The 55,061-nt window shown below is 70.0% G+C and carries 56 protein-coding genes and 1 pseudogene (1 of these 57 running past the window's edge); 25 read left to right on the forward strand and 32 right to left on the reverse strand.

Translation table 11 applies throughout. The annotated features are described in order from the left end of the window. Nucleotides 1-567: MFS transporter (locus ACFKCF_RS48380; RefSeq protein ID WP_394502335.1), on the reverse strand; the 567-nt coding region annotated here is incomplete at its 3' end. Beyond that, nucleotides 564-1,514, reverse strand: coding sequence for a zinc-binding dehydrogenase (locus ACFKCF_RS48385; protein WP_394502537.1), 951 nt, complete (start codon nt 1,512-1,514; stop codon nt 564-566). The genes ACFKCF_RS48380 and ACFKCF_RS48385, both read right to left, overlap by 4 nt. Before the next feature lie 89 nt (nt 1,515-1,603). Between ACFKCF_RS48385 and ACFKCF_RS48390 the strand changes: the two genes are divergently transcribed. After that, nucleotides 1,604-1,918 (forward strand): TetR family transcriptional regulator, encoded by a 315-nt coding sequence (locus tag ACFKCF_RS48390; RefSeq protein WP_394502539.1) that lies wholly within the window; start codon nt 1,604-1,606, stop codon nt 1,916-1,918. Here the strand turns inward: ACFKCF_RS48390 and ACFKCF_RS48395 are convergent. Then, nucleotides 1,869-2,237: pseudogene (locus ACFKCF_RS48395) on the reverse strand (PIG-L deacetylase family protein); the annotation flags it as partial. The gene ACFKCF_RS48390 and the pseudogene ACFKCF_RS48395 overlap by 50 nt on opposite strands. Nucleotides 2,238-2,484: 247 nt before the next feature. On the opposite strand from ACFKCF_RS48395, the gene ACFKCF_RS48400 reads away from it, so the two are divergent. Further along, nucleotides 2,485-3,093 (forward strand): response regulator transcription factor, encoded by a 609-nt coding sequence (locus ACFKCF_RS48400; protein ID WP_394502337.1) that lies wholly within the window; start codon nt 2,485-2,487, stop codon nt 3,091-3,093. A 345-nt stretch (nt 3,094-3,438) separates the two neighbouring features. Here ACFKCF_RS48400 and ACFKCF_RS48405 read toward each other — a convergent pair whose 3' ends face one another. Both ACFKCF_RS48405 and ACFKCF_RS48410 read right to left on the reverse strand, forming a co-directional pair. After that, the gene (locus ACFKCF_RS48405; RefSeq protein ID WP_394502339.1) at nt 3,439-6,129 is read right to left on the reverse strand and encodes a lectin; all 2,691 of its coding nucleotides are present in this window, start codon (nt 6,127-6,129) and stop codon (nt 3,439-3,441) included. A 1,217-nt stretch (nt 6,130-7,346) separates the two neighbouring features. Beyond that, nucleotides 7,347-8,696 carry an ABC transporter permease gene (locus tag ACFKCF_RS48410; protein ID WP_394502341.1) on the reverse strand — a complete coding sequence of 450 codons (1,350 nt, stop codon included), beginning with the start codon at nt 8,694-8,696 and terminating at the stop codon, nt 7,347-7,349. On the opposite strand from ACFKCF_RS48410, the gene ACFKCF_RS48415 reads away from it, so the two are divergent. Beyond that, nucleotides 8,668-8,847, forward strand: a complete 180-nt coding sequence (locus ACFKCF_RS48415) for a hypothetical protein (RefSeq protein WP_394502343.1) — start codon at nt 8,668-8,670, stop codon at nt 8,845-8,847. The two genes, ACFKCF_RS48410 and ACFKCF_RS48415, sit on opposite strands and share 29 nt — an antisense overlap. A 58-nt stretch (nt 8,848-8,905) precedes the next feature. Here the strand turns inward: ACFKCF_RS48415 and ACFKCF_RS48420 are convergent, their stop codons facing one another. From ACFKCF_RS48420 to ACFKCF_RS48430, 3 genes are all read right to left on the reverse strand, one after another. Next, nucleotides 8,906-9,301 carry a hypothetical protein gene (locus ACFKCF_RS48420; RefSeq protein ID WP_394502345.1) on the reverse strand — a complete coding sequence of 132 codons (396 nt, stop codon included), beginning with the start codon at nt 9,299-9,301 and terminating at the stop codon, nt 8,906-8,908. A 216-nt stretch (nt 9,302-9,517) separates the two neighbouring features. Beyond that, nucleotides 9,518-9,730: a hypothetical protein gene (locus ACFKCF_RS48425; protein WP_394502347.1), complete on the reverse strand. Its 213-nt coding sequence runs from the start codon at nt 9,728-9,730 to the stop codon at nt 9,518-9,520. Nucleotides 9,731-9,871: 141 nt separating this feature from the next. Continuing rightward, on the reverse strand, nt 9,872-10,321 hold the full coding sequence (locus tag ACFKCF_RS48430; protein WP_394502348.1) for a DUF4132 domain-containing protein: 450 nt from the start codon (nt 10,319-10,321) through the stop codon (nt 9,872-9,874). Between the two features lie 158 nt (nt 10,322-10,479). Between ACFKCF_RS48430 and ACFKCF_RS48435 the strand changes: the two genes are divergently transcribed. After that, on the forward strand, nt 10,480-12,129 hold the full coding sequence (locus ACFKCF_RS48435) for a hypothetical protein (RefSeq protein ID WP_394502350.1): 1,650 nt from the start codon (nt 10,480-10,482) through the stop codon (nt 12,127-12,129). 788 nt (nt 12,130-12,917) lie between these two features. Here ACFKCF_RS48435 and ACFKCF_RS48440 read toward each other — a convergent pair. Then, the gene (locus ACFKCF_RS48440; RefSeq protein ID WP_394502352.1) at nt 12,918-13,538 is read right to left on the reverse strand and encodes a DUF6461 domain-containing protein; all 621 of its coding nucleotides are present in this window, start codon (nt 13,536-13,538) and stop codon (nt 12,918-12,920) included. Between the two features lie 482 nt (nt 13,539-14,020). Here ACFKCF_RS48440 and ACFKCF_RS48445 point away from each other — a divergent pair, with 482 nt between their 5' ends. From ACFKCF_RS48445 to ACFKCF_RS48455, 3 genes are all read left to right on the forward strand, one after another. Then, nucleotides 14,021-14,443: a hypothetical protein gene (locus tag ACFKCF_RS48445; RefSeq protein ID WP_394502354.1), complete on the forward strand. Its 423-nt coding sequence runs from the start codon at nt 14,021-14,023 to the stop codon at nt 14,441-14,443. 102 nt (nt 14,444-14,545) lie between these two features. Beyond that, nucleotides 14,546-14,788 (forward strand): hypothetical protein, encoded by a 243-nt coding sequence (locus ACFKCF_RS48450; protein WP_394502356.1) that lies wholly within the window; start codon nt 14,546-14,548, stop codon nt 14,786-14,788. Between the two features lie 215 nt (nt 14,789-15,003). Beyond that, nucleotides 15,004-15,834: a maleylpyruvate isomerase family mycothiol-dependent enzyme gene (locus ACFKCF_RS48455; protein WP_394502358.1), complete on the forward strand. Its 831-nt coding sequence runs from the start codon at nt 15,004-15,006 to the stop codon at nt 15,832-15,834. 105 nt (nt 15,835-15,939) lie between these two features. On the opposite strand, the gene ACFKCF_RS48460 is transcribed toward ACFKCF_RS48455, so the two are convergent. Next, on the reverse strand, nt 15,940-16,572 hold the full coding sequence (locus ACFKCF_RS48460; RefSeq protein WP_394502360.1) for a DUF2238 domain-containing protein: 633 nt from the start codon (nt 16,570-16,572) through the stop codon (nt 15,940-15,942). A 132-nt stretch (nt 16,573-16,704) separates the two neighbouring features. Between ACFKCF_RS48460 and ACFKCF_RS48465 the strand changes: the two genes are divergently transcribed. Then, entirely contained in the window at nt 16,705-17,652 is a 948-nt protein-coding gene (locus ACFKCF_RS48465; RefSeq protein ID WP_394502362.1) for a GlxA family transcriptional regulator, read from the forward strand. 48 nt (nt 17,653-17,700) lie between these two features. Here the strand turns inward: ACFKCF_RS48465 and ACFKCF_RS48470 are convergent, their stop codons facing one another. Continuing rightward, a complete protein-coding gene (locus ACFKCF_RS48470; RefSeq protein WP_394502364.1) occupies nt 17,701-18,414 on the reverse strand; it encodes an expansin EXLX1 family cellulose-binding protein in 714 nt (237 codons plus the stop codon). Nucleotides 18,415-18,563: 149 nt separating this feature from the next. Between ACFKCF_RS48470 and ACFKCF_RS48475 the strand changes: the two genes are divergently transcribed. Beyond that, nucleotides 18,564-18,932, forward strand: a complete 369-nt coding sequence (locus ACFKCF_RS48475) for a hypothetical protein (RefSeq protein WP_394502366.1) — start codon at nt 18,564-18,566, stop codon at nt 18,930-18,932. On the opposite strand, the gene ACFKCF_RS48480 is transcribed toward ACFKCF_RS48475, so the two are convergent. From ACFKCF_RS48480 to ACFKCF_RS48495, 4 genes are all read right to left on the reverse strand, one after another. Continuing rightward, the gene (locus ACFKCF_RS48480; RefSeq protein WP_394502369.1) at nt 18,908-21,454 is read right to left on the reverse strand and encodes an ATP-binding protein; all 2,547 of its coding nucleotides are present in this window, start codon (nt 21,452-21,454) and stop codon (nt 18,908-18,910) included. The two genes, ACFKCF_RS48475 and ACFKCF_RS48480, sit on opposite strands and share 25 nt — an antisense overlap. 84 nt (nt 21,455-21,538) lie before the next feature. After that, on the reverse strand, nt 21,539-22,171 hold the full coding sequence (locus ACFKCF_RS48485) for a response regulator (protein WP_394502371.1): 633 nt from the start codon (nt 22,169-22,171) through the stop codon (nt 21,539-21,541). After that, nucleotides 22,168-23,274 carry a sensor histidine kinase gene (locus ACFKCF_RS48490; RefSeq protein WP_394502373.1) on the reverse strand — a complete coding sequence of 369 codons (1,107 nt, stop codon included), beginning with the start codon at nt 23,272-23,274 and terminating at the stop codon, nt 22,168-22,170. The genes ACFKCF_RS48485 and ACFKCF_RS48490 overlap by 4 nt, the downstream gene beginning before the upstream one ends. A gap of 3 nt (nt 23,275-23,277) precedes the next feature. Then, nucleotides 23,278-23,472: a hypothetical protein gene (locus tag ACFKCF_RS48495; RefSeq protein ID WP_357727000.1), complete on the reverse strand. Its 195-nt coding sequence runs from the start codon at nt 23,470-23,472 to the stop codon at nt 23,278-23,280. An 80-nt stretch (nt 23,473-23,552) separates the two neighbouring features. Between ACFKCF_RS48495 and ACFKCF_RS48500 the strand changes: the two genes are divergently transcribed. Then, nucleotides 23,553-24,248, forward strand: a complete 696-nt coding sequence (locus ACFKCF_RS48500; protein WP_394502376.1) for a class I SAM-dependent methyltransferase — start codon at nt 23,553-23,555, stop codon at nt 24,246-24,248. Here ACFKCF_RS48500 and ACFKCF_RS48505 read toward each other — a convergent pair. Together ACFKCF_RS48505 and ACFKCF_RS48510 are read right to left on the reverse strand one after the other, a co-directional pair. After that, nucleotides 24,229-24,393 carry a hypothetical protein gene (locus ACFKCF_RS48505; RefSeq protein ID WP_394502378.1) on the reverse strand — a complete coding sequence of 55 codons (165 nt, stop codon included), beginning with the start codon at nt 24,391-24,393 and terminating at the stop codon, nt 24,229-24,231. The two genes, ACFKCF_RS48500 and ACFKCF_RS48505, sit on opposite strands and share 20 nt — an antisense overlap. Before the next feature lie 104 nt (nt 24,394-24,497). Then, nucleotides 24,498-25,682 carry an FAD-dependent monooxygenase gene (locus tag ACFKCF_RS48510; RefSeq protein ID WP_394502381.1) on the reverse strand — a complete coding sequence of 395 codons (1,185 nt, stop codon included), beginning with the start codon at nt 25,680-25,682 and terminating at the stop codon, nt 24,498-24,500. 116 nt (nt 25,683-25,798) lie between these two features. Between ACFKCF_RS48510 and ACFKCF_RS48515 the strand changes: the two genes are divergently transcribed. After that, nucleotides 25,799-26,500: a TetR/AcrR family transcriptional regulator gene (locus ACFKCF_RS48515; protein ID WP_394502383.1), complete on the forward strand. Its 702-nt coding sequence runs from the start codon at nt 25,799-25,801 to the stop codon at nt 26,498-26,500. A 16-nt stretch (nt 26,501-26,516) separates the two neighbouring features. On the opposite strand, the gene ACFKCF_RS48520 is transcribed toward ACFKCF_RS48515, so the two are convergent. Both ACFKCF_RS48520 and ACFKCF_RS48525 read right to left on the reverse strand, forming a co-directional pair. Further along, nucleotides 26,517-27,608 carry a hypothetical protein gene (locus tag ACFKCF_RS48520; protein WP_394502385.1) on the reverse strand — a complete coding sequence of 364 codons (1,092 nt, stop codon included), beginning with the start codon at nt 27,606-27,608 and terminating at the stop codon, nt 26,517-26,519. After that, entirely contained in the window at nt 27,605-28,588 is a 984-nt protein-coding gene (locus tag ACFKCF_RS48525) for a hypothetical protein (RefSeq protein ID WP_394502387.1), read from the reverse strand. Before ACFKCF_RS48525 ends, ACFKCF_RS48520 begins: the two co-directional genes overlap by 4 nt. A 270-nt stretch (nt 28,589-28,858) precedes the next feature. On the opposite strand from ACFKCF_RS48525, the gene ACFKCF_RS48530 reads away from it, so the two are divergent. Further along, nucleotides 28,859-29,524, forward strand: coding sequence for an alpha/beta fold hydrolase (locus ACFKCF_RS48530; protein ID WP_394502389.1), 666 nt, complete (start codon nt 28,859-28,861; stop codon nt 29,522-29,524). Between the two features lie 626 nt (nt 29,525-30,150). On the opposite strand, the gene ACFKCF_RS48535 is transcribed toward ACFKCF_RS48530, so the two are convergent. Further along, nucleotides 30,151-30,939, reverse strand: a complete 789-nt coding sequence (locus ACFKCF_RS48535) for an SDR family oxidoreductase (protein WP_394502391.1) — start codon at nt 30,937-30,939, stop codon at nt 30,151-30,153. Nucleotides 30,940-31,284: 345 nt separating this feature from the next. Between ACFKCF_RS48535 and ACFKCF_RS48540 the strand changes: the two genes are divergently transcribed. The 5 genes from ACFKCF_RS48540 to ACFKCF_RS48560 all read left to right on the forward strand — a co-directional run bounded on the left by ACFKCF_RS48540 (nt 31,285) and on the right by ACFKCF_RS48560 (nt 35,744). After that, nucleotides 31,285-32,004, forward strand: coding sequence for a hypothetical protein (locus ACFKCF_RS48540; protein ID WP_394502393.1), 720 nt, complete (start codon nt 31,285-31,287; stop codon nt 32,002-32,004). 18 nt (nt 32,005-32,022) lie between these two features. After that, the gene (locus tag ACFKCF_RS48545; RefSeq protein WP_394502395.1) at nt 32,023-33,426 is read left to right on the forward strand and encodes a sensor histidine kinase; all 1,404 of its coding nucleotides are present in this window, start codon (nt 32,023-32,025) and stop codon (nt 33,424-33,426) included. After that, nucleotides 33,423-34,091 (forward strand): response regulator transcription factor, encoded by a 669-nt coding sequence (locus tag ACFKCF_RS48550; RefSeq protein ID WP_394502397.1) that lies wholly within the window; start codon nt 33,423-33,425, stop codon nt 34,089-34,091. Before ACFKCF_RS48545 ends, ACFKCF_RS48550 begins: the two co-directional genes overlap by 4 nt. Before the next feature lie 68 nt (nt 34,092-34,159). Continuing rightward, on the forward strand, nt 34,160-34,717 hold the full coding sequence (locus ACFKCF_RS48555) for a DUF4956 domain-containing protein (RefSeq protein ID WP_394502399.1): 558 nt from the start codon (nt 34,160-34,162) through the stop codon (nt 34,715-34,717). Nucleotides 34,718-34,835: 118 nt separating this feature from the next. Continuing rightward, nucleotides 34,836-35,744: a VTC domain-containing protein gene (locus ACFKCF_RS48560; protein WP_394502402.1), complete on the forward strand. Its 909-nt coding sequence runs from the start codon at nt 34,836-34,838 to the stop codon at nt 35,742-35,744. A 5-nt stretch (nt 35,745-35,749) separates the two neighbouring features. On the opposite strand, the gene ACFKCF_RS48565 is transcribed toward ACFKCF_RS48560, so the two are convergent. Beyond that, the gene (locus tag ACFKCF_RS48565) at nt 35,750-36,292 is read right to left on the reverse strand and encodes a TIGR03086 family metal-binding protein (protein WP_394502404.1); all 543 of its coding nucleotides are present in this window, start codon (nt 36,290-36,292) and stop codon (nt 35,750-35,752) included. Here ACFKCF_RS48565 and ACFKCF_RS48570 point away from each other — a divergent pair. Next, the gene (locus tag ACFKCF_RS48570) at nt 36,291-37,115 is read left to right on the forward strand and encodes a DUF6597 domain-containing transcriptional factor (protein WP_394502406.1); all 825 of its coding nucleotides are present in this window, start codon (nt 36,291-36,293) and stop codon (nt 37,113-37,115) included. The two genes, ACFKCF_RS48565 and ACFKCF_RS48570, sit on opposite strands and share 2 nt — an antisense overlap. A gap of 38 nt (nt 37,116-37,153) precedes the next feature. Here ACFKCF_RS48570 and ACFKCF_RS48575 read toward each other — a convergent pair whose 3' ends face one another. After that, a complete protein-coding gene (locus ACFKCF_RS48575; RefSeq protein WP_394502407.1) occupies nt 37,154-37,534 on the reverse strand; it encodes a hypothetical protein in 381 nt (126 codons plus the stop codon). 74 nt (nt 37,535-37,608) lie between these two features. Between ACFKCF_RS48575 and ACFKCF_RS48580 the strand changes: the two genes are divergently transcribed. After that, entirely contained in the window at nt 37,609-38,193 is a 585-nt protein-coding gene (locus ACFKCF_RS48580; RefSeq protein ID WP_394502410.1) for a DUF6879 family protein, read from the forward strand. Nucleotides 38,194-38,204: 11 nt separating this feature from the next. Here ACFKCF_RS48580 and ACFKCF_RS48585 read toward each other — a convergent pair whose 3' ends face one another. From ACFKCF_RS48585 to ACFKCF_RS48610, 6 genes are all read right to left on the reverse strand, one after another. Next, nucleotides 38,205-39,428 (reverse strand): acyl-CoA dehydrogenase family protein, encoded by a 1,224-nt coding sequence (locus ACFKCF_RS48585; RefSeq protein ID WP_394502412.1) that lies wholly within the window; start codon nt 39,426-39,428, stop codon nt 38,205-38,207. A 13-nt stretch (nt 39,429-39,441) separates the two neighbouring features. Further along, nucleotides 39,442-39,639, reverse strand: coding sequence for a hypothetical protein (locus tag ACFKCF_RS48590; RefSeq protein WP_394502414.1), 198 nt, complete (start codon nt 39,637-39,639; stop codon nt 39,442-39,444). Nucleotides 39,640-39,745: 106 nt separating this feature from the next. Continuing rightward, nucleotides 39,746-41,680 carry a DUF6807 family protein gene (locus ACFKCF_RS48595; RefSeq protein ID WP_394502416.1) on the reverse strand — a complete coding sequence of 645 codons (1,935 nt, stop codon included), beginning with the start codon at nt 41,678-41,680 and terminating at the stop codon, nt 39,746-39,748. Further along, entirely contained in the window at nt 41,677-42,732 is a 1,056-nt protein-coding gene (locus tag ACFKCF_RS48600) for a mandelate racemase/muconate lactonizing enzyme family protein (protein WP_394502418.1), read from the reverse strand. Before ACFKCF_RS48600 ends, ACFKCF_RS48595 begins: the two co-directional genes overlap by 4 nt. After that, nucleotides 42,729-43,601, reverse strand: a complete 873-nt coding sequence (locus ACFKCF_RS48605; RefSeq protein WP_394502420.1) for a 5-dehydro-4-deoxyglucarate dehydratase — start codon at nt 43,599-43,601, stop codon at nt 42,729-42,731. Before ACFKCF_RS48605 ends, ACFKCF_RS48600 begins: the two co-directional genes overlap by 4 nt. Next, entirely contained in the window at nt 43,598-44,488 is an 891-nt protein-coding gene (locus ACFKCF_RS48610) for an NAD-dependent epimerase/dehydratase family protein (protein ID WP_394502421.1), read from the reverse strand. Before ACFKCF_RS48610 ends, ACFKCF_RS48605 begins: the two co-directional genes overlap by 4 nt. 179 nt (nt 44,489-44,667) lie before the next feature. On the opposite strand from ACFKCF_RS48610, the gene ACFKCF_RS48615 reads away from it, so the two are divergent. The 6 genes from ACFKCF_RS48615 (at nt 44,668) to ACFKCF_RS48640 (ending at nt 51,285) form a co-directional block, all read left to right on the forward strand. Further along, nucleotides 44,668-45,621 carry a LacI family DNA-binding transcriptional regulator gene (locus tag ACFKCF_RS48615; protein ID WP_394502423.1) on the forward strand — a complete coding sequence of 318 codons (954 nt, stop codon included), beginning with the start codon at nt 44,668-44,670 and terminating at the stop codon, nt 45,619-45,621. A 214-nt stretch (nt 45,622-45,835) separates the two neighbouring features. After that, nucleotides 45,836-46,801, forward strand: coding sequence for a carbohydrate ABC transporter permease (locus tag ACFKCF_RS48620; RefSeq protein ID WP_394502425.1), 966 nt, complete (start codon nt 45,836-45,838; stop codon nt 46,799-46,801). Beyond that, nucleotides 46,785-47,651 carry a carbohydrate ABC transporter permease gene (locus tag ACFKCF_RS48625; protein WP_394502427.1) on the forward strand — a complete coding sequence of 289 codons (867 nt, stop codon included), beginning with the start codon at nt 46,785-46,787 and terminating at the stop codon, nt 47,649-47,651. The genes ACFKCF_RS48620 and ACFKCF_RS48625 overlap by 17 nt, the downstream gene beginning before the upstream one ends. A gap of 45 nt (nt 47,652-47,696) precedes the next feature. Then, the gene (locus ACFKCF_RS48630) at nt 47,697-48,980 is read left to right on the forward strand and encodes an ABC transporter substrate-binding protein (protein ID WP_394502429.1); all 1,284 of its coding nucleotides are present in this window, start codon (nt 47,697-47,699) and stop codon (nt 48,978-48,980) included. Nucleotides 48,981-48,989: 9 nt separating this feature from the next. Then, complete coding sequence (locus ACFKCF_RS48635; RefSeq protein ID WP_394502431.1) at nt 48,990-50,270, forward strand: Gfo/Idh/MocA family protein; 1,281 nt, start codon at nt 48,990-48,992, stop codon at nt 50,268-50,270. Continuing rightward, nucleotides 50,260-51,285 (forward strand): dienelactone hydrolase family protein, encoded by a 1,026-nt coding sequence (locus ACFKCF_RS48640; RefSeq protein WP_394502433.1) that lies wholly within the window; start codon nt 50,260-50,262, stop codon nt 51,283-51,285. Before ACFKCF_RS48635 ends, ACFKCF_RS48640 begins: the two co-directional genes overlap by 11 nt. Nucleotides 51,286-51,340: 55 nt before the next feature. Here the strand turns inward: ACFKCF_RS48640 and ACFKCF_RS48645 are convergent, their stop codons facing one another. The 4 genes from ACFKCF_RS48645 to ACFKCF_RS48660 all read right to left on the reverse strand — a co-directional run. Further along, complete coding sequence (locus ACFKCF_RS48645; protein ID WP_394502435.1) at nt 51,341-53,110, reverse strand: ABC transporter substrate-binding protein; 1,770 nt, start codon at nt 53,108-53,110, stop codon at nt 51,341-51,343. Nucleotides 53,111-53,128: 18 nt separating this feature from the next. After that, on the reverse strand, nt 53,129-53,404 hold the full coding sequence (locus ACFKCF_RS48650) for a DUF2160 domain-containing protein (RefSeq protein ID WP_225963982.1): 276 nt from the start codon (nt 53,402-53,404) through the stop codon (nt 53,129-53,131). Between the two features lie 2 nt (nt 53,405-53,406). Continuing rightward, nucleotides 53,407-54,159, reverse strand: coding sequence for a carbohydrate ABC transporter permease (locus ACFKCF_RS48655; RefSeq protein WP_387833376.1), 753 nt, complete (start codon nt 54,157-54,159; stop codon nt 53,407-53,409). A 74-nt stretch (nt 54,160-54,233) separates the two neighbouring features. Continuing rightward, nucleotides 54,234-55,061: the 3' portion of a carbohydrate ABC transporter permease gene (locus ACFKCF_RS48660; protein WP_394502437.1), read on the reverse strand. It continues 69 nt past the right edge of the window; only the last 828 of its 897 coding nucleotides appear in the window; the start codon falls outside the window, past its right edge; it ends in the stop codon at nt 54,234-54,236.

Consider the following 55,061-nt stretch of genomic DNA (forward strand, 5'->3'; position numbering starts at 1 on the left):
GGCCATCGAGACCAGGATGAGCGGCACGTTGACGAAGAAGACCCAGCGCCAGCCCCAGGTGTCGATCAGCACGCCGCCGAGCACGGGCCCGGAGATCGGGGCGATCTGCCCGACGAAGCCGACCTTGCCCATCACCCGGCCCAGGCGCTCGGGTCCCGCGGCCCGGGCCAGGACGAGCTGCGTCACCGGCAGGATCATGCCGCCGCCCAGCCCTTGCAGCGTCCGGAAGGCGATGAGCGAGCCTGCCGACCACGCGGCGCCGCACAGGAGCGACCCGAGCAGGAACAGCCCCAAGGCCGTCAGCCACACGGCGCGGGCGCCGAAGCGGCCGACCGACCAGCCCACCAGCGGAATGACGGCGGTCATCGCCAGCACGTAGGAGGTGGTGACCCACTGGATCATCGTCACCGGCGCGGCCAGGTCCCTGGCCAGCTCGTCCAGCGCCACCGCGACGATCGTGGTGTCCAGCAGCGCTGCCATCGCGCCCACCAGGACCGTCGCGGTCAGCGGCAGGAGGGCGCGGGCGGCCACGGCAGAGGCGGCCGGGCTTGCGTTCGGCGTGTTCATGGGATCAGCAGGGTCTTGCCGATCGTGGCGCGGGCTTCGATCGCCCGGTGCGCCTCGGCGGCCTCGGCCAGGGGGTAGGTCTGACCGACGATCGGGCGCAGCCGACCGGCCGCGGCGTGCGCGAGCGCCTCCTCGGCCAGCGCCCGGGTCTGCGCCGGGGTCGGCGCGCCGCCGTCGGGAACGACCGTCACATGAGCGGCCGGCTCGGTCCAGGTGCCGGAGGCCATGCCGTACAGGCTGGCCCGGCCGCCGGGCCGCACGGCGCGCATGCCCTGCGCGCCCACGACGCCGCCGACTCCGTCGAAGACGAGATCGACGCCTCCGCTGCTCAGCTCGGCGACCTCGCGTTCCCACCCCGGCTGGGAGTAGTCCACGTAGGCGAGCGCACCCAGCGAGGCGACCAGTGCCTCCTTGCCCGGCCCGCGGGCGGCGCCGACCACCTTCGCCCCCGAGGCGGCGGCCAGCTGGACCAGCAGACTGCCGACACCACCGGCGGCCGCCTCCACCAGCACCCACTCGCCCGGACGCACCTCGGCCTGCCGGTGCAGGAGCACTGCTGTCCGCCCATCGGCCAGCAGCGCCACCGCATCCCGCAGCGTCACCTGCGCCGGGACGGGGACGAGGTCCTCCACCCGGGCCACGGCCAGCTCCGCATAGCCGCCGGTGCCGCCCGTCGTGGTCACCACGGCCTGTCCGACCAGCGCGGCATCCGCCCCCGGGCCGACAGCCGAGACGCGCCCGCCCACCCCGTTGCCCGGAATGCGCGGAAGCGCCGGCCGCCGGCGGGCCGCGGGACCGCGACCGGCCCGCACCTGTGTCTCGACGTACGTGATCCCGGCGTAGTCCACCGCCACGAGCACCTGCCCCGGTCCGGGCACCGGATCTTCGACCTCCCGGACGCGCAGCACCTCCGGCCCGCCGAAGCGATCCATGACCACAGCACGCATGACTACCTCCCTAATAGGAGCAAAACGCTCCGCTTGGGAGGACCATATAACCGGAGTAATTCGCTCCGCAAGTTCGATATGCTGCCGGCATGACCGAATCCAAGCGCCGCGGCCCCCGGCGGGCGGAAGCCGAGCGCAACGACCGGGCCCTCCTGCAAGCGGCACGCCAGGTGCTGGCGGCCGACGGCGAACACGCTTCGGTCGCGGCCATCGCAGCGGCCGCCGGGGTCGGCATCGGCAGCCTCTACCGCCGCTACGGTCAGGGAAGGCGACATCGTCACCGGGCCCGTGGTCTTCTCCGAGGGGCGTGCCCTGGCCGTGCCCGCCGGACGTGCCCTCGCCCACCAGGGGGCCTACCTGCACGTGATCCGGATTTCCGTACGAGCCGTAGCCGTCATAGGTGAGCACGGCATCGGGCCTGAACTCCCTGATGTGCTCGACGACCAGTCCCACCGCCTCGTTGAGAGGCACGTCCAGAAAACGCGGGCTGCTGGGCGCGGATTCCGGCTTGAGGGCGTCGGCGTAGCCGGGCAGCCTCGGTTTGCCCGCGCCGAGGATGTCCAGGGAACGCTCCAGTTCTCCGGCCCCTTGGGCTTCCTGGGTCCACTTGCACGTGACGACGGCGGTTCTGGCGCCCTCGTCGGCGTACTTGGCCAGGGTTCCGCCGGTCCAGATCGCCTCGTCGTCCGGATGCGTGTGCACGCATAGCACCCCAAAATCCATATAACCTCCAAAGTGATCAATGGCCGGCAGCGTAGCTCTCAGATGCCCGTTCTTGCCGGTGGCGTGGCGGCCGTGTCCGTCCGGTGGCGACGTCTTCACATGATCATCAACGGCGACCGCTGTCTGCGGTCGCGGGCGCGTCCCAGATCATGGCGTGTGGGCCCACATCATGAAAGCGGGCGGTGGGGAAGACCTCCCGGTAGATCCGCTCGAACTGCTCCCGGCTGAGGTAGCGGTCGCTGACCCGATGATCCAGCCACGCTCCGGTGGACAGCCGGAAGATCTCTCACGCCTGCGCCGGGCCGCGCCGGACGAGGTTGCGGAGGAGCTTGCGTACCGCGCCGCCGTAGAGCCACCAACGCGGGTTGGCCGGACGGACGACGAGCCCGCCATCGTGGACGCCGTCTCCCGCTACCTTCGCCACATCGGGCACGAGGTGCGCACCGCCGTCACCGCGCGGCAGGCGCTCACCGCGGCCCGCACGTTCATGCCGGAGCTGATCCTGCTCGACGTGATGCTGCCGGACCTGGACGGCTTCGAAGTGCTGCGCCGTATCCGCGCCGACGGGCTCGAGGTTGCGGTGGTGTTCCTGACCGCGCGGGGCAGCCGCAAGGACGTGGTCGCCGGGCTGGCCGCGGGTGGTGACGACTACATCGCCAAGCCGTTCGGCCTGGACGAGGTCGCCGCCCGGGTGGACGCGGTGCTGCGCCGCACGCGGGGACGGCAGCCCGACGACCACGTGCTCCGGGTGGACGACCTGGCGCTGGACACCAGGAGCTGCGCGGTGCGGCGCGGAATGTGCCGATCGAACTGCCGCCTACCGAATACCGGCGAACATGGGTTTCCTATGTCCTGAACCAGCACACTGCAGGGGGCACGCAGTCGCTCGATCCGCGCGTCCAGGTCGGCCAGAGTCCGACTGGCCGCATCACCTCGATGGGCAGGTGAGCCGAGGTCAGGATGCTGAGCGGCCAAGAGTCGCCGTACGAGATCCGGAGAGATGTCCACCTCGGCAGCCGGCATGCGATGAGGACCACCATCCCGCGACCTTAGCGGACCCCGAGCTGGCCCCCTGGCAGAGGATCGCCTCCGCGCTTTCATCTTCGGGGGATTGACACCGCAGCGCCTTCGGATGGAATCCCGACCGTCGGCAGGGTGGGCCGCGGGCGGTTGACCGTCCGCGGCCCGGTAGGACCTCACATCAGCTGCGCAGGCTCCACTGCTGGTTGCTGCCGCCGTTGCACGACCACAGAATGATCTTCGTTCCGTTGGCGGTGCCGCCGCCGTTGGCGTCCAGGCACAATCCGGACTGCACACCGGTGATGGTGCCGTTGGAATTGAGGTTCCACTGCTGGTTGGTCTGTCCGTTGCAGTCCCAGATCACCACTTGGGTGCCGTTCGAGGTGCCCCGGTTGTAGGCGTCCAGGCACTTGTTGCCGAACACCTGCAGCTGCTTGCCCGACGTGTACGTCCACCGCTGGTTGGTCTGTCCGTTGCAGTCCCACAGCTGCGCCTGGGCGCCGTTGGTCGCAGAGCCGCTGACGTCCACGCATCGACCCGACTGGCCGCCCACGATCGTGACGTTCTGCTGGCTGCTCCCGCCGTTTCCTTGCCTGACGAGCGATTTCGACTCAGCCGATCGATTCCCCTGGGCGTCCACGACGTAGAGCCGATACTCACCGGTCGACGGCGGAACGGCAATGGAGGTCGCGGTTCCGCTTGCCCGGGTCATCGTGTTGCCGACGACGAAGGAGGTCGTGCCCGAGGGGGCCAGCCAGACCGTCTTGCTCGCATCGCCGGTGCTGCGGATGGGGATCGATGTCACGCCGGCGCCTACGAAGGTGCTGGCGGGCAGGATGTAATCCGGCAGAGAAAGATTGCTCTGGGGGATGATATTCCTGTACGCGTCCTCGAGTCCGGAGTTCACGGCTATGCCATAGGCCTGCGACGGCCAGACGTAGTCGGAGGATACGAGGATGTCCTGGACCGTGCTGTTCGGCAGGTTCTTGTTGGAAACTTTGTTGATAGGGCCGTATGTCTGCGTGATGCTCAGATCATGCTTACGCCCGAAGTCGTCGGAGTTGATGAGCCACGTGACATTCTTGTCCACGCTCAGGACGTTGTCGCGGAAGGTTATGAACGCTGAGCCTTCGTCCGGGTGGAGTCCGTACTTGTGGCCGGCCGGGACGCCCTGCAGATAGTTGTTGTTGATCGTGGTTCCCGGCTGGCTGCCCAGCGTGTAGATGGGAGCCGTATCGCCCAGGCGCTGCACCGTGTCGATGATGTGGTTGTAGCTGATGTTGTTGTTCTTCGCCGTGGTGGTCGGCCGGTTGGGCTGGATCGAGCCTGACGATCCGTCGAAGTTCCACCACCCCCAGCCGAGCGTTATGCCGGACCACGGGGCTTTCTCGACGCGATTGTGCTGGATGGTCAAGCTGTCGGCGAAGTACGCCGAGATGGGGCTGTGCCCGTTGAACAGAACAGCACTGTCGTAGATGTAGTTGTTCTTTATCTCGATGTTCTTGGGCGCTCCTTCGACCTGAGCGGGATACTTCTCGCGATTCGTCGCGGTGTGGTCCCCGATGTAGACATGCTGGGGATGGCCGACGACGATAGCGGATCCGGCGATGTCGTTGGTGTAGTTTCCGATCAACTGCGAGTTCACCACGTCGTTGGCCATGGTGATTCCGTCGACGCCGGTGTGCTGTATCCGGTTGTTCTGCAGGACGAGGCCGTCGGCGTTGTCGATCTGAATGATGCCGGGCGCCATGTCGACATTGCGGTAGTAATAGACGTGGAAGTTCTGCTTGGCATATGCGAGTGCGCCGAGATTGCCCTGCTGGGCTTGTTTGAACGCCGAGCCGGCCACGTTGAACAGGTTCCAGTCGGAGTGCTGGACCGTGAGGCCGGAGAATGTGATGTTTCGGACGCGAGAACTGGTGGAGGCGCCGGCGACCCTGAGAAGGGTGGACACATTGTTCGGCGCGAAAACCGTCGCGGTCGCCAGGTCTTCGGAGGCTGCCTTGTAGTAGTACAACGTCCGGCTCGTCTTGTCGAAGTAGAACTCGCCCGGCGTGTCCAGGAACTCGTAGGCGTTCATGACCTTGTGGGTGCCGCCGACCTGGGCGTTCCCGTTGAAGGCGCCTTGGGCGATAGCCGCTCCCGGCTGCTGGAACTGAGCTATACGGTTCGTGCCGTCAGAGGTGACCTGCCGGACTCCCACGATGGCCGTGGTCCAGGTCGTCGCCGTCTCTATTTCGATGTCGTCTTGGTTGGCGGCGATAGCGGGGAAATCGCCCAGACTGTACTTCGCTCCCGCGCACTGCGAGCCCGATTCCCACGCCCAGGACGCCTGTCCGGCCGTGACGGTGTAATTTCCGTAGCACCCCTGCGAGTTTATCGTCTTCGAAGCCATGTACGCTCGCTTGTCGTTGACATAGAGCGCACGGAGCTTGTTGCTGCGATTCAGCGGGGCTTTCCAGATGTTACCGCTGTGCTGCGTCCATCCGGTTACCTGAACACCGCCGCTGAGGACTGGCGTCTCGTTCTCGTACGCGGCGTACACGACCCGGAATCCGTTCGTGCCGGAGTCGGCCGGCGTGAAGTCGATCGTGCTGCCGACCGGATAGTTGCCCCCGCGGAGATACACGTAGATGTCGCCTGTCATGTCGGCGTTCACCGTGCGAACGACGTCCCTCGCGCGCTGCAGGGTTCGGAACGGTGACGTGATCGTTCCAGGGTTGGCGTCGTTGCCGTCGGGGGCGACATAGTAGGTTGCCTGGGCCGCCGCCGAGGCCGAGGCATTACCTGTGAACGTCGGCAGCAACACCGCGGCAACGAACACCGCAAGCGCCGCTAACGCCTTCCCAGTGGTGGGCAGGGCTGGTATCACACTCTGTTCCTTTCGCTGGTTTCGAGAAGAGTTTCGCCGCGAAATCACCCCGCCTCAGCAGAGCTCATCGGAGTGTGCCTTTGCGCGGGCGTGGCGGCTTGTCTTGCCGTTGCGGACATCGATCGGAGGGCCGCGCACCTTTCCGGCCGAGGGGCGGGCCGCCCTCACGCCATGCGCGGCAATGCCGTAGCGCGTGGGCCTCGGCGGGTTCGTCGTCGAGAAGGCCGAATGTCCTTACCGCCGGATGAGCGGCGCCGGCCGTCTTGCGCACCGAGCATTCGTCACAGGCGGCTCATGGGCTCTGCAGTACGCGAAGGACGAGTCTGCCGGTGCGGAAGGAGTCCTGGCCGTCCGCTCCGGCCCCGCGCTGACGAGGGTCACGCCGCCGGGGCGCGAGGTCTCCTCATAACACGCCCTAAGAATCCGTGGCAGACGTGCCGTTACGGAATGTAACGTATGACGTATGCCGACTGATGTTTAGGAGTAATGTCGCATTAACATGGGTGTCTCGCAATAGTCGATGGAGCGCCGGAAGGCGCACCTCTTCGCCCACCCCCAGCCCAGCGCCGCGGCGCCGGGCGATCTTCCGCGACATGGTGGACTTCCCGCGGGTCGCGGTGGGACGCCGCCGGTCATGCGTACGGGGCCACCTGGCAGCTCTTGGTCCGATCTGCCAGGTCAGGGCCGATGTCTCCGGCTCCGCGCCGGTTGCCGGCGGCCCGGCGCAATCCGCCATGCGGTGCCCGCGGCGCACCGGAGCCCTGCTGGATCAGCCGCGTTCCGGGCAGGTTGAGGGAGGAAACTGCCTATCTCAGCAGTGGTGGCTCACTTTGCCGATGAAACTTTCATGAGCAATGTGAGACAGCTGAGTTGAAGGCCGTCGTCGGGATGGGCGATCTTTTGTGACTGGAAGTAATATCATGGTAATGTTCGGTCACGGCCGGGTGCCTTACTGGCGCCCGATCCCCGCCCCGGCCTCGGGCCGGCAGGCGACGAGGCTACGCCGATGTCCGTTTTGCTCAGGTAAACACGGAGAACCGAAGACGCTTCCGATCGGCACGGGCCGTTGCTCGCATGCCGGGCTCCGGGCCCGCGCCGACGCAGTCTCGCTGTCACACGGTGGTGAGCTGCCATTCCTGGTTGGGGCCGCCGTTCTCGGGCCATTGGATGATCCGGGTGCCGTCGGCAGCGGAGCTCGCCGCGACGATCCTTGAGGCTCAGATGAGCGCCCTGCGCCTGACAGCGGCAAGGCCAGCCGCAACCAGAACGGCCGTGACGCCTGTCATGATCGCGATGGCTGTGACCGTGAAGGGCTCGCCGGAGATGACCATGGGCAGGTTGGGGTAGGGCACGGCGTGCTTGGCGATCCAGTAGTCGATGCCGAGGATCGGGCCGAGCACCTCGCCGAAGAGGTTGACGAACAGGAAGGCCGCCCAAGAGATCGCGGCCGCGGCGTGAGGGAGCAGGCTGAAGGCCAGGACGCCGATCCCGGCCAGGACCCAGGTGGCGGGCGCCTGCACCAGGGCGCCGGCGAGCACCTTGCCGGGCGCCCCGGCCACCAAGCCCATAGTCAGCCCCGCGGCGGCGAGGATCAGGGCGCTTCCGGCCAGGGCGAAGAGCAGGTGGCCGGCGACCCAGCGCACGCGGGAGACCGGGGTGGACAGGAGTAGTTCGGCGCGGCCGTTGATCTCTTCGTTGCGCAGCCGCAGCAGGGCCAGCAGCGGGTAGAGGGCCGAGACGTAGCCGAGGCTGAGCGCGATCAGCCACAGGTAGGCGTCGGTCATGGTGGCCTCGGGCGAGGCGGTGTAACGGCGGAAGAACTCCTCGACCGCGGCGCCCTGCCGGGCGACCTCCTCGACGGAGGTGGCCAGGGCGCCGAGGACCAGCCCGGCGATCGCGTATCCGGCGATCCAGCCGCCGAGCAGGCCCTTCTGCAACCGCCAGGCCAGGCGCAGCGGGCTGCGCAGCCGGTCGGAGATGGCCGGGCCGGGACGTTCAGGGATCAGGCCGTGGCCCAGGTCGCGCTGGGTGAGCAGCCGGTAGGCCAGTGCGAGGGCCGCGGCGGTGAAGGCGAGGCTGAGCAGCAGCACGGCCACGTTGTTGTCCCCGTACGGCCGTACCAGGTGCGACCAGCCTTGCGGGGACAGCCACTTCAGCGCGGTCAGGCCGCTGCCGTCGGTGAGGAAGCGCAGCACGTAGCTGACACCGAGACCGAGCGCGGCCACGCCGATCGCCGCGCGGGCGCTCTGGGTGAGCTGGGCGGCCACCGCGCCGATGCCGGTGAAGACCAGGCCGGCGGCGGTGATCGCGGCGCCGAAGGCCAGCGAGCCGGCCGCGTCGGCGCCGGTCGCGGTCATGGCGGCGGCGGTGAGCAGGCCGGCCAGCACGGCCGAGCCGCAGGTGATGGCGAGCGCGGCGGTGAGTGGCGCCAGGCGGCCGACCACGCCGGCGCCGACCAGTTCGGCGCGGCCGGACTCCTCCTCGCCCCGGCTGTGCCGGACGACGGTGAGGATCATGATCAGGCCGAGGATGGTGTAGATGGCGTCGGCGTTCTTCCAGACCGCCATGCCGGCCAGGGTGGCGGAGTGCACCTCGCCGGCGAACGCGGTCAGCGCCTGGTTCGCGGCCATCTCGCGGGCGAACGCGGCGATGTCGGGGATGCCGGTGGCGTACCGCTGGACCTGCCCGGCCGCGAGCGCGACGAGCAGCAGCAGCTAGAGCGGGACGATGAAGCGCTCACGCTTGAGTGCGAGCTTGGTCAGGGTCCAGGTGCCGTTCATCGCTCCGCCTTCTCGCTCTCGTAGTGGCGCAGGAACAGGTCTTCCAGCGAGGGCGGGGTGCAGGTCAGGTCGCGTACGCCCACCCTGATCAGCTCGGCCAGCGCCGCGTCCAGCCGGGTGCGGTCCACCTCGAAGGAGATCCGGTTTCCCTCGATGCGCACCGCGTGCAGATCCGGCATCCGGGCCAGCCCCTCGGGTGGGGAGGCCAGCTCGGCGGTGACCTGGCTGCGGGCCAGGCCGCGTAGCTGGGACAGGGGGCCGGCCTCGACCGTGCGGCCGCGCCGGATGATCGTGACGCGGTCGCACAGCGCCTCGACCTCCGACAGGATGTGGCTGGACAGCAGCACGGTCCGGCCCCGGGACTTCTCCTCGGCCACGCACCAGGGACGCACCGGGTTCCTCGCGCGCACGGCTGCGCGTGGGATGCACCCGTGTGCAACTTTTGATCTTGCCGCCAGGGTTCCAGAAGGGTGCCACGGCAGGTGCCACAGGGGGGCCACGAGGGGGGCCACGGCGGGTGCCACGAAGTGTGGCACCCCTTCTGACCTGCAACCCCACCCCCAAGCCCCCGCCCGTGGCCCTCTGCGAGGGGCCACGCGATCTTGTGGCTAGGTGCTCTCTCCGTCCTCAAGGGCACGGTCGAGCATGCCGCCCCAGACGTGATCCTGGCCGTCCACGCACTTGGCGTAGATCTTCAAGAGGACTTCCACGCTGTGTCCCGCCCATTCGGCGACCTGTGTAGCCGGGACTCCGGCGTTCAGCCGCATGGACACGCCAGCATCCAGCAGGTCGTACGGCCGTCGCGCGAGGTCTGACTCCACCTGAGCCGGTGTGAGCGCCAGGGGCCGCGCGGCGCGCCACGTGCGAGAGTAGGCAGTTGCCTGGAGGAGCGCACCGCGTTCCGTGCGGAACAGGCGCCCGTCCTTGTCGTTGTGCCGGTGTGCCACCAGAAGTCCCGGCCGTCATGGAACCTGTGGCCGTCCGGGCCGACCCGCCGCTCGCCGGGGCCGAGGGCCTGGTGCCCCCTGAACCGCCGACCGTCCGCCGTCCTGACGCTCACCCGCCCGTCCTCGGACACCTCCTCCAGCAGCCCGGCCCGCCCCTCCACGCGGAACCACCAGGTGCCGCAGGCAGGCCCGCCACCAGGGGTCGGGCCACACCCCGGCGAGGAGCCCGGCAGGCACCGGCAGCCCGTTCAGCATCCATGACTCCACGGTGGCGCGGCACTCCTTTTCGTGCCCGTCCAGGTGCTCAAGCAGCGCCGCGAACCGCTCACCGACCGGGCTGGACCGCACGGCCCTGGGCACGGACGCCAGCAGCTGGCCGCCGGTCTTCCTGCAGCGCAGGGTCATCCCGTCCAGCGCCGGCTCGTGGTTGCGGACGGCGCGGACTCGCGTGAGGGGAATCGTCATGGCGACGACTATGTCGGCGGGCACCGACAATCGTCCCGGTCTCGAACCCCGGAGGGTGCTTGATCACGGTTTGGTGTCGCGCGACCGAATGATCTTGACGTGGGAGCACCCGTGAGACGTTATTAGAACACACTTTCCCATGTCGGCAGGAGGCTCTCGTGTCCCCATCCCTGGTTCGCCGATTAGCCGCTCACTGCGGCGCCGCCGGCCTGATCACCGGCCTGCTCACCGTCACGGCCCCCGCCGCCTCGGCGGCCGGCACCACCACCGACCTCGGGGTCACCGACTCCTACACCGCCGACCTGGCCGTCGGCGGCGGCCGGGTGTTCGTTCCGGCCGGCGACCGCATCATCGTGGCCGGCACTGACGGAAACCTCACCGGCGGTGTCGTCACCGGCCTGCCCGGCGTCCAAGAGCTGGCCGTGAACGCGGACGGCACCCGCCTGTACGCGGCTCTCACCGGCTCGAACGAGGTCGCCGAGATCGACACCGCGAGCCTCGCCGTCACCCGCCGGATCGACCTGTCGGCCCACCCCTGCCCGTCCACCCTGGCATTGCTGGGCGAGCGGTTGTGGGTGGGGCACGGATGCGACAACGGCCCCGGCGGCGTCGTCGGCCTGGATCTCAGCGCGAGCGCCCCGGCGCCCGTGGCGGTCGGGGGCGAGCACCTGCGGCCTCCCGTGCTCGCGGCCGCCGGCGACACGCTCGTGGTCGGCCAGACCGCCCTGCACCACGCCGACATGCTGGTCTACGACGTCGGCGACGGCGCCCCCGCGCTGCGCGGCACGATCGACGGCGAGGAGTGGCGCATGGACTACCTGCGCGACCTCACCCTGAGCTCCGACGGCGGCACCCTGTTCAGCGCGGCCGACACCCCCGGTCACTTCACCAGGTACGACACCAGGACCCTGGCGGCGACCGGCACCTACGGCGACGGCTGGGACGGGTACCCGTCCGCCGTGGCGCTCGGCTCGGGCGGCGCCTACGTCGCGGCCGGACGCCAGTGGGGCAGCACCGACCTCACCCTCTACGACGCGGCGACGGGCGCGGAGCTGTTCGCGGCCGACCAGCCGGACGCCGAACTGCTCTTGGACGGCGTCGCGTTCTCCGGCACGGACGTCTTCGCACTGCTGCGCAGCTCCACGGACCGGCTGCTGCTGTGGCGGGTGACGGGCGTCGCGCTACCGGCCACCAAGCTCACGGTGACGGCCCCCGCGGACGCGTACGCCGGCTCGCCGATCACCGTCGAGGGGCGGCTCACCCGCGCCGACGGCGAGGCGCTCGGGCTCAAGCCGCTCACGGTGATCCAGTACCTGCCCGGCTGGACGAAACTGCCGATCACCGGCGTGACGACGCGGCAGGACGGCACGTTCACCTTCCAGGACACGCCCGTCTTCGAGCTGCCGCCGTACATCGGTGAGGTGATCTACTGGGTGTTCTGGGACGGCGACGACGGCCACCGCCGCAGCAGCGCCTCCGTCACCGTGACGGTCAAGCGCGAAGCCACGCTCACCCTGACAGGGCCGCAGTCCGGCGTCGCCGGCACGGCCGTGGAGCTGAGCGGCGTCCTGACGGCGGGCGACAGGCCGCCCTCTCCGGGGTCCACGCTCACCGTGCAGCGCACCCTGTATGTCAAGGGCACCAGCGGTAAGACCGTCAAGCTCCCGCCGGTGAGGGTGAACGCCGACGGCACGTACACGTTCACCGACACGCCCGCCAGCGCCGGCAAGTACAGCTACCTCGCGAGCTATGCGGGGGACGGCGGGACCGGACCGGCCCAGGCCACCCATCAGATCATCGTCAAGTGACCCGACGACCGGTGCCCGGCCGCCGGGCCGGGCACCTCGGCCGGGATCCGGTGGTGACTCACCAGGCCCCGCCGACGTGTTCCAGGAGCCATCAGGGTCTACGCTGTGGCTCGCGGCCACCGCACGATCTTTTGTTGTCTTCACCAGCCACGAATGATCACGCGTTGGCCGTCGCCATGTGACCTCGACCCCTCAAGATCCCGAAGTGTCACTGGAGGGCGTCCAAGGCGTTGGGTAAGCGCCGTGCCGAGGAAGGCGCGCACTGTGGACGCACCGGGCCGACCACGCACGGGGTATTTCGCCAGGTAGCAGGGCTGATAGCCATTGGTCTCCGGAGCCGGGTGCGCAGGTTCGAATCCTGCAGGGGGCACTCGATCTTGACCAGCGATTCCGGCCGCTGACCAAGGCGAACATCGTACGAACGGGCGGGCCTCCAGTCTCACGGAGTCCCGCCCGTTCTCGTTGGCGCTCATGGGGTTGTGGGCCGTGCTTCCTCATGCACGTCGAGATCGATGTGGGTCAGCAGGTCCGACAGACCACCGGGTGCTGATCAGTCGTCGGCCCCATCAAGGGAGATCCCACCCGGTGCGCTCAATGGTGACGAACTGGCGAGATCGGCGTGACCACGCCAGTGGTGGAACGCGGGCCGACCGAGATCCTCGAGCCGGTGGCGACCGCTCGTCCGCACAGCGCCGAAAGACCTCTTGCTCCAGGGCAGCGTGCAACGGCTCGGGAACGTCGCCAGACTGACGAGCCGAGGCACGAAAGGGGCGCGGGGCGGAAGTCCATCATCCGGGCTCACCTTCCGGGATCACGTAAAGGGCGTGGACGGCGCCCAGCCATCTCTTGTTGATTTCCACTCCGGTGACCCGCCCGATGAGCCTCAATGCCGAGGTGATGCTTTCGGCTACTTCAACGGGAGCTTCCTCTCCCATCTGATCGCCATTGAGATGGAAACGCAGCCCGGTCATATGCGAATCCAGCGCGTCCGGAGCTGCGCCGGACCGCACATTTGGATTTGTGATCTCGAATTGTGTGACGATCGTCCCGTCGACCGCATAGGTGACCGGGCCTGGCCCTCCTGGGCTCCATCCCATGCTGATGGCCCTGACGCCATCGTCGGAGATTGCTTTCAGCGCGGAGCCGCTCGCGCATGGACGGTCACCTATCACGGCAATCCACGTGCCGGCCTTTCCCACGAGGATGGCCCGATCGCCGTAGGCGTGCATGGTGATGCCGGCGCAGTCGCCGAATGTGGCCGCAGTGGCCGAACCCAGGTCGGCGCCCAGGCGGCGCGCCACTTCCCGTTTGTCGAGACCCTCACACCAGACCGCGTAGAAGGCGGGGAGCGGATCTTCCGCATCGTCGTAGGAGCAGAGCAGTTCGTAGAGGTGATCGCGACCGGTCATTCAATCCATTCCCTGATGAACAGGCCGCCCGCATTACGCCCGGCGGCAAATCCACTTACGGCACGACGGAGACCCAGAAAGTGGTTTCCGCCACCTACTCTGTATCGTGCGAAGAAGACGGCGCGATGCCAGCCTTCATTCGAGCTGTGGCCGGCGTCGAGGGCAAGAACGGAGTAGTTTCCGTCCCCATTTCCTGCGTCTTGGGATGTCACCACGAACGGGTACTCATCACATTCCTTGTCCTGCGCTGGCAACTGCTCATGCCGGGGGCGCAGGTGCGGCCACTCGTGCGGGTCCGCCGCCGGCCCAGATGCCACGCTGTAATCGACGTATCCACGCCGGGCCCCTCGCAGCACCTACGCACACACGAAACGGGCCACGGAGGTATCGATGTGCGAACCGTCACATGGAGCATGATCGCCGGTGGTGGCCGTGGATCGCCGGTAATCATGATCACACCAATGGCAATCGAAAGGATATTCGTGCGCGCACGCAAGCTGGCGACCCTCCTGTCCGGCGCGACTCTGGTCGCCACCACCACGCTGGTAGCGGGCGCCGCTCCGGCCGGCGCGGCCGGCCCCTGTGGCAGCAGCTACTCCCGGGTCGGGGTCTACGCCATCAGCAGAGGGGACGGGACCCGCACGGGCACGCTGGAGGTGCACTACAGCTCCAGCGAGAGAAAGAACTGCGCCCTGACCTACGGTTACGGCGCCTACGCCAACACCACGAGCTGGAAGAGAGTCACGATCTCGCGGGGCGACGGCAGCGGTGAGAAGACCAATGCCGGACAGTTCAAGTACTACGCCGGCCCGGTGTACGTCTCCGCGCCCGGCCAGTGCATCGACGTTGCCGGCACCGTACCGGACTGGGTGACCCTCGAGCTCAACAACGTGCACTGCGACTGAGCTTCATTCGCGCGTCTGCACCTGGGCGTCCACATCTCCACCGAGCCGCTCCGGGGGAGCGTAGAGGTCAGAGGCGGCGTATTCCTCGATCTGTTCTGGCAGATGGGCACCCTGCGGTACGTCGAGCGCCGCATGACCTGGCGCGGGCCGTACGAGGAGATCGACCTGACCGGCGCGTCCGTCCGGTCCTGGAGGGAACTCGAGCGGTCGGAGCTGAAGGAGGTGCGCCCGTACGCGATGTACGTGGCGCTCCTCTGTACTCACCCCGAACTCGATGACTTCGAGCTGACGGCGGCACCTGACGACCTGCACGTCGTGGCCGAACTGCTCGGCCCCGAGAAATGACCGCCACCAGGCAGCGCCTTCCGGTCCCTGACCTGAGGGTGGGCCGTCCGGCTCCGTGATCGAAAGCCAGGCGTCGCCGGCGCGATGCCGTGTTCATTTCGTACGGCGACGCCCGTTGCCGTCCCGGCTCACCGCGCGGTCATCGCCCTCATCGCAGGTTGGGCCGGCTCGAAATCGGGTTCTCTCTGGAGACGGCGGTTCAGTAGGGTCGCGTCATGGCGATCTTCGGCCCGGTCATCGACGTGCGTCCCCTGTTCCCGCGTGAGCGGCAGGCCCTGCTGGACCTGCTGCGTGCCCTGGAGCCGGCGGACTGGGCCGAACCGACGATCTGTCCTGGCTGGGACGTGCACGACGTCGCCGGTCACGTCCTCAACGACTACATGCGGCGCCTGTCGGGCAGCCGCGACGGGTACGGGGGCGCCGTCTTCGCCGACGACGAGACGCTGCCCGCCTACCTGGCGCGGACCAACGACGAGTTCGTCCGGGCCGGCCGCCAGGTCAGCCCGCAACTGCTGATCCACCTGCTGGAACACCTGGGATCGCAGCTGGACGCCCTCTGGGCGGCACGCGACCTGCACGCGCCCGCCGACCTGAACGTGTCCTGGGCCGCCACGGACGTCGACAGCCCCGCCTGGCTCGACATCGGCCGCGAATACACCGAGTTCTGGGTTCACCAGCAGCAGATCCGCGACGCGGTTCGCCGGCCCGGAGCCACGCGGCCCGATCTCATGGCGCCGGTGCTGGACGTCTTCGCACGTGCCCTGCCGCACACCTTGAGGACGTACGAACGCCCCGGCGGCACAGCGGCTCTCCTGGAGGTGCTCGGGCCGGCCGGCGGGCAGTGGAGCGTGGCCTGGCAGGGTGGCCGATGGCAGATGGTGACGTCCGGCGACCGGCCGGCCGCGCGGGTCTCGATGGACCAGGACACCTTCTGGCGGCTGGCGACCAGGGGCATCACCGTCGAGGAGGCTCGCGCACGCTCGACCCGGAACGGCGACCCGGAGCTCACCGCGGCCATGACGACCTTGCTCGCGGTCGTCGCCTAGAACGGACGACCGCTTCCCAGACCGCGACCAAGCCGGTGTCGTTCCGGGACCTCACCATCCAGGTGGCGGGTCAAGAAGTCGGGTACCGAAGCATTGCGGGCCTCCTCAACCCGGGGGTGGGCACAGTCGCGCGAGCTGGCGGTCGTGCAGGCGGGAGAGGAGCAGGAGGGACGTGACGGCGCCGATGAGGGCGCAGGCCATGTCCCATTGGGTGTCCCACTGGTCGCCCTGGACGGCGAGGAAGGCGTCGGCCGCCTCCCCGGCCGCGAGCGCCGACCACCACTCCAGCATCTCGAAGAAGGCGCTGAAGGCCAGGCAGACGCAGACGGTCAGCGGGGCCAGCCACGCGCTGCCGCGCAGGGGGGAGGTCCGCGCCAGCACCTCGCGGAACAGGATCGCGGGCACGAATCCCTGCATCAGATGGCCGATGCGGTCATAGGGGTTGCGCGACAGCGCCAGCACGTCCTGCAGCCAGTGCCCGAGCGGGACCCGCGCATAGGTGTAGTACCCGCCGACGATCAGAACCAGCGCGTGGACGGCCAGCAGGCAGCACAGCAGCGTGGTGAGCGGGAAGCGCCGCCAGAGCACCACCAGGAGCGGCAGAGCGCCGATCACCCAGAAGGTCTCCAGGAGCCAGGTGAGCCGGTCGTAGGGCCGCACGCCCGAGACGACCAGAGCGAGAAGCACCACGGCGGCCAGGGCCAGGGGCAGCCGCCGGGCGGCGGAAGCAGGAGTCATGCGATCGGCCTCACGGTCAGGAGGGCACCGCACCCTGCACAGGCGAAAGCGACCAAAAGCGCTCCCTATGTCCAGATCCGTGGAATAGGTGTCCTTGTGGACACTCGTCGTGCGCCACAGACTACCCATGTGATGACGAATCGGTCCGACGAAGTGGTCTTCGCTGTGTCCGACGGAGTGTTGCTGCTCGACGTGGCCGGCCCCGTTCAGGTCTTCAACGACGCCGGTGGGTATCGGGTGCGGCTGGCTTCGCCGGACGGGCGGCCCGTTCGCAGCGATGTCGGCATCACGCTGAGCGTGGATGGTGCGCTGTCGGATCCGGACCTCGCCGTGGACACGCTGGTCGTGCCGGGCTATCCGAGGGGGTCGTCAGGGGTTCTCGGGTCCGCGCTGGTCGACAGGTTGCGGGAGCTGGCGCCGCGGGCCCGGCGGGTGGTGTCCGTCTGCACGGGCGCGCTGCTGCTCGCCGAGGCCGGGCTGCTCGACGGCCGCCGGGCCACGACGCACTGGGACGCCTGTGCCGAGTTCGCGGCGCGGTTCCCGGGCGTCACGGTGGAGCCGAACGCCATTTACGTACGCGACGGCTCGATCGTCACGTCAGCGGGTGTCACCGCCGGGATCGACCTCGCGCTGGCGCTCGTCGGCGAGGACCAGGGCGAGGATCGGGCCCGTGCGGTGGCCAGGCACCTCGTCGTGTTCCTGCAGCGCCCAGGCGGGCAACGCCAGTTCAGCGTCCCGGGCGCCGCTCCCGCGCCCCGCAACCCGACCGTACGCCGGGCGCTCGATCTGGTCGCCGCGGACCTGACCGCGGACCATCGCCTCACCACGATGGCCGCCAACCTCGCCGTCAGCGAGCGTCACCTGACCCGCCTGTTCCGCCGCGAGCTGGGGTCGACGCCGGCCCAGTTCGTGGAGCGGCTGCGGGTGGAAGCGGCGCAGGCGCGGCTGGAGTCGGGGGACGCCGCCGTGCCGGAAATCGCCAAAGCGTGCGGCTTCGGCTCGCAGGAGACGATGCGCCAGGCGTTCCTGCGGGTGCTGGGTGTCGCGCCGTCGGCGTACCGGCACCGGTTCCGGCTGTGACCGGCGGTCGGTCGCACGCCGTCCGGCCCCGCCCGGTGGCGCCCGCGTTCAGTACATCTTCGTGGTGGTGCGCTGGACGGTGGCCGGAGCCAGGCGGACGCCGTTGGCGGTGACCCGGTGGCCGCGGGTGTCGGTGACCCGCACGGAGAAGGGGCCCTGGCCCGCGCCGGACTCGGCCACCCAGTAGTTGTAGTCGGCCCGGGCCAGCTTGCGCCACGCGCCGCCGGCGCTCTTCACCTCGACCGAGGCGAGCGGGTTGCCGTGGTCGATGACCAGCAGGGCCAGCCACCACTGCGACGACCCCTCCTTGACGCGGAAGGAGAGCGGTTTGCCGAGCTTCGGGTTGGCGGCCGGGCGGTAGGTGACCCCCACCATGCCCTTGCCGGGGTCCGCGACGCGGGCGAAGGCCTTGCGGCTCAGATCGATGTGTCCGGCAGGGCACTCAGGGCACTGGTCGACGACCTTGACCTGCACGGAGCCCTTCGGCCCGGTGACGCTCAGGTAGCCGCCGCAGGCGGCCGCGGCGGCGTACTCGCCGCGGGAGAGCGCGACGTAGAGGCCGCCGGCGGGCGGCGACGGATAGGAGCAGTTGCCGCCCCCGGACCGGAGTTCGTAGAAGGTCGCCTTACCGCTGGTCGCCTTCGCCGGCGCGCTGGTGGCAGCGGTGCTCTCCCCGCTCCGGGCGGACTGGGCCAGGGCGGAGGCAGGGAGGAGCGAGGTCGCGGCGAGCGCGGCGGCGAGAATGGCGGTTAAGGGTCGCATCCAGGTGTTTCCTCTCCTATGGGATGGATGCGACAGTAGCGAATTCGGTATATCTCAGTACGGTAAAGCGTCAGATCTTCCGTGATATGTCCGGGAAATAGCCGGTTATTGCCCTGGATGTTCGGACGGCGACAATCGACACTCGCGCCATGAAATCGATGACCAAAGCACTGCTCACCGGGTCGGCGCTGGCCTGCCTGACGCTGGCGGGCACGACGGGAACGGCGCACGCGGCCACCGGACGGCTCACGTTGTTCAGCGGGACCGCCGGCGTCAGTTTCGTCTACGGGACCTGCCAGCCGCCGCGGGACTACCCGGTGGAGCTGTTCCAGGTCGACACGTTCGACAACCAGCCGGTTCCCGGCTGCCAGGCCGTGCTCACCGGCCGTTCGGGCGCGAGCCAGGTGCTCTGCGTGGGGCGCGGAAGCGTGCCGCCCGAGCTCCGCCAGGTGCTTCGCGTCCGGATCCAGCCGGGCACGGCCCCGCCGTGCGCTTACGGGCCGGCCGCGGGCAACTGATACGTATCGGCCGACGCCAGGTGGGCGCGGATGCTCTCGGTGTCCACCCCTGCCTCTTCGGTCCGGCCGATGCCGAGGGCGGACAGGATGGCCAGGGCTTCGGCCCAATGGCGCCGCGCGTGGTCGTGCCGGCCGATCCCGGCGTGGGCGTGGGCGAGGCCGTCGTGGGCGCGGGCCTGGTCGCTCGGCTGGCGCAGCTCCGAGGCCAGGTCCAGCGCCTGGCGGTGGCAGTCGAGCGCCTGGTCGGCGTGGCCGCGGGCATGCTGCAGCCGGCCCATGCCGTGGAGGGCTTCGAACTGCCAGTTGCTGTTGCCGATCTCGCACGCCAGGCGGAGGGCCTGGTCGTAGCAGTCGTACGCCTGCTCGTACCGTCCTTGGAAGCGGTGCAGGTGGCCCAGGCCGTTGAGGCTGTCGAGCTCGCCGAGCCGATGCCCGGTGCCGCGGGCCAGGCCCAGGGCCCGCGTGAAGTAGTCGGTGGCCGGGCCGAGCGCGTCCTGCCCGAGGTGGATGAAGCCGATGCCGAGCAGCGCCCGTAACTCGCCGGTGCGGTGGCCGATGGAGCGGGCGATGACGAGCGCCCGCGCCAGCTCGTCGGCACTCTTCTCGTACCACCCCATGATCCGGTGGACGTTGCCCGCGGCGATCAACGCGTCCAGCTCACCCGTACGGTGACCGATCGCCCGGGCGATGTCCAGCGCCTGCGCGAAGTGCTCGGAGGCCCGCGCGTACTCTCCCTGGAACCCGCGGACCATGCCGATGCCGTTCAGCGCCCGTAACTCGCCCGCTCGATGGCCGATGGCGCAGGCGATGGCCAGGGCGCGGGAGCTGTCCTCCAGGGCCGCCTCGTAGCGGCATCGCATCTGGCGGATCTCGCCGAGCCCGAGGAGGGCCTCCAGCTCGCCCGTACGGTATTCGGCGGCCCGGGCCGCCGACAGCGCCCACTCGAGGAGCGTCTCGGCCTCGACATACCGGCCGCGGGTGCGCAGGCACCGGTGCAGGGTGGCCGACAGGTGCCGGACGTGTTCGGAGAACCCCTGCTCGGTGGCCAGCTGCGCGAGGCTGAGCATGTTGGACAGCTCGGTCTCGAGCCACGCGGCGGCGTCGGCCACCGCGGGCGGCGCCACCTCGCCCGGCGCGAGCCGCGGCCGCATGTCCGCCTCGTAGGGATAGAGGACGTCCATCGCCGCCGATGCCGCGCGGCTGTAGTGGTTCAGCAGCCGCGCCGACGCGGCGCGACGATCGGACTCGGGCTCTTCGCCGGCGGCCCGTTCGGCGGCATGTGTCCTGATCAGGTCGTGGAATCGGTAGCGGCCCGGAACCGGCTCCTGCAGCAGGTGGACCTCCAGCAGCCGATCCAGCAGCGTCGAGGCCTGCTTGACGGTGGTGGCCAGCAGCGCGGCGGCCGCGTCGGGCGCTAGGTCCACGCCGGGATGCAGCCCCAGCAGCCGGTACGCCCGCCGCTCGGCGGAGGTGAGCTCCTCGTAGGACAGGTCGAGCGCGGCGGTGACGCTGTGCTGCCCGGCCCGCAGCTCGCTCAGCAGGTGCTGATGCTCTTCCAGCCGCTGCAACAGGTGCCGCACGCTCCAGGCCGGATGGGCCTTCAGCCGGGCCGCGGCCAGGCGGATGGCCAGCGGCAACAGCCCGCACCGCCGTACCACCGCGGCCAGCACCTCCCGCGGCACGCCCGCCACCCGGTTCTCGCCGGCGGTGCCGGTGAACAGCGCGATCGCGTCCGCGAGCGGCAACACGTCGACCGACACCGTACGGGCGTCGTCCAGCCCGACCAGCCGCCGCCGGCTCGTCACCAGCACCAGGCAGCCGCCCGCACCCGGCAGCAGCGGCCGCACCTGGGCCTCGTCGGCGGCGTTGTCCAGGACGATCAGCATCTTCCGCTCGGCCAGCACGCTGCGATAGAGCGCGGCCCGGTCGTCGAGGTGCTGCGGAATCGACTCCCCTGGCACGCCCAGCACCCCCAGCACGCGGGCGAGCGCGTCGGCCGGGTCGGCCGCGGCCATGCCCCGCGTGTGGCCGTGCAGGTCGAGGAACAGATCACCGTCGGGAAAGCCCGGAGCCAGCTGGTACGCGGCATGCACGGCCAGCGCGGTCTTGCCCACTCCCGCCATGCCGTCGATGGCGGTGACCATCACGGTGGCCGCGTCGCCGACGTCGTCGAGAACGGCCAGCTCCCGTGCCCGGCCGACGAACGCCGCCGCGTCGGCGGGCAACTGCCGCGGTGTCGGCCGCGCGCTTTCGGAAAAGCCGTTCGCGGCGCGCGTCAGAACGGACACCTCCGCGGCGTCCAGGCCCAGCGCCTCGGCCAGCAAGCGCACCGACGCGCTGCGCGGCCGCCGCAGCTCATCCGCCTCCAACCGGCGAACGGTGCGGACGTTGAGCCCCGCTCGCGCCGCCACCTGCTCCTGAGTCAGCAGCGCCCGCTCGCGCCAACTGCGTAATAACGCGCCCAGGCCCGGCCCCCCGACCGGACGGCCCGCCTCGGCGCCGTCGCGTGCTCCTGACGGCATGAACCCATCTCCCCGTGGTCAGCTGTCCGGATCGAGAACGAGCCTATGTCATTCTCCATCGGCCCGCTGGCCCAGGCGGAGGCGCTACATCAGGTTGTCGCGCGCGTAGGCGGCGGCCTCCGTGCGGTTGCGCACGCCGATCTTGGCGAAGGCGTTGTTGATGTGCGTCTTGACGGTCGTCTCCGCGATGAAGAGCGCCGAGCCGATCTCCGCGTTGCTCAGACCCCGGGCGACGAGCCTCAGCACCTCGACCTCCCGTACGGTCAGCCCGTCGGGACAGACCGAGACCGGCGGCGGCGCGGCGCGGGACAGCGCCTCGACCAGCCGGCGGGACACCGCGGCCGAGAACGTCGACTGCCCGGCGGCGGCCGAGCGCAGGGCGGCGGCGATCTCCGCGCGCCCGGCGTCCTTGGTGAGGTAGCCGCAGGCCCCGGCCAGCAGGGCGGAGTCCACGGACCGGTCGTCGTCGTAGGTCGTCAGCACCACGACGGCCACCTCCGGATGCGCGCGGGCGATCCGCCGCGTGGCCTCGACGCCGTCCATCACGGGCATGCGCAGGTCCATGAGCACGACCTCGGGACGCAGCTCGGCCACCAGCCGCAGTGCCTGTTCGCCGTCCCCGGCGTCGCCCACCACTTCCACGTCGTCGACCAGGTCCAGCAGCGCCACCAGGCCCTCGCGCATGAGCTGCTGGTCGTCCACGACCAGGACCTTCATTCCGGCACCTCCGCCCGTACCTCCCACAGGCCCTCCGACGGCCCCGCGCTCAGGGTCCCGCCGGCGAGCGCCAGCCGCTCGCGCATACCCTGCAGGCCGTGCCCCGTTGACGGCGCCGCGCCTTCGGCCGGGTACGGATTGCGCACCACCAGCCGGACGGCGCCCTCACCGTAGCCGATCTCGACCCTGACGGGCTCGCCCGGCGCGTGCTTGGCGGCGTTGGTCAGCGCCTCGCGTGCCGTACGCAGCAGGCAGACCTCCGCCGCCGGGGTGATCGGCCGCCGCGTGCCGGTCGTGCGCAGCTCGGCGGGCACGTCGTGGTCCCTGCGGTGCTCGGTGACCAGCAGGCTCAGCGCGTCGGGCAGCGGCGGCACGTCCTCGCGCAGCGCCGCCACCGCCGAGCGGGCCTCGACCAGCCCTTCCCTGGCCAGCGCCCGCGCCCGGCGGACGCGCGCCACCGCCCCCGCCACGTCGCCCCGCTCGGTGAGCATGGCCTCGGCGACCTCCAGCTGCACCCCGAGGGCGCCGAGGGAGTGCGCGAGCACGTCGTGGAGCTCCCTGGCGATACGGGTCCGCTCGTCGAGCGCCATGGCCCTGGCCCGGTCCTGCTGGGCCTGTCGGTACTGGCGCCGCTGCAACGCGAAGAGCACGGTGAGCAGCACGACCGTCCCGCGGACCACGATCGCCGACCGCGGCTGCTCCCACCACAGCAGGCTGCCGGCCATGAGCGCCAGGTCGGTCACGGTGACCGCGACGATCGCTCCCATGCTTGGCGTCACGTGCGCCGCGAACAGCAGCAACATCGCGAACACGAACACCGTGGGCGCCGACTCGGCCGACCCCGAAACCGACGCCGCGACCGCCGAACCCGCCGCCAGCAGAGCCACGGCCACGCACGGGAACCGGCCGTCGAGCAGGACGAAGGCCAGCCAGCACGCCATCGACCCGCCGAGCGCGGACCACATCAGGGCGGGGACGCGATCGGGCTCGGCGACCACGAGCGACCAGGCGAGGACCAGGCTCAGCAGCAGCCTGATCAGGCGGCCCGTCTCGGGGTCGTCGGCCGCCAGGAGCCGTACGACCCGCCCCCACACCTCCCGCATCGCCTAGCGCGAGTCCTTCAGGGTCAGAATCATGTCCACCAAGATAAGCCGGAAGGCCACGAATCCGACGACCACCAGCAGTGCCACGACGACGATCGCGAGCAGGAACTTGCCGTTCATCTTTCCCCCGTTGGCGTCCAGGAGCCGGCGCAGCAGTTCGAGCCAGAGGCTGCCCGGCCGTCCAGAGTGCTTGTCCATACCTGGGACGGTAGGGACGGGGCGGGGTGGAGCGGCACCTCCAAAGGGTGGAGAGCGGGGTGGAGTGCCATGATGGGCTGATGCCCCCGGAGACCGCTTACCACGGCGCGCTCGGAGACCAGTTCGCCGCGCATGCCACCTCCAGTCCGTACAACGCCTACGTCGACCGGCCCGCGATGCTGGAGCTCGCCGGTGACGTCGCCGGCGCGAAGGTGCTCGACGTCGGCTGCGGAGCCGGGCACTACGCGGCCGAACTGCTGGCCCGCGGGGCCGAGGTGGTCGGTGTCGACGGCAGCGCCACGCTGCTGGGCCACGCGCGGGCGCGGGTGGGCGAGCGGGCCGAGCTCCTTCTGCGCGATCTGGAGGAGCCGCTGGACTTCGCCGAGGACGCGTCGTTCGACGGGGCCGTGTGCGCGCTGGTGTTCCCCCACGTCACCCGTCGCGCGCAGTTGCTGGGTGAGCTGCGCCGGGTGCTGCGACCGGGGGGTTGGCTCGTGCTCTCGACCGGCCATCCGACCGCCGACTGGCAGCACTTCGGAGGCTCCTACCACGCCGACGACTGGGTCGAACTCTCGCTGGGCGACGGCCCGTACTCGATCCACTTCCAGCGGATGTCGCTGGAGGTGTTCCTGGGGGAGCTGCTGGCCGCGGGGTTCGTCCTGGAGCGGGTCGTCGAGCCGCGCCCGGTGGCCGCCCTGCGGGACATCGACCAGGCCGCCTACGACAAGCTGACCGAGCGGCCGTCCTTCCTCGCCGTCAGGCTCGTACGCCCTTGACCGCGCCCAGCCCGCCACCGAGTCCGATGAGGACACCGACCCAGCGGGGCGGGACGGCGCGCCAGGTCACGATCGCCACCAGCACCAGGCTCGCGTTGGCCATCAGGCCGACGGCGCTGAACGTCACGTTGATCAGGTTCAGCATCTCCCGGTACGCCTCCATCAGCGCGCCGCGGGCTCAGGCGAGGGCCGTCAGCAGCGACCAGCGGGACAGGAAACGCATGCTCATCTTGGATCCTTCCGTCACGGTCAGACGGTCACGGGGGTGAGCTTGCGGGACGGGGTGAGCCGGTTGCGGACCCATGAGGCGGCGGCCGCGGCCGGCCAGAACCGGCTCGCCAGGTTGCGCGCGACGATCCCGGCGCGGGTCGCGGGGACCATCATGGCCGCGGCCGTCGCGACGTTCCCCTGGCGCGGGTCCACCAGAGTGCGGTGCCGGGCCTCGTACCGCGCGAAGGCCGACTGCGGGTCGGCGGGGGTGGCGGCGAGCTCCTCGGCGAGGGTGTGGGCGCCGGCCATGGCCAGGGTGGAACCGTCGCCGAACAGCGACACCGACGAGGCGGCGTCGCCCAGCAGCGCGACGCGCCCCCTGGCCCAGGAGTCGAGGCGCACCTGGCTGACCGAGTCGAACCAGAGGTCGCCGGTGGCGCGGGCCTGCTCCAGCAGCTCGGGCACGCGCCATCGGCCGCCGGCGTAGGCGTCGGTCAGGATCCGCTTGTGCTGCGCGAGGTCGCGGTGGTCGAAGCCGTCGACCTCAGGGTGACGGAAGATGAAGGCCGCCAGGGCGCGGCCGTGGACGGGGTGGACGGAGGCCAGCCGGCCGGGGGCGTTGTGCAGGACGACGTCCTGCTGGTTGTCGGCCGGGCCGTTGAGCTGCATCGTCGCGACGTAGAGGCCCATGTGGCGGACGAACTCGGACTCGGGACCGAAGGCCAGCCGCCGGGTCGTCGAGTGGAGCCCGTCGGCTCCGATGACGAGGTCGAACCGGCGTGGCGCGGCCTTGCCGAAGGTGACGTCCACGCCGTCGCCGTCCTGGCTCAGCGCGGTCATCGTGTCGCCGAACAGCACCTCGGCCGAGTCGCGGCTCGCCTCGTACAGGATCGCCGCCAGGTCGGTGCGCGTCACCTCCACCTCCCGGCTGCCGGACGCCTGCTGCAGCGCCCGCATGTTGACCCGCCCGACCTGGCGGCCGGAGGCGTTGACGAAGCTCATCGCCGTCACCTGCGTGGCCGCCTGGCGCAGCCGCGGCATCACGCCCATGCGGTCGGCCACGTTCACGGCGGGGCCGCGGACGTCCACGGGGTTGCCGCTGGAGCGCAGGCCCGCGGCCCGTTCGACGACGGTGGGCCGGAAGCCGTGCCGCGCCAGCCAGTACGCCAGCGTGGTGCCGCCGATGCCGGCTCCGGAGATCAGGACTGTCGGGTTGGCCTTCATGACTCACTCCCTGGGGGTTGCCGTGTGTGGATGTGACTGTATGACGAGATTTGAAAGTTAGTCAATCGACAGGGGGTGAGTTGACCAGATTTCGCATTTGGTCATATGGTCTGGGCGTGAGAGCCGAACGACTCCGAGACCCGCAGCAGCGAGCCGAGCGGGCCGCACGGATCCTCGACGTGGCGGCGGACCTGCTGCTGCGCCACGGCTACCGGCGGGTGACCATCGACGACGTGGCCGCCGGGGCCGGCATCGGCAAGGGGACCGTCTACCTGCACTGGAAGACCCGGGAGCAGCTGTTCAGCGCGGTCTTCGCGCGCGAGGTGCTCCGGGCGATGGACGAGCTGCGCCGGGCGCTCCGGGAGGACCCGCGGGCATGCCTGCTGCACCGCTTCGCGCGCACCTATTTCCTGGCCATCGCGGACCGGCCGCTGCTGCTCAGCTTCCTCCTGGCCGACCCCGACCTGGTCGGCAAGCTGACCAGCTCTCCCGACCCCGCCCGCGACGAGCGGCACGCCGCCATGGCCCGCGACTACCTGGGGCTGCTCGCCGAGCACGGCCTGCTCCGCGAGGACATGAGCGTCGAAGAGCTCGGGTACGCCTACCAGGCGACGTTCGAGGGGTTCCTGCGGGCCGGAGCTGCCTCGGGCGGCCGGGAACAGCAGGCGGACCTGCTCGCGCGTACCGTCCGGCGGGCATTCGAGACAGAACCGGCGGTTCCCGACGCCACGGTGCGGGACGTCGCCGCGGCCGTGGTCACCCTGCTCGGCGAGCTGATCGACGCCGACCGCGCCGAGTCCGGCATCCCCGAGGGGTAGACCGCCGGCGCGCTGGTCACGGCTGGGAGATGAGCTGGACGCGGATGCCGTTGTCGTACGGGACCACGATCGTCTGGTCGCGGCCGAGCTTCCACTCCGGGTTGACCAGGAACAGCCGGCCGCCGGAGGCGAGGAGGAGCCGGAAGCCGCGGTAGCGGTGCGCGAAGCTCGGATCCTTGCCGGTGGTCTTCAGCCGGATGTGGGTGATGCCGACAGGTACGTCCTGCAGCGGCTCCTTCACGTCGAGGATGACCTCGGCGCGTTTGGGCAGTTCGCGCGCGTCCTGCTCGCCCCGGCCGGTGCCGTAGGCCCACGCGACCGTGGTGGAGGCCCAGAACAGGCCGGCGACGGCCAGGCCCAGCACGCTCAGCACGCCGTTCCTGGCCAGGCGGGGTGACATGAGCGGGCGGCCGCGGTTCTTGCCGTGAATGTGGATCCCGTACGCCACAGTGGCCGGGCCGGACGCCAGCGCCAGGGGTGTCGTGCCGATGACGACGCTGGTGCTGGCGTCGCCAAGGAAGATGCCGATCACCGCGCGGCCGACCAGGAGCAGGCCGACGAGCGTGATGCCGGCGGCCAGGAAGGTGTTGACCGGGTCGCCGGGGCGGCGGGCGAGCTGCCGGGAGACGGCGGCGTGGACGCCGATGACCAGCAGGGCGCCGAGGCAGATCAGGGCGGCCGGGACGTACACGACTTCGAGGCCGTCGAGGAGCAGGCTCTGGTTGGACAGGCCTGTCAGGTCGAGGGATATGCCGAAGTAGTCGAAGCGGGCGCGGGTCGCCACGTAGCCGAAGTAGATGAGCAGCGCGGTCGCCAGGGTGGTGGGGCCTACGGCCTCGGCGAGTTGCCTCACCCGCGCCGAAACCGCCTCCTGCCCGCTCGCCGCTGTCGCTTCCTCCTCCGGCCCGGTTCCCTCCTCCGGCCCGGGTTTCGTCTCCCGCCCGGCTTTGGTCTCCTGTCCGGTTTTCGTCTTCTGCGCGCCCGCTGCCTCCTGTGGGACTGCTGCCTCCTGTGCGCCCGCCGTTTCTTGCTTGGGTGCCGTCTCCTGCGTGCACGGCGCGTCCTGCCTGGTCGCGGGGTCGCTCGCGGGCTCGTGCGTGGTGGTCACTCTCCCTCCGGAGCCGTGGTCGTTCCGTCATCCGACGTGTCCGGTTCGTCGTCCTGCGATCCGGAGTCCGCGTCCTTTTGCGATGCGGAGTCCGCGTCGTCCTGTGATCCGGAGTCCGCGTCGTCCTGCGAGCTGTCCGAGTCGTCGGTGGAGGAGTCGGTGTCGTCGGTGGAGGAGCCGGTGTCGTCGTCCGGCGACGGCGTCGGGGACTCCTCAGGGGAGGTGCCCGAGTCGCCGATGTAGTAGTCGAACCGTGGGACGTTGTTGGAGGTCTGGCCGCTCACCTCCACCGGCGCCTCCGCCGTCGGTGGAGGGCCGCCCCAGTCGCGGACCTCGTCGCAGGGCGCGTCCTCGACGTTGACGCACAGGTACCGGAAGCGGACCACCGCCTGGATGACGTACGGGCGGTCGGAGGCGTCGCCCGTGATGATCGCTCCCGCGAGGCACTGGGAACCGGCCCTCAGCCGGACCCCCTGGCACAAGGGGTCGCCGGTGGGGTCGCAGTGGCCGGGGGCCGATCGGGCGGTGGCGCGGCCGGGGCCCGACTGCACGGTGAAGGAGACGGACTCGATCGTCCCGACGGTGGAGGTCTTGTTGATGATGGTGACGCAACCGTCGTCGCCGGGGGAGCCGTCGAGGTGCACGCCGTTCCAGTGGACGCTGCGCCGGTTGTTGCGCGTCCCCGGCGGCGTGGACCTGTCGCCGGCCGGCTGCCCGCCGTCGGCGTCCTTGCCCTGGCCGGTCGAGTCGCCCGGCGTGCCGGTCGCCGAGCCGTCGTCGGGCGCATCCGCCGAGCCGTCCGGGGCGTCCGTCGAGCCGTCGGGGGCGTCCACGTCGCCTGCGGGGGCGTTCGTACCGGTGCCGGCCAATGGCTCCGCGCCGTTACCCGTGGCGACGCCGGCCAGCCAGGCGATCCCGAGGACCGCCACGAGGCCGAGGATTCCGGCCATGATGAGCACGCGTAACCGCGATGGCGCCATGGATCCCCCTGGAGTACGTCGCCGATCCCTCTTGAAGCCCCAGGATCGGCTCCTCCGGCTGGGATCGCATGAGTACCCCCTTACTCAAAGCGACATTCCTCGCGGCTCATGACCTCGCGCCGCGGACACGGACACCTCCACCGAGACGACCCGATGTCGGGGGTACGGCGTGCGCACGCCGACCTACGTGGCCGCCGGACCGTCGGCAAGCTCGTCCTCGATCCGACAAGATAGAACCGATCGGTACCATCTCTGTTAAGCTCCGGACTTATGGCGACATTTATCTTGATCCCCGGTATGTGTCATGGCGGCTGGTGCTTCGACGAGCTCACCGGGCAACTGCGAAGCCGGGGGCATCGCGCGTACCCGCTGACCCTGACCGGCGTCGCCGAGCGCAGCCACCTGCTGACCGGCGGGGTGAACCTCGACACGCACATCCAGGACGTGACCGCCGTCCTGGCCGCCGAGAACATCACCGAAGCGATCCTCGTCGGCCACAGCTACGGCGGGATGGTGATCACCGGGGCCGCCGACCGCGCGCCCGAGCGGGTGCGCGACCTGGTCTACCTCGACGCCGTCGTCCCCGAGCACGGGGACTCCTGCTGGAGCCTCGTCACCGAGCAGGAGCGGCGCTGGTACGTGGACGTGGTGGACAGCGGCTACGCCACCCGGCCGATGCCGTTCTTCGACCCGCGCGCCACGGCCCATCCGCTCGCCTCGGTGCTCCAGCCGCTACGGCTCACCGGAGACCTCGCGCACGTGCGCCGCAGGGAGTACGTGTACGCGGCGGGGTGGGAGGGGGAGTCGCCGTTCACGCCCGTCTACGAGCGGCTGCGCCGCGACCCCTCGTGGACGACCCACGCCGTGGCCAGCGCGCACAACCTCATGCGGGACGCGCCGCAGGACCTGCTGAAGATACTGCTCGACGTCGCCTGACGGCTCAGACGGTGGCCGTCGGCGCCCTCACCAGCACCACCGCCAAAATCGGCGCTGCCGCGAGAACCGGCGCCACCGCGAGAACCGGCGCCACCGCGAGAACCGGCGCTGCCGCCGGACGAGCAGCCGACCGGCCCTCTGCTTGCCCCGTACCACGAAATGCCGCTCACCTGCCCAGACGGGTGACGCCTGCACCCCCTTCACCCGGCCGGGGCTCGCGACCGACTCGACGTTGTCGATGTCCACGGTGGCGCCGGGCGGCAGGACCGAGCGTGCCGCTTCAATGAGGTCGCCACGCTGCGCGACTCGGTGCGCTCCGGCGCCCGCGCGGCCCGGGGAGCGCCGGGGAGGTCGTCGACGTACGGAGCGGCGCCGACCGCAGCTGGGCGGCGACCCGTTCGCGATCGGCGTCCGACATCCGCGACTCGGGCGGCTGCGGGACCAAGTCTCCACTCACACCTGCGAATCCAGGTCGGGAATCCGAGGACAGGGAGCCCGAGGTCCACGGAGCCCGAGGTCCACGGAGCCCGAGGTCCACGGAGCCCGAGGTCCACGGAGCCCGAGGTCCACGGAGCCCGAGGTCACGGAGCCCGAGGTCACGGAGCCCGAAGTGCGCGGAGTCCGGGTCAGGGGGTCGAGGTCAGGGAGTCGACGAAGCGCGACATTCCGGCCAGCCACCGGTCGGGGTTCTCGGCCTTGCGGTGGACGAACTCGGCCACCTCCGGGTGCGGGAAGATGTGGAAGCGCTCGGCTTCGAGGCCCTCCACGACGGCGGTGGCCACGTCCGACGGATCCAGGATGGTGCCCGAGGCGGCCACGGCCCTCGCCGTCAGATGGTCCTCCTCCAGGCCCTGCTCCAGCATGCCGGTACGCACGCCCTGCGGGCACAGGACGCTGACCTTGATGCCCTGCGAGGCGTAGTGGATGGACACCCACTCCGCGAACGCGATCGCCGCCGCCTTCGTCACCGCGTACGGGGCGTCACCGGGGCAGCTGATCAGGCCCGCGGCGGAGCAGGTGTTCAGCAGGTAGCCGCCGCCTCGGGCGATCATGGTGGGTACGACGGCGCGGGCGGCGTACACGTGGGCCAGCACGTTCACCGCGTACAGGCGGCTCCACTCCTGGTCGGAGGCGTCCAGGCCGTGGCCGCCGATGATGCCGGCGTTGGAGCAGAACAGGTCCACCGGCCCGAACGGGGTCTCGGCCAGGGCGGCCACCTCCGGCTCCGAGGACACGTCCACGCGCACTGCGGTTGCGCGGTCACCGATCTCCTTGGCCACCGCGATCGCCCCGGCCTCGTCGAGGTCCGCGACGACGACTCCGGCCGCTCCTTCGGCGGCGAACCTGAGCGCCATCGCCCTCCCGATCCCACCGGCGGCACCCGTGACGACGACGACCTTGTCCCGTACCCGCATCTGCACTCCTTCCGATTCCGAGCGCGTCCGCCCGCTGTGGGCCGTCGCTCCCGCCGGCTCCGGGCCATCGCGTCCGCCCGTTCCGGGCCGACGCTTCCGCCCGTTCGGGAACGTGCGCATCTCGACCGCCTGGACCGCCGGTGGCCGCTTCCGCCGAAGCCCGACTTTGCAGGCAGAAGCGGCAAACCCACCTCCCGTTGGGAAACCACCGCCCGGGAACAGGCGGTTTGGGCGGCGAACCCCAGTAATTAGAGCGTGATTCTACTGCGGCTCAGCGTGAGCAGATGAGAGGTTTCTCATCTGGGCTTCAGCGTGGTCTCCTCGAAGGGCGTCAAGGTCAAGGTCATGAAGCATCGGGGAACGTTGGTCCTCTTCGCCTTGGCCGCGGCGATGGCGGGGTTCATGTCGGTGGGGCTGGTGCGGGCGGCCGACAGCGAGCCCGAGCTGGGTGAGGCCGTCGTGGTGTCACACACGCCCGCGCTGGGCGAGGCCGGCATGTCGGCCCCCGCCGGGAGCGGCGCCCCCGGGCCGGGCTCCAGCCCGCCGACCCCGAGCGCCGCGCCAGACCTCACCCCGGGCGCGAAACCCGAGCTCACCCCCGGCACGAAACAGCAGCCCACCTCGGGCACGACCCCACCGCCCGGCGCGGACACGGCGGCCCAGCCTGCCGCCGGCGCCGGATCCGAGCCTGCCGCCGACGCGGGACGCCGGCCCGCCGGCGACGCCGGATCCCGGCCTGCCACCGACGCGGGACGCCGGCCCGCCGCCGACGCCGGATCCCAGCCCGCTGCCGTTGCGAGGCCACAGCCCACCACTGGCCCCAAACCGAAGCCCACCGCGAGCGCCAAGCCGAAGGCCGGCACGAGCACCGGCCCGGGACCCGCCAGGAGCACCGGGTCGCGGGACGGCGACGAGGCCGCCGCGCGCGGGAGCGTCGTGCGGCCCGCCCCGCGCCAGACCAGGGCCGAGCCGGTCAGGCCGCCGGCGCCGAGACCGGGTGGCGGCGACGATGACGACGACGACGGTGGCGGTGGCGGTGGAGACGACGATGACGGCGACGATTGACCGGATGATCGAATGCGGGTGAGCGCCCGTGCCCGGATCGTGGGCTGGATGCTCGCCGTCGTCGGCCTCGCCCTCGCGGTCTCGATCTTCGCGACCTGGACCATCCTGCTGGCTCGCCTCGACGACCGTACGAACCTCGAGCTCAGCAACGAGGCAGAGAAGCTGCGCCGCTACGCCGCGACCGCGCGCGACCCGGAGAACGGCCGCACGATCACCGACGTCGGAGAGCTGCTCACGGGATACCTGGCGCTCAACGCGCCCGACAGATGGGAGACGTTCTTCAGCATCGTCGACGGCAAGGCACACAAGATCACCGCGATCCCGCCACCCGTACGCCTCGACACCGACGACGCGCTGGTCGCGCGGCTGGCCACGGCCACCGAGCCCGATTGCGGGGAGGTCGACAGCCCCAAAGGAACGGTCCATTACGCGGTGATCCCGGTGACGGTGAAGGCCGACCCCCGGCCGGGTCACTTCGTCGTGGCCATCCTCTACGACCGCCACCGCGACGAGATCGTGGAGGCGGTGCGGGTCCTGGGGCTGTCCGCGCTGGCGGCGCTGGCGTTAGCGGGGGCGGCCGGGTGGTTCGTGGCGGGACGGGTGCTGGCGCCGGTCCGGCTGATCAGCCAGACGGCCGAGCAGATCAGCGACTCCACCGATCTCACGCGCAGGCTCGACGTGCCGGGCGACGACGACGTGGCCGCGCTGGCCGCGACCTTCAACCACATGCTCGACCGGCTCGAGAACGCCTTCGTCGTGCAGCGGCACTTCATGGACGACGCCGGCCACGAGCTGCGCACACCGATCACCGTCATCCGCGGCCACCTGGAGCTCATGGGCGACGATCCACGCGACCGCGCGGAGACGCTCGCCCTGGTCACCGACGAGCTCGACCGGATGAACCGCATCGTCGAAGACCTCCTCACCCTCGCCAGAGCGGAGCAGCCGGGCTTTCTCGACATCCACGACGTCGAGGTGGCCGACCTCACGGTCAGCGTCGTCGCCAAGGCCCGCGCGCTCGGCAACCGGCGCTGGCGGGTCGACGAGGTGGCCGAGGCCCGCGTGCCCGCCGACCGCCAGCGGCTCACGCAGGCGCTCATGCAGCTCGTGGCCAACGCCGTGCGCCACACCACGGACGACGACCTGATCGCCGTCGGCTCCGCCGTTCGCGACGGGTGGGTCGAGCTGTGGGTACGCGACAGCGGCCCCGGCGTGGCGCCCGCGGAGCGCGAGCGGATCTTCGGACGGTTCGTGCGCGGCGCGGGCCGCACCGTGACGTACGAGGGCGCCGGTCTGGGCCTGGCCATCGTCAGATCGATCGCCGAGGCCCACGGAGGCAACGTCAAGGTGACGGAGGCCCCGGGAGGCGGAGCCCGTTTCGTCATGTCCATCCCGCTGTGGGAGCTCTGGAGGCTGGGATGAACCGGATACTGATCGCCGAGGACGAGGCCAGGATCGCGTCGTTCGTGGAGAAGGGGCTGCGGGCCAACGGCTTCGTGACCGCCGCGGTCGCGGACGGGGTCGCGGCGTACGACCTGGCCTGCGCGGGCGGGTTCGACCTGCTGATCCTGGACATCGGGCTGCCGTTGAGCGACGGGTTCACGGTGTTGCGGAGGCTGCGGCAGTCCATGGTGACCATGCCGGTGATCATCCTGACCGCCCGCGACAGCGTGAGCGACACCGTGGCGGGGCTGGAGGGCGGCGCGGACGACTACATCGCCAAGCCCTTCGCCTTCGAGGAGCTCCTGGCGAGGGTGCGGCTGCGGCTGCGCCTGCGCGCCGACCGCACGCCGGAGGTGACCGTGCTGCGGGTGTCGGATCTGTCGCTGGATCTCCGGACAAGACGGGCATATGTCAGGGATCGGGCGGTGGACCTGTCGACCAGGGAGTTCGCGCTGGCGGAGATCTTCTGCCGCCACCCCGACCAGGTCCTGACGCGCGAACAGCTTCTCAGCCACGTGTGGGGCTTCGACTTCGACCCCGGCTCCAACGTGGTGGACGTCTACGTACGCTACCTGCGCCGCAAGATCGGCGCCGACCGCATCGAGACCGTCCGCGGCACCGGCTACCGCATGAGAGCCGCCTAATCATCACCTCACCCTCGCCTCACCCCGCCCCGACAAGCTGTTGTCAGCAGCACAACGGAGGGAGCGCCGTGACAGCCGGACTGGTAATGGATCTCGCGTCGATCGTCGCCCTGGCCTACGGCCTCTACTACCGGCGACATCACCGACGCGACCTGCTCTTCGCCTACGTGGCACTCAACGTGGGCATCTTCGCGGTGGTCTCGCTCCTGCTCGTCCAGCGCGTCGACGTCGCCGTCGGCTTCGGCCTGTTCGGCGTGCTGTCGATCATCCGGCTGCGCTCCAGCGAGATCACCCAGCAGGAGATCGCCTACTACTTCATCGCCATCGTGCTGGGCCTGGTCAACGGCATCGCGGGGGCGTGGCCGCTGACCGCCCTCCTGCTGGACGGCGTCCTGCTGGCGGTGATGTACGTCGCCGACCACCCGTCCCTGCTCGGCCGTACCCGCCATCAGGTCATCACGCTGGACGTCGTCCACTCGGACCCTGACCTGCTCCGGGTCGACCTGGAGAGCCGCCTGCGGGCACACGTCCTCCACTGCGTGGTCACCCAGATCGACTACGTCCGCGACATAACGGTGGTCGACGTCCGCTACGTGGCCCCTCCACAACGGGCCGGCGTCCGCTGAGCCCCGGTGGGTCGGCGGATCGGGGTTCGGTGAGTGCTCGTGGGGCGGTGGGTCGGGGTTCGTGGGGCGCCGGTGGGGCGGCGGACGGAGTCATGCAGAAGGCGGTGGAGGTGCAGTGATGCGTGAGTTGGATGCCGATGTGCTGCTGGCCGGGGTCGCGGCCGAGGTGGCGCCGATCGGGCTCGAGGACGTGCCGGAGCTGATGAGCCGGGTCGATCGCAAATACATCGTGACGGCCGCCACCATGGCGGCACTCGCGGCCGAGCTGGGCGACCGGTTCGCCGTGCTGCGCATCGGGGCAAGACGTCAGTTCCGCTACACCTCGACCTACTTCGACACGCCTGACCTGCTCACCTTCCACCAGCACCGGCAGGATCGGCGGCGCAGGTTCAAGCTGCGCACCCGCACCTACCTGGACGGGGGCGGGCGGTGGCTGGAGCTCAAGCTCAACGGCACCCGTGGCAGCACCGACAAGCACCGCATCCCGTACGACGACGCGCCGAGCCGCACCCTCACCCGGGAGGCCCTCGACTTCGTGCGCGACACCCTCCTCACCGAGCTGCGCCTGGTCGCCCCCGAGACGCTGGGGCCGGTGCTGTCCACCGACTACAAGCGGGTGACCTTCATCGACCCCTCGGGCGCGGCCAGGCTCACCTGCGACACGGGCCTGCTCTGCCACGACGGCCAGTCCAGCGCGCCGGCGCGCCGCGACCTGGTGCTGCTGGAGTCGAAGTCCGCCGACGGCAAGGCGCTGGTGGACAAGGTCCTGCGTGGGATGGGGGTGCGGCCGGTCACCGTGAGCAAGTACTGCCTGGCGGTCGCGGCGCTGCGGCACCTGCCTGCCAACCGCTGGCACCCGGTGCTGCAGCGCTATCTCGTTCATCGCCCCGAATCGGGCGCGCGGCGGCTGGTGTCCAGGGGATCGGCCGGGTGCTGGGGCCAGGCGGCCGCGCGGGGCGGCCGGTGGGTGACGCCTCGGGGAGCGCACGCCGGGGGGAGGAGCAGCGGGCTCGGCATTCAGCGGTGAACGGGCTATGGGGTCCAGGCCGGGTCTCGGCCGATGATGCCGAGGAGGCGGTCGAATGGCGGGGCGTGGTCCGGCACCTCCACCGGTGGGCCGAAGGCGCCGCGTTGCCTGCCCATCTCGGCCATCTGGTCGGTGAAGTGGAATGCCCGTGAGACGGTCTCAGGGTCCGGCTTGTAGTCCTGGCCGGTGGCTATGGCGAGGTCCCAGCCGTGTACGACCATGTCGACGAGGTACATGTGGGCCAGCGTGGTCATCGGCAGTCCCATGGCGGGGCTGGTGCCCTCCCACGCCTCGGGGCGCGACCAGGCGGCCAGGGTGCGTTCCGCTCGTTCGGGGAAGTCGCCCGCGTACGGTCCCTGCTCGATTCTCTCCCCCTGGCAGCCCAGCGACTCGAACAGGTCCGCCACCCACTCAAGGTGGTTGATCAGATCCTTGACGTCGAACTTGGCGCAGGGCGTCGAGAAACCGAGCTGCTCCGGCCGCACCGCGCGGACCAGTCCCGCGGTCCGTTCGGTGGCGCGCGTCATCAGCGGCATCATGTCGTCCATGGCAGCCATGATGCCCCGCCTGCCCCAGGCGCGGCTTGTAGAAACGCGACAGCGGGGCTGGGTCGATCCGTACGCGGGGCTCGACGCGTTCGATTTCTTCCGGCAGGCGCCATCAGCGGAAATCGCGGCGTTTGTGGAGCACTTCTGGGTGGTCACGTGGACCGATCTGGACGAGCCGTACGAACAGCGCATCGTCTCGCACCCCACCGTCAACCTGACGATCACCGAGGACTTCCATCAGTTCGCGGGCGTGATCAAGGGTGGGTTCTCGTACACGATGCGGGGCAGCGGCCGCGTGCTCGGCACCCGCTTCCGCCCGGGCGGCTTCCGGCCGTTCCTCGGCGGCCCGGTGTCGCAGTTGACCGACCGCTTCGTGGAGATCGGGGAGATGTACGGCGCGTCGGGCGCCTCGCTGGTCGAGCAGGTCCTGGCCGAGCCCGATGCCCGGGCCGCCGTCGGGCACGTCGAGAGGTTCCTGCTGAGCCTGGGGCCGGAGCGGGATCCCCTGGCCGAAGAGGTCGCGGCGCTGGTGGCGATGGCCGAGAACGAGGTCTCCTTGACCAGGGTCGATGAGCTGGCTGCCAGATCGGGGCGCTCGGTGCGCTCGCTGCAGCGGCTGTTCCGGGACTATGTGGGCATCGGTCCCAAGTGGGTGATCCGCCGCTTCCGGCTGCACGAGGCGGCGGAGCGGGTCTACGAGGGGCTCGACCTCGCCACGTTGGCCGTCGAGCTCGGCTATACGGACCAGGCTCATCTGACCCGCGACTTCACCGCCGCGGTCGGGATGCCACCCGCGGCCTACGCCCGCCGCGGCGGCCATTAGTCGATGAGGTGATTTGCTGGGATTTGGGTGGATTTATGTTAATTGCGGATTTCTGTGCGTTCGAGCGTTTCGGATAGCAGCCGCCGTACCGTTTCCTCGAGCGAGCTGTTCTGATCGATGACGGTTTCACAGGCCCCCGGCAGCACGTCCCGCTCGATGTACCACTCGCGCATCACGTCCAGGCCGAACTGCGCGCTCTGCGGGCGGGTGGCGTGGCGGCCGTGGTCGAGCGCGTAGCGGGTCACGGTGTCGATGAGGCCGATGTTGACGCCGTCCGGGACGTCGCGTTCGCGGAGGATGTCGCGGCGCAGCACGTCCTGGCCCACCACCGCGAGGCCGCGCCTGCCGTACGCCTTGCGGAGGGTTCGGGCCACGCTCGTCGTCTTGCCCGAGCCGGAATTGCCGCGCAGAACGATCAACTGTGTGAGCATCGCGGCCGGCGTAGCCGCTGGTCACGGGTTCGTGCCGCGAATCGGATGGGTACGGTCGTCATATGCTTGAGCGCATTCACGAGATATCGGGCGTCTTGCTAAGTGCGGACGGATATCTTGACGATTTCTGGCCTAATTTCCGGAACATTGATGACGTGTTCTGGAAACTCCAGCGTATTCAGCGCTTCGAGGCCGGGGAGCCGAGCTGGCTGGCGATGATGGACGGCGACTGGGAACGCTCGCTCAAGCTGGTCGACGACACGGGTGCTGCCGGCAGGCCCTACCCCTGCCGGCGGATCCGGATCGTCGAGCAACCCGTCACGCCGTACCTGCAGTGGGAGATGCACGTGCTGGCGCTGCGGGTGGAGGTGGCCGAGCAGGTGCGGGTGCTCGACGCGGGGGAGGTGTCCGACCTCGAGATCGACCGGCTCCTGCCGGAGCTCGTCGTGCTGGGGTCGTCTGTCATGTACGAGGTGACGTACGACGCCTGCGGCACCCACAGCGGCGCCCGGCGGATCGACGACCCCGATGTGATCGCGGCGTGCCGGGGCGAGCTCGACAAGCTGTTCGCGGCCGGGGAGGACTTCCGGGCCTATTACGAGCGGGAGATCGTACCGATGCCGGCTCCCCGGGTGACGACCGTCTGAAGCCCGCGTCGTCACAGGGGGAGGCCGCCGGTGGCCGAGCTGGTGGAGCCGGTGGCCTGGTAGGCGGCTATGGTGCGCTCGGCGATGCGTATCTGGTGGATCTCGTCGGCGCCGTCGGCGAAGCGGGCCCAGCGGGCGTGCTGGAACATGGCGGCCAGCGGCGTGTCCGTCGAGTAGCCGAGCGCCCCGTGCACCTGGATCGCCCGGTCCACGATCCGGTTTAGGCTGCCCGCCACGAAGTGCTTGGCCATCGACACCTCCGTACGGAAGTCCTCACCCTTGTCGATCCTGGATGCGGCGTGCAGGACCATCAGCTTGCACTGGTACAGCTCCATGGCCGAGTCGGCGATCATCCACTGGATGCCCTGCTTCTCGGCCAGCAGCGAGCCGTGGCTGTAGCGGTTGAGCGCGCGGTCGACCATCATGTCCAGGGCCGTCTCCGCCTGGGAGATCCAGCGCATGCAGTGGGCGAGCCGGGCCGGGCCCAGGCGGTACTGGCCGAGGCGGTGGCCGTTGCCCCGACCGCCCAGGATCTGGCTGCCGGGCACGCGCAGATCGCTGATGACGATCTCGCTGTGGCCCGTGGAGCCGTGCATCGTCTCGACCTCGCGTACGTCGTTCCAGCCCGGGTCGGGCAGATCGACGAGGAAGGCGGTGTTGGCGCCGCGCGAGCCCTCCGGCACGTCCGGCTCCGTCCGCGCGATGAGGATCGCGAAGTTGGCCCGGCGCGCGTTGGAGATGAACCATTTGTGGCCGTTGATCAGCCACTCGTCCCCGTCCTGGACGGCCGTGGTGCGGATCAGGGTGGGGTCGGAGCCCGCCACCTCCGGCTCGGTCATGGCGAAGCAGGACATCTGCGTGCCCTCCAGCAGCGGCCGCAGGTACTTCTCCTTCTGCTCGTCCGTCGCCCAGTGCAGGAGGGTGTGCATGTTGCCCTCGTCGGGGGCCATGCAGTTGAGCACCCACGGCCCGACGCGGGTCTTGGCCGCCTCCGACTGCACCATGGCCAGCTCGACGTGGCCCAGCCCCATGCCGCCCCACTCCTTCGGCATGTGGGGCAGCCACAGCCCCTCGGCCTTGGCCTGGGAACGGAGCCGGAAGATCGTACGGAGGTAGGCGTCCCGGTCGGCCTCCTTCACCTCCTCCATGGCGGGAATGACGGTCCCCTGGATGAAGGCGCGGACCCGCTTGCGGATCTCCTCGTGCTCGGGAGCGAGGGTGAAGTCGATGGCCATACCCGACACCGTGTCACGGCCTGCGGAGCGGCGTGAAGGCCCAGGAGATGCGCGGCTCCACGGCCCAGCGGAAGAGCTTGCGCACCGGGTGGCGGCGGCCACGCCGAGCAGGATCGTGCACGAGCGCCGCCGCCGCCGGCCCGGGCCCCGCCATGGGGTGATCCCGCTGGTCCTCGATGAGGTGGCCGCACACCACGAGCACGATGGCCACGGGTTCCTGGCGGTCACGGACCGGGCATCGAGGGTTGCGGGAGCAGTCACAGGCCACGCACCCTGGCCACCGATCGCGTAACCGCCAGGAAACGCCGAGTGAGGGCTTACCGAAGGGCCGGTGTCGCTTCGCGTACCGTGTCCGCCAGCGCGGACGCGGCGGCGGCGTCGAGCCTGCCGTCCACCACCGCCGTCACCACCCGCCTGGTCAGCGTGTCCTCGACGACGAGCGGCCGGTCCCAGGCCAGTGCCTGCCCCACCCCCGGATAGTGCTCGACCCGCACGAACCACGGGTCGCCGTCCGCCTGCACGAAGACGAGCGTCCAGTCCCGCCCCTCCGGCGTGGTGCCGGACAGGGCGACCCAGGGGTCGCGGCTGCCGTGCACGGCCTCCTCGCCCCCGGGCAGGGCGATCCGCGCGGTGGAGGTGCCGGGGGCGCGCCAGAAGAAGCCGCCGTACCCCGCGCCCACGCGGCCCTTGGTGGCCGAGCTCTGGATCTCCAGCGGCGCGCCGGTCAGGTTGGTGAGCGTGAAGGCGAAGTCCAGCGCCCAGAAGCCCCCGAACGGCCGGGCCGTGACGGTGCGCTCCTCGCGCGCCATCAGCCGCCCGCCGGGCCCCGCCCACTCCAGCTGCTCGACGAAACCGGAGTCGTCGAGCCGGGAGAACGACAGGTGCCGCTGCGTCCCATGATCGCCCAGCCAGGCGGGCCCCTGGTCCTTGACGTACGTGCGGCCGCCCCAGAAGTTCGCCCCGCCCAGGTCGGAGATCGCCACCCCGACCCCGAGGTGGTGCACGTGGTCCTCGGGACGCACCTCGGTGACCTCGACGCCGTCCAGCGTCCGCACCCCGTGGAGGTAGGGCCGCGGGGAATCGGTGACCGGCAGGTCGGGCCGCAGCTCGTACGAGGCCACCGCCCGCCCTGAGGTCAGCAGCTCCACCCGGGTCCAGGGGACGTCCAGCTCGGAGTAGAGCGACAGCGTCTCGGCGCTGCGGGCCGTCAGGTCGGCGACGCCCGGCAGGAAGCGGCGCGTGACCTCGCCCGAGGCGGCGTCCCGCTCGACCTCCTGGTACCGCTCCGGGATCGGCAGCGGCTCGGGAGCCAGCCGCACCGCGTCCAGCACCTGCGTGAACGTCTCCGTGGCGGACAGCGGCACCATCAGGTCGGCGCCCGTGCGGAGATGGTCGATGAGGTTCTCCAGCAGGTCGGTGCGCTCGTACACGGTCGTCGTGACCGTGCCGTCCGGCAGCTCGACCTTGAGCTGGTCCTGTGTGTAGACGAGCGTGGCGCGGCCCGCGTCGCCGTGCACGACCAGGTACGGCTCGCTCCGGCCGCTCGCGCAGAGCGTCACCGCGATCGTGATCACGAAGCCGTCGTCGAGGCGGATCCGCAGGCACGACGTGTCGTCCGACTCGATCGGATTGGCGTGGTAGAGCTCGGTCTCGATCCCGGCGACGGGGCCGTCCACCAGGGCGAGGGCGGTCGCGACGGCGTGCGCGAACGGGTTCGTCAGCGCGCCGTCCACCACGTCCACGCCGTCGAGCCGGCGCTTGCCCGACCAGGCCGACCTGGTGAAGTAGGCCGAGGGCCGCTCCCAGGCGCCCGCGCCGCCGATGCCGCGCACGCGCCCGATGGTGCCGTCGGCGATCAGCGAGCGCAGCGCGGGCACCGCCGCCGAGCCCAGCGACTGGAAGCCGACCTGGCAGGCCAGCCCCGTCTCCGCCACCGCCGCGGCGATCCGGGCGTGCGCGGAGGGGCTCGCCGCGGGCGGCTTCTCCAGCAGCACGTGGGATCCGGCGTGCAGGGCGGTCACCGCGAGGTCGGCGTGCGTGTGGATTGGCGTGCAGATGACCGTGATGTCCGCGCCGGTCTTAGCGAGGAGCTCGCCCAGGTCGGGCGACTGCAGCGGCGAGCCGAAGTCCACCTCGACGGGCACCACGTCGCAGATCCCGGCCAGCTCGATCAGCCCCTGGTTGGCCAGCCTGCGCAGATTGCCCAGATGGTGCCGCCCATGGCCGTGCGCACCAGCGAGTACCACCTTCATCGCGACCACCTCAGTCCGAGCCCCGCGTGCGCGCCCGCCCGCAGGACCCCGTCGGAAATCTGCACCGGGTACGGCTCCTCCAGCAGCCCGAGCGTCGCGAACGACGCGTCCTCCACGTCCTCCGCCATGACCGGCAGCGGCAGGGCCAGCGCGAGCTGCCCGGACACCTCGCTCAGCAGATGCGGATAGACCGGCACGTCGTACGTCCTGGCCAGCTCCACGATCCGCAGGAACGGCGTGATCCCGCCGACCCGCACCACGTTCGGCTGGACGACGTCGCACGCCCCGGCCGCGAGCAGGTCGCGGAAGCCGTAGGTGGTGTAGACGTTCTCCCCGACCGCCACCGGCACGTCGATGGAGCGCCGCAGCTCCACGTGCGCGGCCACGTCGTCGGCGGGCAGCGGCTCCTCGATCCAGTGCAGGCCGAACTCCCGCAACGCGGAAAGAGCCCGCCTGGCCCGGTGCAGGTCCCACCGCTGGTTGGCGTCGATCATCAGCAGCCGGTCCGGCCCGATCACCTCGCGAACGGCGGCCACCCTGGCCACGTCCTCCGCCAGGTCGGGCCGGCCCACCTTGATCTTGACACCCCGGTACCCGGCCGCCACCCAGCGCCGCGCCTGCTCCACCAGCTCCTCCAGCGGGTAGTGCAGGTTGACGCCGCTGCCGTAGACCGGAACCTCGTCGCGCCGCCGGCCCAGCACGTCGGCCAGGCCGCCGTCGCCGCAGCGCAGGTCCCACAGCGCCAGATCGATCCCGGCCAGCGCGATCGTCGTGATCCCGCCCGGACCCGCCTCGCGCAGGTGCCGCCACAGCCGGTCCCACACCACCTCGGGGTGCGCGGGCAGCCCGATCAGCGCCTCGCGCAGGTCGTGGTCGAGCAGCGCCTGTACGGCGTGCGCCCCGATCTGCGGCGTCCACGAGAACCCGGTGCCGGTCCGCCCGTCCTCCAGCGTGACCTCGCACACGACCACGTGGTTGGCCGGCACGTCCGCGCCCCAGGGCCGCGGCAGCGCAGCCGTCCGCAGCGAGGTACGCAGGTCGGCGATCGTCATGACGCGGCCAGCTCCAGCCCCGTCTTGATCAGCGCCTCCAGCTCCGCCAGGTGCTCGTCGGTCGGCTCGACCAGCGGCGGGCGGACGGCGCCCACGTCCAGGCCGCGCAGCCGTACCCCGGCCTTGACCAGGGCGACCGGGTAGCCGGGGACCTTGCCGCGCAGCCGTACGAGCGGGGCGTAGAACCCGGTGAGCAGCCGCTCGTCACCGTTGAGGTAGGCCAGCGCGATCTCCGGCGCGAACGCGAACACCGCGCTGGAGTACAGCTCCACGCCGATGCCCCGGTAGGCGGGCATGGTCAGCTCGGCCGTCGGCAGCCCGTTGAAGAACAGGAAGTCCGGGTACGCCTCCCGCACCGCCAGCACGATCCGCTGCATCCGGTCGATGTCGCCGACGCCGTCCTTGAGCCCGATCACCCCGGGGATCCCGGCCAGCTCCACCACGGCCTCCGGCTCCAGCACCACGGCGCCCCGCTGGTAGACGATCACCGGCAGCTCCGCGGCCACCGCCGCCACGTAGGCGGCGAAGCCGTGCCCGGGCCCCTGGGCCAGGTACGGCGGCATGAGCAGCAGCCCGTCGGCGCCCGCCTCGCGGGCGGCCCGCGCCTGGTTCAGCGCCGTGCCGAGCGGGCCGCCCGCGCCCGCGAACACCGGCACCCGCCCGCCCACGACCTCGGCCGCCACCCGCACCGCCCGCGCGTGCTCGGCCTCCGACAGCGCGGAGAACTCGCCGGTGCCACACGCCACGAACACGCCGCCGGGGCCGTGCTCCATGCCCTTCCGGATGTGCTCGGCCAGCACCTCCTCGGCAAGCCGGCCGTCGGCGTCGAAGGGGGTCACGGGGAAGAACAGCACACCGCTCAAGTTCATTCGGCTTCCTTCATTTCTGTGCGCCAGCTCCGCTTGGGCTGCCAGCCGAGCAGGCGCTGTGCCTTGGTGGTCGAGAAGGCGGGGGTGGTGCCGGTGAGGCCGGCGGCGAACGGTTCGGTGCCGGGCACGACCTGGGGCAGCAGGTCGGCGAGCGGCTTGCGGGCCAGCGCGTCCGCGGCCCCGGCGAAGAACACCTCGCCGTTGGGCAGCTCCGGCAGCGCCTCGGCCAGCACCGTGATCATGTCGGCGCAGTCGCGGGCGTCGATGTAGTTGAACAGCGAGACCCCGCCCAGCTCCGGCCGGTCGAGCCGCTCACGCACCGTGTGGCCCGACTGCGTGGGCGCGCCCGCCCACTCCTCGGGCGGGATGACGAAGCACGGCCGGACCGCGGCCATCCTGGTCGTCCCGGCCAGCGCGAACGCCTTCATGGTCTGCTCGGCCACGACCTTGGACAGGTTGTAGGCGTTCCACGGGCGCACCGGGTGATCCTCGTCGATCGGCAGGTACGCGGGCGCCCAGCCGCCCGGGGCGCCGTACCCGATCACGGTGGGGCTGCTGGCCACCACCACGCCGCGCACGCCCAGCGCGACGGACGCCTCGCAGACGTTGAACGCGAGCTGGGTGTTGACCTTGTAGATCACCGATTCCGGGAGGCTGAACGGGGTCGCGATCGCGGCCAGATGGATCACGGTCTCGGGCCGGAACCTGGCGATCACCTCGAAGGTCTCGCCCGTGTCCGTGAGATCGGCCGGTAAGGCCATCGCGGCCTCGGATGGCGTTCCGGGTGTACGGTCGACGCCGATGACCTCGTGCCCGGCCGCCGCGAGCGTGGTGACCACGCTGCGGCCGAGGCGTCCTGCGCTTCCGGTGACGAGGACTCTGCTCACCGTGAGGGCTCCTTCAAGACTGCAAACAGTTGCACTAAACCTTTGTGTCCTCGGGGCGAGGTCGTCAAGGGGTGATTTCGCCCCCCGTGCTCGAACAGGGGTTTCCTGTTGCAACGAGGCGGCAAGCGCTTTCATGGTACTCAGAGATGCTGCAAGCGGTTGCGTTAGGGTGGGCGACTGTGACAGTGACGATTCGTGATGTGGCCCGGGCTTCCGGTGTGCATGTATCGACCGTGTCGCGGACGTTCTCCGCGCCGCACATGGTGAACGCGGCCACTCGCACCAGGGTGCTCACGGTGGCCGAGGAGCTGGGATATCGCCCCAACCGGGCGGCCAGGGCGCTCACGACCGGCCGCACCCACAACCTCGGCCTGATCGTGGCCGACATCGCCAATCCCTTCTTCCCCCCGCTGATCAAGGCGGCCCACTCGGCGGCCAGGCAGCGCGACTACCACCTGTTCGTGGCCGACACCGACGAGGAGGCGGCCACCGAGGAGGAGCTGGTGCAGGCGTTCTCCAAGCAGGTGGACGGCCTGGTGCTGTGCAGCCCGCGCTCGTCCAACAAGACGCTGGAACGGCTGGCCGAGCGGGTCCCGTTCGTGGTGATCAACCGGCGGCTGCGCGGCGCCGCCACGGTGCTGATGGACGTCGGTCACGGGGCCAGGCTGGCGGTGGAGCACCTGACCGGGCTCGGGCACCGCCGCGTGGCGCTCGTGTCGGGTCCGGCCGGCTCGTGGACCAGCGCGGAGATCCGTGCCGCCGCCGAGCAGGTGGAGGGCGTCGAGCTGGTCGTCATCGGCCCCAACGCGCCCACCGAACGCGGTGGGCTCGCCTGCGCGCGGCGGGTGCGGGACTCCGGGGCGACCGGGGTGCTGGCCTACAACGACCTGGTGGCGATCGGGCTCATCGAGGGGCTCGGTGACCTGGGGCTGAGCGTGCCGGAGGACGTCAGCGTGGTGGGGATCGACGACATCGTCTCCGGACGGCTGAACCGCCCCAAGCTCACCACGGTCGCCATGCCCACCGCCGCGGCCGGCCGGCTCGCCGTGGACCTGCTCATCCAGGAGGTGACGGCCACCACGTCGCTGGAGACGCGCCTGGTCATCAGGGACTCCACCGCTCCGCCACGATAGCGGGCCTTCTGCAAACGGTTGTACTAACTGAGCAGCTAATTCATCTGACTTCTCGGCTGATCAAGCTCTCTAGCTGCGGAAACGTCGTAACGATATATCGATAACGGCTATGTAACGTCTGCAAAGGGTTGACGTAACTTTCCCGCCAGCTATAGGAAAGCGCTATCCATTCACATCTCGCCGGAAGGTCCGTGAATGACGAAAGAGTTCCGTCATGGCTGACACGGTGGCGGTGAAGACCCGAGCCCCGCGCGAGCCGGCCACGCAGGCCGGCGGAGGCGGGCCCCGCTCGCTGCGTGCCCGCCGCGAGGCGAGGGCGGCCTACCTGTTCCTGGCGCCCTGGTTCGTCGGCCTGCTTGTCATCACGGTCGGCCCGATCGTCGCCTCGCTCTACCTGTCCTTCACCGACTACAGCCTCCTCAAGGAGGCCAAGTGGGTCGGGCTGGACAACTACATCAGGATGTTCACCGAGGACGACAGGTTCATGTCCTCGCTGAAGGTGACCACGATCTACGTGGTCGTGTCGGTCCCGCTGCAGCTGGCCTTCGCGCTGGCGCTGGCCCTGGTGCTCGACCGGGGGCTGCGCGGGCTGTCGTTCTACCGCTCGATCTTCTACCTGCCCTCTCTGCTGGGCGGCAGCGTCGCGATCGCGATCCTCTGGCGCAAGGTCTTCGGCGCCGACGGCCTGGTCAATGCGGTGCTGTCGATCTTCGGGATCCAGGGGCCCGGCTGGGTCGGCGACCCCGACACGGCGCTGGGCACGCTGATCCTCCTGCACGTGTGGACGTTCGGCGCCCCGATGATCATCTTCCTCGCCGGGTTGCGCCAGATCCCCAGCAGCTACTACGAGGCGGCGGCGGTGGACGGCGCCGGGACCCTGCGCCAGTTCCGCTCGATCACGCTGCCGCTGCTGACGCCGATCATCTTCTTCAACCTCGTGCTCGAGGTCATCAAGTCGTTCCAGTCGTTCACGCAGGCGTTCATCGTCAGCAACGGCAAGGGCGGCCCTGCCGACTCCACCCTCTTCTACACGCTCTACCTCTATCTGAAGGGGTTCAAGAGCTACGACATGGGCTACGCCGCGGCGATGGCGTGGGTCCTGCTGGTCATCATCGCCGCCCTGACCGGAGTGAACTTCCTCGCGTCTAAGTATTGGGTCTTCTATGGCGACACCAAGTAGGCCGGTCCCGGTGCTGTTCCGCCCCCTCAGGGGCGGGCCGGTGGTCAAGCACATCCTGCTGATCGGCTTCGGTCTGGTCATGCTCTATCCGCTGCTCTGGATGATCTCCAGCTCGCTCAAGCCGGAGGAGCTGATCTTCCGGGAGCCGGGGCTGTGGCCCAGCCAGGTCACGTTCGAGAACTACACCGAGGGCTGGACGGCGCTGAAGCACCCCTTCGGCTACTACCTGTGGAACTCCGCGGTCGTCACCGCGCTGTCCGTGGTGGCCAACCTGGTGGCCTGCTCGCTGGCGGCCTACGCCTTCGCCCGGCTGAACTTCCCGCTGAAGAAGTTCTGGTTCGCCATCATGCTGGGCACCATCATGCTGCCGCACCACGTGGTGATCGTGCCGCAGTACATCATGTTCTCGAAGCTCGACCTGATCAACACGATCTGGCCGCTGGTGATGCCCAAGGTGCTGGCCACGGACGCGTTCTTCGTCTTCCTCATGGTGCAGTTCATCCGTACGCTGCCGAGGGAGCTGGACGAGGCGGCCGAGATCGACGGAGCGGGCTATTGGCGCATCTTCATCAGGGTGGTCATGCCGCTCTGCCTGCCCGCGCTGGCCACGACCGCGATCTTCACGTTCATCTGGACGTGGAACGACTTCCTCAGCCAGCTCCTTTACCTCAACAACCCGGACAACTTCACTGTCCCGGTCGCGCTGCGCACGTTCCTGGACGCCAGCAGCGACTCGCAATGGGGACCCATGTTCGCCATGTCGATCATCGCGCTCGGTCCCATCTTCGGCTTCTTCCTGGCCGGCCAGAAGTACCTGATCCGTGGCGTGGCCACGACGGGACTGAAGTAGTTCCGTCCACCCCCCAACAAGAGATAACCCCTAGGAGGTAGAGCCGTGAGCTCTGGCAAGAAGGTGTGGTCGGCGGCATTGCTCGCCACCGCGATGCTGGCGGTCACCGCGGCCTGCGGCAGCGGCAGCGGCGGCGAAAGCGCCGATGGCAAGATCAAGCTGCGCTTCTCCTACTGGGGTAGCGCCGCGCGGCAGCAGATGACCGAAGAGGCGATCAAGAAGTTCGAGGCCAAGAACCCGAACATCGACGTCGAGGGCGAGTTCTCCGACTTCGCCGCCTACTACGAGTCGCTGTCCACGAAGGTCGCGGCCAACGACGCGCCCGACGTCATGACCCTCGAGATCCGCGGCCTGCGCGAGTACGCCGACCGCGGCACGCTGGCCGACCTGGCCAGCAAGGTCAACACCGCCGACATCGACGCCAAGGTGCTGACCACCGGCGCCATCGACGGCAAGCAGTTCGCCATCCCCACCGGCGTCAACGCCTTCTCCCTGGTCGTCAGCCCGACCGAGGTGGAGGCCGCGGGGCAGAAGCTCCCCGACGACACTAAGTGGACCTGGGACGACTACGTCGCCCTGGCGTCGAAGATCACCGAGAAGAGCGGCGGCAAGATCTACGGCACGCAGCAGAGCTTCAACCCGGCCTACCTCCAGATCTTCGCCGCGCAGAAGGGTGAGCCCTTCTACAACGGCAACAAGATCGGCGTCTCTCCCGAGACGATCAAGGCCTGGTGGGCCACCGCCCAGAACCTGATCAAGACCAAGGGTTCGCCCGACGCCGCCAAGACCGCCGAGATCGGCGCCCAGAGCGTGGACCAGTCGCTGCTGGCCACCGGTGCCGGCGGGATGGGCATGTGGTGGAGCAACCAGCTCGGCGGCATCGCCAAGAAGTCGGGCAAGGACGTGGACCTGCTGCGGATGCCGAAGCTGCCGGGGGCCACCACCGGCGGCATGTTCCTGCAGCCGGCGATGTTCTACACCGCCTCGTCGAAGTCCGAGCACGCGGCCGAGGCCGCCAAGTTCATCGACTTCATGATCAACGACCCTGAGGTGGGCGGGATCATCCTCAGCGACCGCGGCCTGCCGGCCAGCTCCAAGGTGCTGGCGGCGGTCAAGGACAAGCTGCCGCCCACGGACAAGAAGACGCTGGACTTCCTCGACAAGGTCAAGGGTGAGCTGGCCGACCCGCCGGCCGCTCCGCCGAAGGGCGCCAGCGCCATGGAAGACATCCTCACGCGCTACTCCGAGGAGGTCCTGTTCGGCAGGATGACCCCCGACGACGCCGCGCAGAAGTTCATCACCGAGGCCAACGCCTCGATCGCAGGCTAAAGGAGAGACATGAAGTACGCGTTCGTCGGGCTCGGGCACCGCGCGCAGATGTATGTCGACGCGCTGCTCGGGGAGTGGCGCGACGCCGGCACCATCGTCGCCCTGTGCGACACGAACCGGACCCGCATGGACTACTACGCCGAGCGGATCGGTCACGAGGTGCCGCGCTTCACGCCAGATGAGTTCGACAAGGTGCTCGAGCTCGCCGACGCGGTCATTGTCACCACCGTCGACGCCACCCACGCCAAGTACGTGTGCGCGGCGCTCGACGCCGGGCGCGACGTCATCGTGGAGAAGCCGCTGACCGTCGACGCCGAGGGCTGCGCGGCCATCGCCGACGCGGCCGAGCGCAGCAGCGGCAAGCTGATCGTCACCTTCAACTACCGCTACTCGCCGCGTAACTCGGCCGTGCGCCGCCTGCTGCAGGAGGGCGCGATCGGCCGGGTGACGTCGGTGCACTTCGAGTGGACGCTCGACACCATCCACGGCGCCGACTACTTCCGCCGCTGGCACCGCGAGCGGATCAACTCGGGCGGGCTGCTCGTCCACAAGTCCACCCACCACTTCGACCTGGTCAACTGGTGGCTGGCCGCCGCCCCGCAGACTGTCTTCGCCCAGGCCGACCTGCGCTTCTACGGCTCGGAGAACGCCCGCGAGCGCGGCGTGACCGACCGCCCGGTGCGGGGCCAGGGCGCCCCGGGTCTCGGTACGGACCCGTTCATCCTGGACATCTCCAAGGACCCCCGGCTCAAGCGGCTCTACCTGGACGCCGAGCACGAGGACGGCTACCTCCGCGACCAGGACGTCTTCGGCGACGGGATCACCATCGACGACACCATGTCGGTGATGGTCCGCTACACCAACGGCGCCGTGCTCACCTACGCGCTGAACGCCTACGCGCCCGCCGAGGGCTACCGGGTGGCGTTCAACGGTACGGCGGGGCGGCTGGAGCTGGAGGTCGTCGAGCGGGCCTGGACCCCGCCGCACGCGGCCATCGACCCGAGCGCCGCCTCCAAGAAGCACAAGGCCGACGCCTGGGAGAAGCTCACCCTGCACCGTCACTGGAGCGAGGCGGAGGAGGTGCCGATCGAGAGCGGCGCCGGCGGGCACGGCGGCGGCGACCGGCTGCTGCTGAACGACGTCTTCCGCGGCCCCGGCGACGACCCGCTGGCCCGGCAGGCCGGCTACCGCGACGGGATCCGCAGCGTGCTGACCGGCCACGCGGCCAACGTGTCGGCCGCGACCGGCGAGCCCGTGCGCCTGGTGGACGACGGCACGCGTGTTCGCTGAGCTGGCCGAGGTCGCCGCCGCGCAGCTCGGGCCGTACCCGTCTCTGCCGGGGCCCGAGCTGCGGCAGGCTGCGCGCGCCGCGATGGGGGTGCTCGACCTGGCCGCCGGCGACGTGCGGGTCGAGCGCTCGTGGACGGACGGGGACCTCGCCGGGGAGGAGCTCTCCTGGTCGGTGGGGTTCGGGCCGCGCACCCACGCCTACCTCCTGCGCCCCAGGGACGCGGCCGGGCCGCTGCCCGGGGTGGTGGCGCTGCACTGCCACGGCGGGATGAAGTGGGTGGGCAAGGAGAAGGTCGCCGACGGTCCCTCCGAGCCTTCCCCCGAGGTGCGGCGGGTCCGCGAGCTGCTCTACGGCGGTCGCGCGTACGCGAACGACCTGGCCCGGCGCGGCTTCGTGGTGCTGGTCCCCGACGTGCTCACCTGGGGCAGCCGCCGTTTCCCGCTCGGCGTCGACGAGCCCGGCCCTTACGACGCGGCGGCCAAGGACCACGAGCACGTGGTCGCCAAGTACTGCGCCGCGCTCGGCACGTCCTTCGCGGGCGTGGTGGCGGGCGAGGACCTGGCCGCGGCGGCGTACCTCCGGTCGAGGCCCGACGTGAGCGCCGTCGGATGCGTGGGGCTCTCCGGCGGCGGCCTGCGGGCCGCGCTGCTCGGCGCGTTCGACCCTGACCTGCGGGCCGTCGTGGTCGCCGCGATGGTCTCGTCCTACCGCGACATGATCGACGGGTACGTCGAGAAGCACACCTGGATGCTCTGGCCGCCGGGGCTGCCGCGCCTGGGCGACTGGCCCGACCTGGTGGCCGCCCGCGCGCCCGAGCCGCTCATGGTCCAGTACGCCCTGCGCGACAGGCTCTTCCCCGAGCCGGGCATGCGCCGGGCGCACGCCATGATCGAGGAACGTTATCGCGAGGCTCCTGACGCCTACGAGGCGGTGTGGGCAGACGTGCCCCACAGCTTCGACGTGACCAGGCAGGAGCAGGCCTTCGACTGGCTGGCTCAGCGGTTGAAGGCCTAGGAGACTGCCGCCGCCCGGGACCTGCCCCCGGGCGGCGGCGCTCCTTCCTGAACGGTCAGTTACCCGACTTCCACGTGGCGATGAGCTTGTCGTAGTCGAGCGTCTCCGGCTTGCCCCGCTCGTCGGCCAGCTTCGGCGCGGGCGCGCCCGGCTGGTCGAGCCAGTATTGGGCGGGCCGCTCCGGGTTCAGCTTCGGCGCGCAGTTGCCGCCGTAGCCGCGCCGCTCCAGCCGGGCCAGGATGTCGTCCTGCTGCTTGGCCAGGTTGTCCATCGACTGCTGGGCGGTCGTCTCACCGGTCACCGCGGTGGCCACGTTCTGCCACCACAGCTGGGCGAGCTTGGGATAGTCGGGGACGTTCGTCCCGGTCGGGGTCCACTGCTTGCGGGCCGGCGAGGCGTAGAACTCGATGAGCCCGCCGTACTTCTTGGAGTTCTCGGAGAAGAAGTCGCTGCGGATGTCGGAGTCGCGGATGAACGTCAGACCCTTGATCGACTTCTTCAGCGACACCGACTTCGACGTGACGAACTGCGCGTACAGCCAGGCCGCGGCCCGGCGGTCCTGCGGGGTGTTCCTCAGCAGCGTCCACGAGCCGGCGTCCTGGTAGCCGAGCTTGTTGCCCTGCTTCCAGTAGGCGCCGTGCGGGCTCGGCGCGATGCGCCACTTGGGCGTGCCGTCGCTGTTGACGACCGCCAGGCCCGGCTTGGTCATGTCGGCCGTGAACGAGGTGTACCAGAAGATCTGCTGGGCGATGTTGCCCTGCGCCGGGACCGGGCCCGCCTCGCTGAAGTTCATGCCCGCGGCCTCCCGGGGGGCGTACTTCTTCAGCCAGTCCACGTACTTGGTGAGCGCGTAGACCGCCGCGGGGCCGTTGACGTCGCCGCCGCGGGTGACCGACGAGCCGACCGGGCGGCAGTTCTCGACTCTGATGCCCCATTCGTCCACCGGCAGGCCGTTGGGGATGCCGGGGTCGCCATTGCCCGCCATGGACAGCCAGGCGTCGGTGAAGCGCCAGCCCAGCGACGGGTCCTTCCTGCCGTAGTCCATGTGGCCGTAGACCTTCTTGCCGTCGACGGTCCCGTTGCCGTTGACCTTGTTGGTGAAGAAGTCGGCGATGTCCTCGTAGGCCGCCCAGTTGACCGGGACGCCGAGGTCGTAGCCGTACGCGGCCTTGAACTGCTTCTTGATCTCCGGGTCGGTGAACCAGTCGTAGCGGAACCAGTACAGGTTCGCGAACTGCTGGTCGGGGAGCTGGTAGATCTTCTTGTCCGGCCCGGTGGTGAAGCTGATGCCGATGAAGTCGTCCAGGTCGAGCGTGGGCGAGGTGACATTCTTGCCCTCGCCCGCCATGTAGTCGGACAACGGGAAGACGTAGTCGCCGCGCGAGTGGGTGCCGATGAGGTCGGAGTCGTTGACGTACGCGTCGTAGATGTTCTGGTTGCCCTGGATCTGGGTCTGCAGCTTCTCGATGACGTCACCCTCCTGGATCAGATCATGCTTGATCTTGATCCCGGTGATCTCGGTGAACGCCTTGGCCAGTGTCTGAGACTCGTACTCGTGGGTGGTGATCGTCTCCGAGACCACGTTGATCTGCATGCCCCGGTACGGCGCCGCGGCCTTGATGAACCAGTCCATCTCCGCCAGCTGCTGGTCCTTGGACAGGGTGCTCGGCGTGAACTCCTCCGTCACCCACCGTTGCGCCGCCGCCTTGCCGTCGGACTCCTTGAAGTCGCTCGTGGGCTTCTCCGCGCCCTGCGTGCAGCCGGCCACTACCAGGACGAGCGCGGCCAGACCTACCGCCGCGGACCTGCCTGCCCGATGCCTCATCGCTCGGCTCCTCCTCTGTTAGCCCCATATTCCGATCACGACCGCCACCAGCAGCGCGCATCCGAGTGCGAGCCACATGGACAGGTCGGTGACAGCCATCCAGCCGGCCAGCACGACGGCCGCGCTGATCAGGCCGATGTAGAGCCGGTCGCCACGGTCGGTCTCGATGCGCAGGAAGCCGCGCCGGGCCACGGGAGGGGAGATGCGGGCCCAGACCGCCATGACGACCAGCAACAGGGCGAGCCCGGCGAACACCAGGGCCGTGGGGACGGTCCAGACCATCCACTCCAGCATCCCTAGACCCTCCCCATGGTGAATCCCTTGGCTATGTAGTTCCGGACGAACCAGATGACGATCGCGCCGGGGACGATGGTGAGCACGCCCGCCGTCGCCAGCAGCCCCCAGTCCACGCCGGCCGCGCTCACCGTCCGGGTCATCGTGGCGGCTATCGGTTTGGCGTTCACCGAGGTGATCGTCCTGGCGATCAGCAGCTCGACCCAGCTGAACATGAAGCAGAAGAACAGCGTCACGCCGATCGCGGACCGGATCATCGGCAGGAATATGCGGACGAAGAAACGCGGCAGCGAATAGCCGTCGATCGCCGCGGTCTCGTCTATTTCCCGGGGAATTCCCGACATGAAGCCCTCGAGTATCCACACGGCGAGCGGCACGTTGAACAGCATGTGCGCGATGGCGACGCCGAGGTGCGTGTCGAAGAGCCCGACGCTCTGGTAAATCTGGAAGAACGGCAGCAGGAACACCGCCGGCGGCGCCATGCGGTTCGTCAGCAGCCAGAAGAACAGGTGCTTGTCCCCGGCGAAACGGAACCGCGAGAACGCGTACGCCGCCGGCAGCGCCACGACGAGCGACATCACCGCGTTCATCGAGGTGTAGATGATGGAGTTCAGATAGCTCGAATACCAGGAGGAGTCCGAGAAGAAAGTGGCGTAGTTGTCGAACGTCACGCGCTGCGGGATGAGCGAGAAACTGCCGAGGATGTCCTCGTTCGGCCGGATCGACATGCCGAACATCCACAGCAGCGGCAGCATCAGCGTGGCCACGTACAGCCAGAAGACCGTCCGTGCCCAGGGCAGTCGCCGTTCGGTGCGCCTGGCCATTCGGGTCACCTCCCCGACCTGGTCAGCACGGTGAAGAAGACGTAGCAGAGGATCTGCACGATCAGGAAGTAGAGCAGCGAGAACGCGCCCGCCGGGCCCAGGTCGAACTGCCCGACCGCGATCTTCGACAGCAGGATGCTGAGGAACGAGGTGGCGTTCCCCGGGCCGCCGCCCGTCACCACGAACGGCTCGGTGTAGATCATGAAGCTGTCCATGAACCTGAGCAGGATCGCGATCGTCAGCACCCCGCGCAGCCTGGGCAGCTGGATGTGCCGGAACGTGGCCCACGCCGACGCGGCGTCGATCTGCGCGGCCTGGAAGTACGGCTCCGGGATCGAGCGCAGGCCCGCGTAGGCCAGCAGCGCCACCAGCGGCGTCCAGTGCCAGACGTCCATGACCAGGACCGTGATCCAGGCGTCCGTGGAGTCCAGCGTGTAGTTGAAGTTGATCCCGAGGACGTTGTTGATCGTCCAGCCGCCCAGCCCGATGTCGCCGCGGGCGAAGATCTGCCAGATCGTGCCCACCACGTTCCACGGGATGAGCAGCGGCAGCGCGACCAGCACCAGCGCCACCGACACCCAGAAGCCGCGGCGCGGCATGACCACCGCGAGCGCCACGCCGAGCGGGATCTCCAGCAGCAGCACCTGCGCCGAGAACAGCAGGGTCCGCACGAACGCCGAGCGCACCTCCGGGTCGCGCGAGATCGAGCGGAACCAGTCCAGGCCCACGAAGATCCGGTCATTGGGGTTGAAGACGTCCTGCACGGAGAAGTTGACCACGGTCATCAGCGGGATCACGGCGGTGAACGCCACCGACACGACCACCGGCAGCAC

It is taken from the genome of Nonomuraea sp. JJY05, from assembly GCF_043496855.1.
Lineage (GTDB): Bacteria > Actinomycetota > Actinomycetes > Streptosporangiales > Streptosporangiaceae > Nonomuraea.

Bases quoted from the DNA above. Each gene is read 5' to 3' on its own strand.
- ACFKCF_RS48625 (WP_394502427.1), top strand. From the start codon at position 46,785: ATGGCGACACCAAGTAGGCCGGTCCCGGTGCTGTTCCGCCCCCTCAGG.
- ACFKCF_RS48390 (WP_394502539.1), top strand. From the start codon at position 1,604: ATGACCGAATCCAAGCGCCGCGGCCCCCGGCGGGCGGAAGCCGAGCGC.
- ACFKCF_RS48635 (WP_394502431.1), top strand. From the start codon at position 48,990: ATGAAGTACGCGTTCGTCGGGCTCGGGCACCGCGCGCAGATGTATGTC.
- ACFKCF_RS48655 (WP_387833376.1), bottom strand. From the start codon at position 54,159: ATGCTGCCGCTGCTGTGGATGTTCGGCATGTCGATCCGGCCGAACGAG.
- ACFKCF_RS48540 (WP_394502393.1), top strand. From the start codon at position 31,285: ATGAAGCATCGGGGAACGTTGGTCCTCTTCGCCTTGGCCGCGGCGATG.
- ACFKCF_RS48585 (WP_394502412.1), bottom strand. From the start codon at position 39,428: ATGGCCATCGACTTCACCCTCGCTCCCGAGCACGAGGAGATCCGCAAG.
- ACFKCF_RS48620 (WP_394502425.1), top strand. From the start codon at position 45,836: ATGGCTGACACGGTGGCGGTGAAGACCCGAGCCCCGCGCGAGCCGGCC.
- ACFKCF_RS48605 (WP_394502420.1), bottom strand. From the start codon at position 43,601: ATGAACTTGAGCGGTGTGCTGTTCTTCCCCGTGACCCCCTTCGACGCC.
- ACFKCF_RS48600 (WP_394502418.1), bottom strand. From the start codon at position 42,732: ATGACGATCGCCGACCTGCGTACCTCGCTGCGGACGGCTGCGCTGCCG.
- ACFKCF_RS48480 (WP_394502369.1), bottom strand. From the start codon at position 21,454: ATGCCGTCAGGAGCACGCGACGGCGCCGAGGCGGGCCGTCCGGTCGGG.
- ACFKCF_RS48430 (WP_394502348.1), bottom strand. From the start codon at position 10,321: ATGACGATTCCCCTCACGCGAGTCCGCGCCGTCCGCAACCACGAGCCG.
- ACFKCF_RS48535 (WP_394502391.1), bottom strand. From the start codon at position 30,939: ATGCGGGTACGGGACAAGGTCGTCGTCGTCACGGGTGCCGCCGGTGGG.
- ACFKCF_RS48530 (WP_394502389.1), top strand. From the start codon at position 28,859: ATGGCGACATTTATCTTGATCCCCGGTATGTGTCATGGCGGCTGGTGC.
- ACFKCF_RS48510 (WP_394502381.1), bottom strand. From the start codon at position 25,682: ATGAAGGCCAACCCGACAGTCCTGATCTCCGGAGCCGGCATCGGCGGC.
- ACFKCF_RS48440 (WP_394502352.1), bottom strand. From the start codon at position 13,538: ATGACCGGTCGCGATCACCTCTACGAACTGCTCTGCTCCTACGACGAT.
- ACFKCF_RS48650 (WP_225963982.1), bottom strand. From the start codon at position 53,404: ATGCTGGAGTGGATGGTCTGGACCGTCCCCACGGCCCTGGTGTTCGCC.
- ACFKCF_RS48470 (WP_394502364.1), bottom strand. From the start codon at position 18,414: ATGCGACCCTTAACCGCCATTCTCGCCGCCGCGCTCGCCGCGACCTCG.
- ACFKCF_RS48465 (WP_394502362.1), top strand. From the start codon at position 16,705: ATGACGAATCGGTCCGACGAAGTGGTCTTCGCTGTGTCCGACGGAGTG.
- ACFKCF_RS48560 (WP_394502402.1), top strand. From the start codon at position 34,836: ATGCGTGAGTTGGATGCCGATGTGCTGCTGGCCGGGGTCGCGGCCGAG.
- ACFKCF_RS48385 (WP_394502537.1), bottom strand. From the start codon at position 1,514: ATGCGTGCTGTGGTCATGGATCGCTTCGGCGGGCCGGAGGTGCTGCGC.
- ACFKCF_RS48400 (WP_394502337.1), top strand. From the start codon at position 2,485: ATGATCCAGCCACGCTCCGGTGGACAGCCGGAAGATCTCTCACGCCTG.
- ACFKCF_RS48450 (WP_394502356.1), top strand. From the start codon at position 14,546: ATGGGCACCCTGCGGTACGTCGAGCGCCGCATGACCTGGCGCGGGCCG.
- ACFKCF_RS48475 (WP_394502366.1), top strand. From the start codon at position 18,564: ATGAAATCGATGACCAAAGCACTGCTCACCGGGTCGGCGCTGGCCTGC.
- ACFKCF_RS48495 (WP_357727000.1), bottom strand. From the start codon at position 23,472: ATGGACAAGCACTCTGGACGGCCGGGCAGCCTCTGGCTCGAACTGCTG.
- ACFKCF_RS48490 (WP_394502373.1), bottom strand. From the start codon at position 23,274: ATGCGGGAGGTGTGGGGGCGGGTCGTACGGCTCCTGGCGGCCGACGAC.
- ACFKCF_RS48525 (WP_394502387.1), bottom strand. From the start codon at position 28,588: ATGGCGCCATCGCGGTTACGCGTGCTCATCATGGCCGGAATCCTCGGC.
- ACFKCF_RS48565 (WP_394502404.1), bottom strand. From the start codon at position 36,292: ATGGACGACATGATGCCGCTGATGACGCGCGCCACCGAACGGACCGCG.
- ACFKCF_RS48410 (WP_394502341.1), bottom strand. From the start codon at position 8,696: ATGGCGGTCTGGAAGAACGCCGACGCCATCTACACCATCCTCGGCCTG.
- ACFKCF_RS48570 (WP_394502406.1), top strand. From the start codon at position 36,291: ATGGCAGCCATGATGCCCCGCCTGCCCCAGGCGCGGCTTGTAGAAACG.
- ACFKCF_RS48595 (WP_394502416.1), bottom strand. From the start codon at position 41,680: ATGAAGGTGGTACTCGCTGGTGCGCACGGCCATGGGCGGCACCATCTG.
- ACFKCF_RS48500 (WP_394502376.1), top strand. From the start codon at position 23,553: ATGCCCCCGGAGACCGCTTACCACGGCGCGCTCGGAGACCAGTTCGCC.
- ACFKCF_RS48455 (WP_394502358.1), top strand. From the start codon at position 15,004: ATGGCGATCTTCGGCCCGGTCATCGACGTGCGTCCCCTGTTCCCGCGT.
- ACFKCF_RS48645 (WP_394502435.1), bottom strand. From the start codon at position 53,110: ATGAGGCATCGGGCAGGCAGGTCCGCGGCGGTAGGTCTGGCCGCGCTC.
- ACFKCF_RS48550 (WP_394502397.1), top strand. From the start codon at position 33,423: ATGAACCGGATACTGATCGCCGAGGACGAGGCCAGGATCGCGTCGTTC.
- ACFKCF_RS48460 (WP_394502360.1), bottom strand. From the start codon at position 16,572: ATGACTCCTGCTTCCGCCGCCCGGCGGCTGCCCCTGGCCCTGGCCGCC.
- ACFKCF_RS48580 (WP_394502410.1), top strand. From the start codon at position 37,609: ATGCTTGAGCGCATTCACGAGATATCGGGCGTCTTGCTAAGTGCGGAC.
- ACFKCF_RS48505 (WP_394502378.1), bottom strand. From the start codon at position 24,393: ATGCTGAACCTGATCAACGTGACGTTCAGCGCCGTCGGCCTGATGGCC.
- ACFKCF_RS48485 (WP_394502371.1), bottom strand. From the start codon at position 22,171: ATGAAGGTCCTGGTCGTGGACGACCAGCAGCTCATGCGCGAGGGCCTG.
- ACFKCF_RS48415 (WP_394502343.1), top strand. From the start codon at position 8,668: ATGGCGTCGGCGTTCTTCCAGACCGCCATGCCGGCCAGGGTGGCGGAG.